Annotated in this window: 46 protein-coding genes (2 of these 46 cut by a window edge); 37 read left to right on the forward strand and 9 right to left on the reverse strand. The window is 68.2% G+C overall.

Annotation, left to right across the window (positions count from 1 at the left end; genetic code table 11):
* From glgA to HLH34_RS03745, 19 genes are all read left to right on the forward strand, one after another.
* On the forward strand, positions 1 to 896 hold the 3' portion of the coding sequence (gene glgA, locus HLH34_RS03655; protein ID WP_183118244.1) for a glycogen synthase GlgA. Its footprint begins 760 nt before the window's first position; the window shows 896 of its 1,656 coding nt (coding positions 761-1,656); its start codon lies beyond the left edge, outside the window; the stop codon is at positions 894 to 896.
* Between the two features lie 63 nt (positions 897 to 959).
* Complete coding sequence (gene glgB / locus HLH34_RS03660) at positions 960 to 3,179, forward strand: 1,4-alpha-glucan branching protein GlgB (RefSeq protein ID WP_183118245.1); 2,220 nt, start codon at positions 960 to 962, stop codon at positions 3,177 to 3,179.
* Positions 3,176 to 5,284 carry a glycogen debranching protein GlgX gene (gene glgX / locus HLH34_RS03665; RefSeq protein ID WP_183118246.1) on the forward strand — a complete coding sequence of 703 codons (2,109 nt, stop codon included), beginning with the start codon at positions 3,176 to 3,178 and terminating at the stop codon, positions 5,282 to 5,284. Before glgB ends, glgX begins: the two co-directional genes overlap by 4 nt.
* Positions 5,285 to 5,337: 53 nt before the next feature.
* On the forward strand, positions 5,338 to 7,101 hold the full coding sequence (gene treZ, locus HLH34_RS03670) for a malto-oligosyltrehalose trehalohydrolase (RefSeq protein ID WP_183118247.1): 1,764 nt from the start codon (positions 5,338 to 5,340) through the stop codon (positions 7,099 to 7,101).
* The gene (malQ, locus tag HLH34_RS03675; RefSeq protein WP_183118248.1) at positions 7,094 to 9,160 is read left to right on the forward strand and encodes a 4-alpha-glucanotransferase; all 2,067 of its coding nucleotides are present in this window, start codon (positions 7,094 to 7,096) and stop codon (positions 9,158 to 9,160) included. Before treZ ends, malQ begins: the two co-directional genes overlap by 8 nt.
* A complete protein-coding gene (gene treY / locus HLH34_RS03680) occupies positions 9,157 to 11,922 on the forward strand; it encodes a malto-oligosyltrehalose synthase (RefSeq protein WP_183118249.1) in 2,766 nt (921 codons plus the stop codon). Before malQ ends, treY begins: the two co-directional genes overlap by 4 nt.
* Positions 11,923 to 12,038: 116 nt before the next feature.
* On the forward strand, positions 12,039 to 13,589 hold the full coding sequence (gene hutH, locus HLH34_RS03685) for a histidine ammonia-lyase (protein WP_183118250.1): 1,551 nt from the start codon (positions 12,039 to 12,041) through the stop codon (positions 13,587 to 13,589).
* Between the two features lie 184 nt (positions 13,590 to 13,773).
* On the forward strand, positions 13,774 to 14,427 hold the full coding sequence (locus HLH34_RS03690; protein ID WP_183118251.1) for a cytochrome c3 family protein: 654 nt from the start codon (positions 13,774 to 13,776) through the stop codon (positions 14,425 to 14,427).
* Positions 14,415 to 17,249: a 4Fe-4S dicluster domain-containing protein gene (locus tag HLH34_RS03695; RefSeq protein ID WP_183118252.1), complete on the forward strand. Its 2,835-nt coding sequence runs from the start codon at positions 14,415 to 14,417 to the stop codon at positions 17,247 to 17,249. The genes HLH34_RS03690 and HLH34_RS03695 overlap by 13 nt, the downstream gene beginning before the upstream one ends.
* The gene (nrfD, locus tag HLH34_RS03700) at positions 17,246 to 18,604 is read left to right on the forward strand and encodes an NrfD/PsrC family molybdoenzyme membrane anchor subunit (protein ID WP_183118253.1); all 1,359 of its coding nucleotides are present in this window, start codon (positions 17,246 to 17,248) and stop codon (positions 18,602 to 18,604) included. The genes HLH34_RS03695 and nrfD overlap by 4 nt, the downstream gene beginning before the upstream one ends.
* Positions 18,601 to 19,101: a quinol:electron acceptor oxidoreductase subunit ActD gene (locus HLH34_RS03705; protein ID WP_183118254.1), complete on the forward strand. Its 501-nt coding sequence runs from the start codon at positions 18,601 to 18,603 to the stop codon at positions 19,099 to 19,101. Before nrfD ends, HLH34_RS03705 begins: the two co-directional genes overlap by 4 nt.
* Entirely contained in the window at positions 19,098 to 19,598 is a 501-nt protein-coding gene (locus HLH34_RS03710; RefSeq protein ID WP_220792020.1) for a c-type cytochrome, read from the forward strand. Before HLH34_RS03705 ends, HLH34_RS03710 begins: the two co-directional genes overlap by 4 nt.
* Positions 19,595 to 20,641, forward strand: a complete 1,047-nt coding sequence (locus HLH34_RS03715; protein WP_183118255.1) for a hypothetical protein — start codon at positions 19,595 to 19,597, stop codon at positions 20,639 to 20,641. Before HLH34_RS03710 ends, HLH34_RS03715 begins: the two co-directional genes overlap by 4 nt.
* A complete protein-coding gene (locus HLH34_RS03720; protein ID WP_183118256.1) occupies positions 20,634 to 21,014 on the forward strand; it encodes a hypothetical protein in 381 nt (126 codons plus the stop codon). The genes HLH34_RS03715 and HLH34_RS03720 overlap by 8 nt, the downstream gene beginning before the upstream one ends.
* Complete coding sequence (locus HLH34_RS03725) at positions 21,011 to 21,787, forward strand: SCO family protein (protein WP_244959601.1); 777 nt, start codon at positions 21,011 to 21,013, stop codon at positions 21,785 to 21,787. The genes HLH34_RS03720 and HLH34_RS03725 overlap by 4 nt, the downstream gene beginning before the upstream one ends.
* Positions 21,784 to 22,749 (forward strand): cytochrome c oxidase subunit II, encoded by a 966-nt coding sequence (gene coxB, locus HLH34_RS03730; RefSeq protein WP_183118257.1) that lies wholly within the window; start codon positions 21,784 to 21,786, stop codon positions 22,747 to 22,749. The genes HLH34_RS03725 and coxB overlap by 4 nt, the downstream gene beginning before the upstream one ends.
* Positions 22,750 to 22,754: 5 nt before the next feature.
* The gene (locus HLH34_RS03735) at positions 22,755 to 24,410 is read left to right on the forward strand and encodes a cytochrome c oxidase subunit I (RefSeq protein ID WP_183118258.1); all 1,656 of its coding nucleotides are present in this window, start codon (positions 22,755 to 22,757) and stop codon (positions 24,408 to 24,410) included.
* Positions 24,403 to 25,050, forward strand: a complete 648-nt coding sequence (locus tag HLH34_RS03740) for a cytochrome c oxidase subunit 3 (protein ID WP_183118259.1) — start codon at positions 24,403 to 24,405, stop codon at positions 25,048 to 25,050. The genes HLH34_RS03735 and HLH34_RS03740 overlap by 8 nt, the downstream gene beginning before the upstream one ends.
* Positions 25,050 to 25,340, forward strand: coding sequence for a hypothetical protein (locus tag HLH34_RS03745; protein WP_183118260.1), 291 nt, complete (start codon positions 25,050 to 25,052; stop codon positions 25,338 to 25,340). The genes HLH34_RS03740 and HLH34_RS03745 overlap by 1 nt, the downstream gene beginning before the upstream one ends.
* Positions 25,341 to 25,356: 16 nt before the next feature.
* Here HLH34_RS03745 and HLH34_RS03750 read toward each other — a convergent pair whose 3' ends face one another.
* From HLH34_RS03750 to HLH34_RS03760, 3 genes are all read right to left on the reverse strand, one after another.
* Positions 25,357 to 26,751 (reverse strand): amino acid permease, encoded by a 1,395-nt coding sequence (locus HLH34_RS03750; protein WP_240162198.1) that lies wholly within the window; start codon positions 26,749 to 26,751, stop codon positions 25,357 to 25,359.
* A gap of 88 nt (positions 26,752 to 26,839) precedes the next feature.
* Positions 26,840 to 29,074 carry a TonB-dependent receptor gene (locus tag HLH34_RS03755; protein WP_183118311.1) on the reverse strand — a complete coding sequence of 745 codons (2,235 nt, stop codon included), beginning with the start codon at positions 29,072 to 29,074 and terminating at the stop codon, positions 26,840 to 26,842.
* 283 nt (positions 29,075 to 29,357) lie between these two features.
* Entirely contained in the window at positions 29,358 to 30,311 is a 954-nt protein-coding gene (locus tag HLH34_RS03760) for a LysR substrate-binding domain-containing protein (protein WP_183118261.1), read from the reverse strand.
* A gap of 249 nt (positions 30,312 to 30,560) precedes the next feature.
* Here HLH34_RS03760 and HLH34_RS03765 point away from each other — a divergent pair, with 249 nt between their 5' ends.
* From HLH34_RS03765 to HLH34_RS03795, 7 genes are all read left to right on the forward strand, one after another.
* Positions 30,561 to 33,170, forward strand: a complete 2,610-nt coding sequence (locus HLH34_RS03765) for a TonB-dependent receptor (RefSeq protein ID WP_183118262.1) — start codon at positions 30,561 to 30,563, stop codon at positions 33,168 to 33,170.
* Positions 33,171 to 33,307: 137 nt separating this feature from the next.
* Positions 33,308 to 34,450 carry an amine dehydrogenase large subunit gene (locus tag HLH34_RS03770; protein WP_240162135.1) on the forward strand — a complete coding sequence of 381 codons (1,143 nt, stop codon included), beginning with the start codon at positions 33,308 to 33,310 and terminating at the stop codon, positions 34,448 to 34,450.
* A 49-nt stretch (positions 34,451 to 34,499) separates the two neighbouring features.
* Positions 34,500 to 35,096, forward strand: coding sequence for a thioredoxin domain-containing protein (locus HLH34_RS03775; RefSeq protein WP_183118264.1), 597 nt, complete (start codon positions 34,500 to 34,502; stop codon positions 35,094 to 35,096).
* Positions 35,097 to 35,131: 35 nt separating this feature from the next.
* Complete coding sequence (locus tag HLH34_RS03780; protein WP_183118265.1) at positions 35,132 to 35,686, forward strand: methylamine dehydrogenase light chain; 555 nt, start codon at positions 35,132 to 35,134, stop codon at positions 35,684 to 35,686.
* 31 nt (positions 35,687 to 35,717) lie between these two features.
* Positions 35,718 to 36,245, forward strand: a complete 528-nt coding sequence (locus tag HLH34_RS03785; RefSeq protein ID WP_183118312.1) for a hypothetical protein — start codon at positions 35,718 to 35,720, stop codon at positions 36,243 to 36,245.
* Between the two features lie 134 nt (positions 36,246 to 36,379).
* Positions 36,380 to 36,922: a MauE/DoxX family redox-associated membrane protein gene (locus HLH34_RS03790; RefSeq protein WP_244959604.1), complete on the forward strand. Its 543-nt coding sequence runs from the start codon at positions 36,380 to 36,382 to the stop codon at positions 36,920 to 36,922.
* Positions 36,919 to 37,482 carry a thioredoxin-like domain-containing protein gene (locus HLH34_RS03795; protein WP_183118266.1) on the forward strand — a complete coding sequence of 188 codons (564 nt, stop codon included), beginning with the start codon at positions 36,919 to 36,921 and terminating at the stop codon, positions 37,480 to 37,482. The genes HLH34_RS03790 and HLH34_RS03795 overlap by 4 nt, the downstream gene beginning before the upstream one ends.
* 77 nt (positions 37,483 to 37,559) lie before the next feature.
* Here HLH34_RS03795 and HLH34_RS03800 read toward each other — a convergent pair whose 3' ends face one another.
* The gene (locus tag HLH34_RS03800; protein WP_183118267.1) at positions 37,560 to 38,909 is read right to left on the reverse strand and encodes an NtaA/DmoA family FMN-dependent monooxygenase; all 1,350 of its coding nucleotides are present in this window, start codon (positions 38,907 to 38,909) and stop codon (positions 37,560 to 37,562) included.
* 138 nt (positions 38,910 to 39,047) lie between these two features.
* Positions 39,048 to 40,325, reverse strand: a complete 1,278-nt coding sequence (gene gabT, locus HLH34_RS03805) for a 4-aminobutyrate--2-oxoglutarate transaminase (protein WP_183118268.1) — start codon at positions 40,323 to 40,325, stop codon at positions 39,048 to 39,050.
* A 220-nt stretch (positions 40,326 to 40,545) separates the two neighbouring features.
* Here gabT and HLH34_RS03810 point away from each other — a divergent pair, with 220 nt between their 5' ends.
* Positions 40,546 to 42,216, forward strand: coding sequence for a Na+/H+ antiporter (locus HLH34_RS03810; RefSeq protein ID WP_183118269.1), 1,671 nt, complete (start codon positions 40,546 to 40,548; stop codon positions 42,214 to 42,216).
* Between the two features lie 38 nt (positions 42,217 to 42,254).
* Here HLH34_RS03810 and HLH34_RS03815 read toward each other — a convergent pair whose 3' ends face one another.
* The 4 genes from HLH34_RS03815 to HLH34_RS03830 form a co-directional block, all read right to left on the reverse strand.
* Positions 42,255 to 42,548: a hypothetical protein gene (locus HLH34_RS03815; RefSeq protein WP_183118270.1), complete on the reverse strand. Its 294-nt coding sequence runs from the start codon at positions 42,546 to 42,548 to the stop codon at positions 42,255 to 42,257.
* A 141-nt stretch (positions 42,549 to 42,689) separates the two neighbouring features.
* Entirely contained in the window at positions 42,690 to 43,760 is a 1,071-nt protein-coding gene (hisC, locus tag HLH34_RS03820) for a histidinol-phosphate transaminase (protein ID WP_183118271.1), read from the reverse strand.
* 122 nt (positions 43,761 to 43,882) lie between these two features.
* Entirely contained in the window at positions 43,883 to 44,491 is a 609-nt protein-coding gene (locus HLH34_RS03825) for an ankyrin repeat domain-containing protein (protein WP_183118272.1), read from the reverse strand.
* Between the two features lie 65 nt (positions 44,492 to 44,556).
* Positions 44,557 to 45,642 carry an MBL fold metallo-hydrolase gene (locus HLH34_RS03830; protein WP_183118273.1) on the reverse strand — a complete coding sequence of 362 codons (1,086 nt, stop codon included), beginning with the start codon at positions 45,640 to 45,642 and terminating at the stop codon, positions 44,557 to 44,559.
* Between the two features lie 412 nt (positions 45,643 to 46,054).
* On the opposite strand from HLH34_RS03830, the gene tkt reads away from it, so the two are divergent.
* The 10 genes from tkt to HLH34_RS03880 form a co-directional block, all read left to right on the forward strand.
* Positions 46,055 to 48,169, forward strand: coding sequence for a transketolase (tkt, locus tag HLH34_RS03835; RefSeq protein ID WP_183118274.1), 2,115 nt, complete (start codon positions 46,055 to 46,057; stop codon positions 48,167 to 48,169).
* A 130-nt stretch (positions 48,170 to 48,299) separates the two neighbouring features.
* On the forward strand, positions 48,300 to 51,167 hold the full coding sequence (locus HLH34_RS03840; RefSeq protein WP_183118275.1) for a bifunctional transaldolase/phosoglucose isomerase: 2,868 nt from the start codon (positions 48,300 to 48,302) through the stop codon (positions 51,165 to 51,167).
* A gap of 115 nt (positions 51,168 to 51,282) precedes the next feature.
* On the forward strand, positions 51,283 to 52,278 hold the full coding sequence (gene gnd / locus HLH34_RS03845) for a phosphogluconate dehydrogenase (NAD(+)-dependent, decarboxylating) (RefSeq protein WP_183118276.1): 996 nt from the start codon (positions 51,283 to 51,285) through the stop codon (positions 52,276 to 52,278).
* A 52-nt stretch (positions 52,279 to 52,330) separates the two neighbouring features.
* Positions 52,331 to 53,869 (forward strand): glucose-6-phosphate dehydrogenase, encoded by a 1,539-nt coding sequence (gene zwf, locus HLH34_RS03850; RefSeq protein WP_183118277.1) that lies wholly within the window; start codon positions 52,331 to 52,333, stop codon positions 53,867 to 53,869.
* A complete protein-coding gene (locus tag HLH34_RS03855) occupies positions 53,866 to 54,711 on the forward strand; it encodes a Cof-type HAD-IIB family hydrolase (RefSeq protein WP_183118278.1) in 846 nt (281 codons plus the stop codon). The genes zwf and HLH34_RS03855 overlap by 4 nt, the downstream gene beginning before the upstream one ends.
* A 36-nt stretch (positions 54,712 to 54,747) precedes the next feature.
* A complete protein-coding gene (locus HLH34_RS03860) occupies positions 54,748 to 55,572 on the forward strand; it encodes a Cof-type HAD-IIB family hydrolase (RefSeq protein WP_183118279.1) in 825 nt (274 codons plus the stop codon).
* Positions 55,572 to 56,309: a 6-phosphogluconolactonase gene (gene pgl, locus HLH34_RS03865; RefSeq protein WP_183118280.1), complete on the forward strand. Its 738-nt coding sequence runs from the start codon at positions 55,572 to 55,574 to the stop codon at positions 56,307 to 56,309. The genes HLH34_RS03860 and pgl overlap by 1 nt, the downstream gene beginning before the upstream one ends.
* 74 nt (positions 56,310 to 56,383) lie before the next feature.
* Complete coding sequence (rpiA, locus tag HLH34_RS03870) at positions 56,384 to 57,088, forward strand: ribose-5-phosphate isomerase RpiA (RefSeq protein ID WP_183118281.1); 705 nt, start codon at positions 56,384 to 56,386, stop codon at positions 57,086 to 57,088.
* A complete protein-coding gene (locus HLH34_RS03875; protein ID WP_183118282.1) occupies positions 57,085 to 57,630 on the forward strand; it encodes a gluconokinase in 546 nt (181 codons plus the stop codon). The genes rpiA and HLH34_RS03875 overlap by 4 nt, the downstream gene beginning before the upstream one ends.
* A 9-nt stretch (positions 57,631 to 57,639) precedes the next feature.
* Positions 57,640 to 57,671, forward strand: the start of a protein-coding gene (locus HLH34_RS03880) for a retropepsin-like aspartic protease (RefSeq protein WP_244959606.1). It continues 1,021 nt past the right edge of the window; only the first 32 of its 1,053 coding nucleotides appear in the window; it begins with the start codon at positions 57,640 to 57,642; its stop codon lies beyond the right edge, outside the window.

Raw genomic sequence — 57,671 nt, forward strand, 5'->3', positions numbered from 1 at the left:
GCATCCTGAACGGAATCGACACGGACGATTGGAATCCGGCGACCGACCCGGCCGTGCTGTTCCCCTACCAGGTGGGCGACTTCCGGGCACGCCGGCCCAACAAGCGCGCGTTCCAGGCCGAATTCGGCCTGCGTCAGGACCCGGATGTCTTCCTGTTGGGCCTGGTCAGCCGCCTGACCGGGCAGAAGGGGGTCGATATCCTGGCCGACGTCGTGCCGCGTATCCTGGACGACCGGACGCAGCTGGTCGTCGTCGGCAGCGGCGAGGCGGCGATGGAACAGGCTTTCGCCCGCCTGTCCCGCCGGTTTTCCGATCGTCTGGCGTGCCATATCGGCTACAGCGAGCAACTGGGCCATCGCCTGCAGGCGTCGGCTGACAGCCTGCTGATCCCGTCGCGGTTCGAACCCTGTGGGCTGACGCAGTTGTGCGCCAGCCGGTACGGATGCGTGCCCATCGCCTCGCGCGTGGGCGGGCTGGCCGACACGATCATCGACGCCAACGCGGCGGCGATGGCATGCGACGCGGCGACGGGCTTTCTGTTCTTCCCCACCGACCCCGACACGCTGGTCGCTGCGATCGAGCGTGGCGGCGCGATGTTCCGCGACCCGCAACGCTGGACGCACCTGCAACGCAACGGCGCGCATTACGACGTTTCCTGGCGGCACAAGGCGCGAGAGTACGCGCAACTGTTCCGCCGGGTGCTGGGACGGAACGACGCCGTATCCGCGGGCACCGAGAAGGACATCATCCTGTCCCGGCGTGGCACGCATGGTCGGCGGCCGTGGCCGCCCGGCCCGCCGGGCGCCGACATGCCGTCGCGGACCGGGCGGCTGGCCCGGCAGGCGGCGCGACGGTCGCGCGTGCGACCCCACGACCCGCTTGCCCGGTCACATTGATCCCGCCACCGCCCCGCGCCTTCCCCGCCGCCGACCGATGCCCGCCAGACGGAATCCCGCCTCATGAATGCTGCCCGGAATGACAGTGCCTATGTCCTGCCCCCCGGGACCGAGGATCTGCTTCGTGGCGTCTGCGCCGATCCGTTTTCGGTGCTGGGACGTCACCCGAATGGACGAACCGACATCGTGCGGGCCTTCTGCCCCGATGCGCGGGCCGTCAAGCTGGTGGTGGTGCGGCCACGCGCGGCCCCCGTCGAACGCGCGATGCGCCGCGTGGACGATCGGGGCCTGTATGTCGGCACCGTGCCGGCGGGCGCGTCGTACCGGCTGAAGATCGGCTGGGCCGACGGGTGGGAGGAAACCGAGGATTCCTATTCCTTCGGCCTGCTGCTGGGCGATCTGGACCTGCATCTGTTCACCGAGGGGCGGCATCGCGAACTCGATCGCGTCATGGGCGCCCAGGTGACGGAAATCGGCGGCGTGACGGGCGTGCGCTTCGCCCTGTGGGCGCCGAACGCCTTTCGCGTGTCCGTCATCGGCGATTTCAACGTCTGGGACGGGCGTCGCCACCCGATGCGCCTGCGGCATGCGGCCGGGATCTGGGAATTGTTCATCCCGCGCATCGGCCCCGGCGAACGCTACAAGTACGAGATCCTGGACCAGGACCGCCGCCTGCTGCCGCCCAAGGCCGACCCGATGGCCCTGGCGACGGAACGGCCCCCGGCCACGGCCTCGGTCGTCGTCGATCCGCACCCCTTCCCGTGGGACGACGAAGAATGGATGAACGGACGTGCCGCCCGACAGGAGGATTCGGCGCCGCTGTCGATCTACGAAGTGCACGCGGCCTCGTGGCGGCGGCCGGACGGCGACCCGGCGGGCATCATGCGCTGGGACGAGCTGGAACGGACGCTGATCCCCTATGTCGTCGAAATGGGGTTCAGCCATATCGAACTGATGCCGATCATGGAGCATCCGTTCGGCGGGTCGTGGGGGTACCAGACGCTGGGGCTGTACGCGCCCTCCGCCCGCTACGGATCGCCCGCGCAGTTCGCCTCTTTCGTGAATGCCTGCCATCGGGCGGGGCTGGGCGTCATCCTGGACTGGGTGCCGGCGCATTTTCCCGCCGACACGCACGGCCTTGCCCGGTTCGACGGGTCGTGCCTGTACGAGCACGAAGACCGCCGGGAAGGGTTTCATCCCGACTGGCACACGCTGATCTATAATTTCGGCCGGCATGAGGTCAGCGGCTTCCTGATCGGCAGCGCGCTGATGTGGCTGCAACGCTACCATGTCGACGGGCTGCGGGTCGATGCGGTGGCGTCGATGCTCTATCGCGACTACAGCCGCGAGGAAGGCGAATGGATCTCGAACATCCATGGCGGGCGCGAGAATCTGGAAGCCATCCAGTTCCTGCGCGACCTGAACGGCTCGGTGGCCCACTACTGCCCGTCGGCCATGGTGATCGCCGAGGAATCCACCGCCTGGCCGGGCGTCAGCCGGCCGGTCGCCGATGGCGGGCTCGGCTTCGCCTATAAATGGAACATGGGGTGGATGCACGACACCTTGCAGTACATGTCGCGCGATCCGCTCTGGCGGCGGTACCACCATTCCGAAATCATGTTCGGCCTGTATTACGCCTTTTCGGAGCGCTTCATCCTGCCGCTGTCGCATGACGAGGTCGTGCACGGCAAGGGGTCGCTGATCTCGCGCATGCCCGGCGACGAGTGGCGGAAACATGCGGGAATACGGGCCTATTTCGCCTTCATGTGGGCGCATCCGGGCAAGAAGCTGCTGTTCATGGGCGGCGAGCTGGCGCAGGTCCATGAATGGCACGCCGACGGCGAACTCGACTGGCGGGGCCTGGGCAACCCGATGGCGCGCGGGGTCCAGGGGCTGGTCCGCGACGTCAACCGCCTCTACCGCGCCCTTCCGGCTCTGCACCGCGAGGATTCCGTGCCGCAGGGCTTTGCCTGGATCATCGGCGACGACAGCGAGAATGCCGTCTTCGCCTGGCTGCGGCTGGCCCACGGCGTGCCGCCGGTACTGGTGGTGTGCAACATGACGCCGGTGCCGCGCCCCTTCTATCGCGTGGGCGTGCCTGTGGCGGGGTACTGGCGGGAAATGCTCAATACCGACGCGCAGGATTACGAGGGGTCAGGGGTCGGAAACGAGGGCGGCGTCCATACCACGCCCGATGCCGCGCACGGCTACGCCCAGTCCTGCGTCCTGACGCTGCCGCCGCTGGCGGTGCTGTACCTGTCGCCCGAGGGGGGCCACGCATGATGCGTTTTCCCGCGCGCCTGACGGCGGGGTCCAACATGCCCCTGGGCGCGACATGGGATGGGCTGGGCGTCAATTTCGCGGTGTTCTCGGCCAATGCGGTGCGGATCGACCTGTGCATCTTCGACCCCGCCGGCCGGCGGGAAATCGCGCGCTTCGAACTGCCCGAACGCACCGACGAGGTCTGGCACGGCTACCTGCCGGACGCGCGGCCCGGCCTATTGTACGGATTTCGCGCCTATGGCCCGTACGAACCACTGCGCGGTCACCGGTTCAACCCGCACAAGCTGCTGATCGACCCCTATGCCCGCGCGCTGCACGGGCAGCTCAGCTGGTCGGATTCGCTGTTCGGCTACCGGATCAACTCGCCGCGCGTCGACCTTTCGATCGACCGGCGCGACAGCGCGCCGGCGATGCCGAAATGCGTGGTCACCAACGACGCCTTCAACTGGGGCGACGACCGGCGGCCGGCCGTGCCGTGGGACCGGACGGTGATCATGGAGGCGCACCTGCGCGGTCTGACCATGCGGCGCGCCGACCTGCTGCCGGTGGAACGCGGCACCTTCCGCGCCCTGACCGACCCGCAGCTGATCGACCACCTGCTGCGGCTGGGTATCACGACGCTGGAGCTGATGCCGATCCACGCCTTCGTCAAGGACCGTTTCCTGCTGGAACGGGGGCTGACGAACTACTGGGGATACAACACGCTGGCGTTCTTCGCCCCCCATGCCGGCTATCTGGCCGAGGGCTCGCCCCACGAGGTCCGGACCGCGATCCGCCGCCTGCACGCGGCCGGGATCGAGGTGATTCTGGACGTCGTCTACAACCATACCTGCGAAGGGAACGAACTGGGCCCGACCCTGTGCTATCGCGGCCTGGACAATGCCAGCTATTACCGGCTCGTTCCCGAAGCCGAGCGGCATCTGATCAACGATACCGGCTGCGGCAACACGCTGAACCTGTCGCATCCGCGCGTGTTGCAGATGGTGATGGATTCGCTGCGCCACTGGGCGCGCGATTTCCATGTCGACGGGTTCCGCTTTGACCTGTGCTCGACCCTGGGGCGGGAAAGCTACGGGTTCGACCAATCCTGCGGGTTCTTCGATGTCCTGCGGCAGGACCCGCTTCTTTCCACGCTGAAGCTGATCGCCGAACCGTGGGACCCGGGGCCGGGCGGCTACCAGCTGGGCAACCATCCGCCCGGCTTCGCCGAATGGAACGACCGGTTCCGCGACACGGTGCGGCGGTTCTGGCGCGGCGACGGGTTGCAGCGCGGGGATCTGGCGGCGCGGCTCAGCGGGTCGGGCGACGTGTTCGACCGGCGCGGGCGGCGGCCGTGGAGTTCGCTGAATTTCGTGACCTCGCATGACGGGTTCACGTTGACGGACATCGTCAGCTACGCCGAGCGTCACAATGACGCGAACGGCGAGAACGGACAGGACGGCCATTCCGAGAATTACAGCGCCAACTGGGGCGTCGAGGGGCCGACCGACGACCCCGCGATCCTCGCCACGCGCGACCGGCTGAGGCGCGCCATGATGGCGACCCTGTTCCTGTCGCAGGGCACGCCGATGATCCTGGCGGGCGACGAATTCGGGCAGACCCAGCACGGCAACAACAACGCCTATTGCCAGGACAACACCACGACATGGCTCGACTGGTCGCTGGCCGAGGATGGGGCCGGCCGAGCGCTGTGCGCCTTCGTGGCGCGGCTGGCGGCGGTGCGCGCCGCACACCCGTCGGTGCGCTGGGGCGGCTATCTGTATGGCCATCGCGAAACCGTGCCCGGCCTGACCGATATCGCCTGGTTCGGCCCCGACGGCAATCCGATGACGCCCGGATCGTGGAACGACGAAGGGGGGCGCGTGCTGGGCCTGCTGCGCTCGTGCGAGGATGCTTGGAATGGGGTGGACACCACCTATCTGATCCTGAACGCGGGGGCCGAGGACGCACAGTGCAGCCTGCCACCGGTGCCGGGGACATGGACGATGCTGCTGGATAGTGCCGACCCGGCGCGGGCCGAGGAATCACTGGGGCAGGTGACGCACTGGCGCGTTCCCGCACGCGGCCTCGTGCTGCTGGGGTTCGAGGCCCGGCGAAGAACATGAAGCGCCAGACATGAGGCGCCAGTCATGAGGCGTAGGACATGAAGGGATCGGACATGCGTACGACCCACGCTTTCACCTGCATGTCGGGCGCCACGCTGATCGGCCCGTCGCGCACCCGCTTTCGCCTGTGGGCGCCGTCGTGCGATACGGTCGGGCTGGAAATCGAGGGCCTGCCGCCCATTCCGATGGACCGGCATGCCGATGGCTGGTTCGGCGCCGTGGCGCCCTGCGGGGCCGGCGCGCGCTATCGCTATCGCGTGCGGCCCGACCTGGCGGTGCCCGACCCGGCGTCGCGCGCACAGCCCGACGACGTCTTCGGCCCCAGCATGGTCGTCGACCCCCGATCCTACGTCTGGGCGCATGCCGGCTGGCGCGGCCGGCCGTGGGAGGAAACCGTCATCTACGAAATCCATGTCGGTGCGGCCGGCGGGTTTCGCGGCGTGCAGGACCGCCTGGCCGGCCTGGCGGCGATGGGGATCACGGCGATCGAACTGATGCCCCTGTCGGAATTTCCGGGCGGCCGCAACTGGGGCTATGACGGGGTGCTGCCTTACGCGCCGGAATCGGCCTACGGCACGCCGGACGAATTGAAGGCGCTGATCGACCATGCGCACGGGCTGGGGATGATGGTCTTCCTCGACGTCGTCTACAATCATTTCGGGCCGGACGGAAATTTCCTGGCCAGCTACGCGGCGCCGTTCTTTCGCGACGACCGGGTGACTCCGTGGGGTGTGGCCATCGATTTCCGGCTGCCGCAGGTACGAACCTACTTCACCGAAAATGCCTTGTACTGGCTGATGGAATACCGCTTCGACGGATTGCGCCTGGACGCCGTGCACGCGATCGTCGAACAGGACTGGCTGGTGGATCTGGCCGCCCGCGTCCGGGCCGAGACCGAACCCGGCCGCCATGTTCACCTGGTCCTGGAAAACGAGAACAATGACGCCGCCCTGCTGGGCATGGGCTTCGCGGCGCAGTGGAACGATGACGGCCACAACGCCCTGCACGTGCTGCTGACCGGTGAGGACGAAGGGTATTACAGGAATTTTTCCCAAGACCCGACGGCCGACCTGGCCCGCGTGCTGGGGCAGGGGTTTGCGTTCCAGGGGCAGATGTTCCCGACGCTGGGCCGGCCGCGCGGCACGCCTTCGGCCGGCCTGCCGCCCAGCGCGTTCGTGCTGTTCCTGCAAAATCACGACCAGATCGGCAACCGCGCCCTGGGCGAGCGGCTGACCACCCTGGCCGATCCGCAGGCGCTGGCGGCGGCCTATGCGCTGTTGCTGCTGTCGCCGCAGATCCCGCTGATGTTCATGGGCGAGGAATGGGGGTCGCGCCGGCCGTTCCTGTTCTTCACCAGCCATGTGCCCGAACTGGGCCGGATCGTCCGCGACGGAAGGCGCCGCGAATTTGCCGCCTTCGCCCATTTCAGCGACCCCGCGCGCCGCGAGACCATCCCCGACCCGAATGACGCCGCCACCTTCGCGGCCTCGGCCCTCGATACGGCCGAAGTCGGGGCGGCCGAGTGCCAGGACGGGCTGGCGCTGACCCGGACGCTGCTGGCGTTGCGCTTCCGCCATGTCGTGCCGCGTCTGCGGGGGGCGCGCAGCCTGGACTCGGTGCCCATCGGGCCGGCCGCCGTGGCCGCGCGATGGGTGATGGGGGATGAGGCGGTCCTGGCGATCGCGCTCAATCTGGGCGATGCGGCGGTCGCTCTGCCGCCCGGCTTCGCGGGTCCGCTGCTGTTCGGGTCGCCCGATCCGCACGCACTGCCGCCGCGCAGTATCTCCGTGCGCCTGACCGAGGCCGGCCATGAGTGATCAATCGCTGCAGGCGCGGGCACGGCTGGCCGGCCTGATCACCTCGTGGCGGGGCACGGACGGCAAGGTGCATCGAGTCAGTGCGGACAGCCTGCGCAGCCTGCTGCGGGTGCTGGAAGGCGGGCGCGCGCTGCCAGTCCCTGCCAGCCTGCCGGCGCTGGTCGTCGGGCAGGTCGGTGTGGCAACGCCGCTGCCCCCGTTCGCGGTCTTGGGGGCGGCGGACGACACGGTGCCGTTCCGGCTGGTGTTCGAGAGCGGCGAAACCTTTTCCGGCCGCGCCGCGGTGTCCGCCGACGGCCGGGTCGAGCTGCCCGCCGTGAAACAGGTCGGCTATCACACGCTGGAAATCGGGTCGGGGCGAACGACGCTGGCAATGGCGCCGCCGTCCTGCCGGACAGTGCGCGAACGCGCGGGCAACGGCGGGGGGCGGGCCTGGGGGATCGCGGCGCAGATCTACGGCCTGCGTGCGCCGGGCGATGGCGGCATCGGCCATTTCGGCGCCCTGGCCAACCTGGCGCGGCAGGCGGGGGCCGCCGGGGCCGACGCGCTGGCGGTCAGCCCCGTCCATGCCATGTTCGCCGCCCGTCCGGACCAGTACAGCCCCTATTCGCCGTCCAGCCGGCTGTTTCTCAATACGCTGCTGGCGGATGCGTGCTGCTGGTTTCAGCCCCATGACGTCGTCTTGTCGATGCGCCGGCAGGGCATTGCCGAAACCGCGCTGAAACAGCTGGAGGACGCGCCGCTGATCGACTGGCCGCGCGCGGCGGCCCTGCGCCTTCAGATCCTGCGGGGCCTGTACGACGACCATGTGCGCGCCCTGCCACCCGCCGAGATGACGGCGTTCGTCCGGGCGCAGGGCCGCGCGCTGCACCAGCACGCGGTGTTCGAGGCCCTGCATGCCCACCAGTTGCAGCGCGGCCCCCGGGGCGGCAACTGGCGCATCTGGCCAACGGCCCTGCGCAACCCCGACAGCCCCGAAGTCGCGCGCTTTGCCGAGGAACGCCAGCATGAGGTCGGGTTTCACCTGTTCCTGCAATGGCTGGCGGCGCGTGGCTTGGGCGAGGCGGGCCGCGCCGCGCAGGAGGCGGGGATGAAGATCGGCCTGATCGCCGACCTGGCGGTGGGCACCGATCCGTCGGGCAGCCAGTGCTGGATGCGCCAGGACGAATTCCTGATCGGCGCGTCGGTGGGCGCCCCGCCGGACCCGCTGGGCCCCATCGGCCAGAACTGGGGCCTGACGACGTTTTCGCCCGGCGGCATGCACGCCCACGGCTATCGCGCCTTCATCGAGACGCTTCGGGCTACTTTCGCCCGCCAGGGCGGCGTGCGCATCGATCATGTGATGGGGCTGGAGCGGCTGTGGATCATTCCCGACGGCGGCGCGCCGACCGACGGCGCCTACCTGTGCTTCCCGCGCCAGGACCTGATGCGCCTGGTGGCGCTGGAATCATGGCGGCACGACGCCATCGTGATCGGCGAGGACCTGGGCACCGTGTCGGCCGAGTATCGCCGCCATGCCGAGCGGCGGGCGATCATGGGCATGAACGTGCTGTGGTTCCAGCGCGACCCGTCGGGCGACTTCATGCCGGCGGCGCGATGGGACCGGAACGCGGCGGCCATGACCAGCACCCACGACCTGCCGACCGTCTCGGGCTGGTGGCTGGGCACGGATATCGGCTGGCGCAAGGCATTGCGCCAGCTTCCCAAGGGGGCGCGGGTCGAGGACGCGCTGGCGGCGCGCGATCACGATCGCGCGGCCCTGTGGGCGGTGCTCCATACCGGGGGCGAGCCCGGCCCCATGCCGCCGGTCACCGAGGAAGGCGCGCGCATCGTGGTTGATGCGGCGGCGCGTTTCATCGGCATGACGCCGTCGCCGCTGGCGATCCTGCCGCTGGAGGACGTGCTGGGCCTGATCGAGCAGCCCAACCTGCCCGGTACCGTCACGGGCCATCCGAACTGGCAGCGCCGCTACCCCGGCGGGCGGGACCTTGCGCTGCTGTCGCGGCCCGAGGCTGCCCACAGGCTGGGCCTGCTGCGTGACGGCAGGCGCGCCACATGACGGGCCTGCGCGCGACCATCCGCCTGCAATTCCATAGCGGCTTCACGCTGGACGACGCCGCGGCGCGGGTGGATTACTTCGCCGACCTGGGCGTCAGCCATATCTACGCCTCGCCGCTGCTGGCCGCCCGGCCGGGATCGACGCATGGCTACGACACCATCGACTATGGCCGGATCAATCCCGAACTGGGGGGCGAAGCCGCCCTGGCCCGGCTGGTCGCGCGGCTGCGCGGCCGGGGGATGGGCCTGATCCTGGATATCGTGCCGAACCACATGGCGGTCGGCGGCAGCGGAAACCGCTGGTGGGAGGACGTGCTGAGCTGGGGAAAAACCAGCCGCTACGCGCATTTTTTCGATATCGACTGGACGCCGCCGGACAGATGGCTGCACGGGCGGGTGCTGCTGCCGTTCCTGGGCAGCCCGTATGGCGAGGCCCTGCGCAACGGCGACATCGTGCTGCGCCATGACGGGCAGGACGGGACCTTCTTCTGCCAGCATTACGAACATCGCTTTCCGATCTGTCCGCGGAATTATCGCGACCTGTTCGACGGGATCGACCTTCCGCCCTCCACTGCCGACATCCTTGCGCATCTGCACGCCGCCCCGCCCGCGTCGGCCGACGGCCTGCTGCGCGCGTTCGGCCACTGGGGCAGGACGCCGGAAGGGGTGCATGCCATCGGCCGGGCGATCGCCCGGCACGACCCCGCCGCGCCGGGCGGGGGGGAGCGGCTGCATCGCCTGCTGGAACGCCAGCATTACCGGCTGGCCTGGTGGCGCACCGCCGGCGACATCATCAACTGGCGGCGTTTCTTCGACATCACCGGGCTGGCCGGCCTGTGCGTCGAATATCCCGACGTGTTCGACGCCGTCCATGCCACGGTGTTCTCGCTGTACGCGCGCGGGTTGATCGACGGCGTGCGGGTCGATCATGTCGACGGCCTGACCCGTCCGGCCGAATATTGCCGGCACCTGCGCCGTCGCCTGTCGGAACTGGCCCCCCTGCGGCCGCCCGGCGTGCCGCCCCACGCCTCGATCCATGTCGAGAAGATCCTGGGGCCGGGCGAGGCCCTGCCCGAATCCTGGGGCGCCGACGGGTCGACCGGGTATGATTTCCTGGAGCAGGTCGATGCCGTCATGCACGACCCGCGCGGCGAGGCGCCGCTGACGGATCTGTGGACCTGGGCGGCGGCGGGCGCTCCGTCGTTCGACGTCGAGGAGCGTGCGGCGCGCGGGATGATCCTGTCGGCGGTGCTGGGCGCGGAATGCGGGCGGCTGGTGCATCTGCTGGGCGGGCTGGCGCGCCGTGACGCGCGGACGCGCGATTTCACCGATGCCGCGATCATGCGTGTCCTGCGCCGGGTGCTGGTGCATTTCCCCGTCTACCGGACCTATGCCGGCGACATGTCGCGCGCGCCGGCGGCGGCCGACCGCCGGGTGCTGCGCCGGGCCTGCCGGGCGGCGCGGGCCGACCTTCCCCCTGGGCACGGGCCGGTTCTCGACTGGCTGGAAAAGAGGCTCGGCCCGGCCGGCATGGGGCTGGGGGCCGGCCCCGCCATCGCCTGTTTCGAGCATCTCAGCGCGCCGCTCGCCGCCAAGGCGGTCGAGGACACGGCATTCTATCGCTATGGCCGGCTGCTGTCGCGCAACGATGTCGGCACCCATCCGGCGCTGTTCGCCGGAACGGTCGAGGCGTTCCATGCCGCGAACCTGCTCCGGTTGCGCGATTTTCCGCGCGGGATGCTGGCGACCGCGACGCACGACCACAAGCGGGGCGAGGATTCGCGCGCCCGGCTGGCCGTCCTGTCCGAAGCGGGCGTGGACTGGGCCCGCCAGGTGGGGGAATGGACCGACCGCAACGCCGCATTGCGCGGCCGCGCCCAGGGCGGCCCCGCGCCGGATCGGGCGGACGAACTGATCCTGTATCAGGTCCTGGCCGCGACCTGGCCGATGACGGACGCCGCCCCGCACGCCAAGGCCAGCCAGAGTTTTCGCGATCGCATACAGGCATGGCAGACCAAGGCCCTGCGCGAGGCAAAGCGGCACACCAGCTGGACCGATCCGGACCCGGCGTACGAGGAAGGATGCCGCCGGTTCGTCGACGCCCTGCTGCATGCCGACCCGTCGAACACATTCCTGACGTCGCTGGACGCCGTCGTCGATCGCATCGCCCCCGCCGGGGCGCTGAACGGGCTGGCCCAGACGCTGCTGCGCCTGACCTGCCCGGGGGTACCCGACCTGTACCAGGGGTGCGAATACTGGGATTTCAGCCTGGTCGATCCGGACAATCGCCGGCCGGTCGATTTTCCGGCCCGGGTGGCAAGCCTGGCGGGCGACGGCGATATCACCGCCCTGGCCCGGCACTGGCGGGACGGTCGGGTGAAGCAGCGCCTGATCCAGGCGGTGCTGCGCCTGCGCCTGGCGCAACCCGCGCTGTTCGCCGACGGGGCCTATGACCCCATCCGCGTGGTGGGTCCCGGGCGGGGGCAACTGGTCGCCTTTACCCGGACGCTGGACGATTTCTGCCTGCTGGTCATCGCGCCGCGCCTGCCTTTCGCTCTGTCGCCCGACCCGGCGGACCTATCCTGCGCGGCCTTCCCGCCAACGGGCACGGTGCTGCACTTGCGGGACGATCTGCCCGGATCGTGGACCTCTATCATCCGCCCCGGGCGGACCTGCGACGCCGCCGCCCTGCGGCGGCTGGCGATGCTGGATGGCGGCCTGCCGCTGGACGTGCTGATCGGACGGAGGCGCCAGCCGGAGTGAGAGAGCAGAGGGGGCCGGATTGACACGGCGCGGACGGTGTGGCTATCGAATGGTATATACAAGTATATTCAAGGCTTCGCCATGACCGTCTCCCTCCTTCGTCCGGCCGGCCGGCGATGACCGATTCCTTCATCCTGATGCCGGGGACGCTCGGCCTTGCGGACCTGCGGCGGTTCGCCTTCTCGGCCCCCAGCCTGGCCCTGGCGGAGGGCGTGCGCACGCTGCTGGACGACGCCGCGGGGTCCGTCGCGCGGATCGTGGCCGACGGCAAGCCGGTCTATGGCGTCAACACCGGCTTCGGCAAACTGGCCAAGACCCGGATCGCGGACGCCAATCTGCGCGACCTGCAACGGAACCTGGTGCTGAGCCACGCGGCGGGGATCGGCGCGCCGATGGACGCGCGCACGGTGCGGCTGATCATGCTGCTGAAGGCGAACGGGCTGGGCCGCGGCTATTCGGGCGTGCGGGCCGATGTCGTCCAGCTGCTGCTGGACATGTGCAATCGCGGCGTGCTGCCGGTCATTCCGCAGAAGGGATCGGTCGGCGCGTCGGGCGACCTGGCCCCGCTGGCCCACATGACGGCGGTGATGATCGGCGAGGGCCAGGCCACCTTCGAGGGCCGCATCCTGCCGGGCGGCGAGGCCCTGCGGGCGGCGGGCCTGGCCCCGCTGGTGCTGGGTGCGAAAGAAGGGCTGGCGCTGCTGAACGGCACGCAGGCCTCGACCGCGCTGGCGCTGGTGGCGCTGTTCGATGCCGAACGGCTGTTCCAGGCGGCGCTGGTCACCGGCGCGCTGACCCTGGATGCGGCCCGGGGCACCGACGCCCCGTTCGACCCCAGGCTGCATGCCCTGCGCGGCCAGAAGGGGCAGATCGAATGCGCCGCCGTCTATCGCGCGCTGATGGCGGGTTCGGCGATCCGCGCCTCGCACCGCGAGGACGATGAACGGGTTCAGGACCCGTACTGCCTGCGCTGCCAGCCGCAGGTGATGGGGGCGTGCCTGGACAATCTGCGTCACGCGGCATCCGTCCTGCTGATCGAGGCGAACGCGGTGTCGGACAACCCCATCCATTTCGCCGACACCGACGAGATGCTGTCGGGCGGCAATTTCCATGCCGAGCCGGTGGCCATCGCCGCCGACCTGATGGCCATCGCGGTGTCGGAAATCGGCGCGATCGCCGAACGCCGGCTGGCCCTGCTGGTCGATGCGCAGATGAGCGGCCTGCCCCCCTTCCTGGTGCGCGACAGCGGGCTGAATTCGGGCTTCATGATCGCGCAGGTCACGGCGGCGGCGCTGGCGTCGGAAAACAAGACGCTGGCCCATCCCGCCAGCGTGGACAGCCTGCCCACCTCGGCCAACCAGGAAGACCACGTCAGCATGGCCACGTTCGCGGCCCGGCGGGTGGGCGATATCGTGGCGAACGTGCGCGATATCGTCGCCATCGAGTATCTGGCGGCGGTGCAGGGGATCGACTTCCTGTCCCCGCTGGAGACCTCGGCCCCGCTGGCCCGCGCGGTTGCCGCCCTGCGCGGCAAGGTGGCCTTCTACGACCGCGACCGCGTGTTCACCCCTGATATCGAGGCCGCGCGCGACCTGATCGCCGCCGGCGTGCCGGTGGCGGCGGTGGGCGCGGACAGACGCCTGCCGGTGCTGGACGCCGCCGCCTGACCGGCCCCCATCCGCGCGCGTAGCCAAAGGCGGTTCCCCCTCCGGATCATTCCGCCGTGCGGTCACCGCGACGTGATGGGATCGTTTTCCGTCCCGGTTGCGTTCGAGGTGGGAACGATGCGGGGCTGGATCGGGCTACCCGCCCGATCCGCAGGGCCCCGTTCAGCGAGGTGGAACACGGCCGATGGCGGCGGTATTCAGTCCACGTGCCAATGTCATCGTTACGGTAGTAATGCTTGGGGCCGTGGGCATCGTCGTCGGCGTGTGCCTGTGGTGGTTCGCGTGGCCGCGATCCGATTACGTCCGGCATGTCGGCTGGGCGATCCAGCAGCCGGTTCCGTTCAGCCACCAGCACCATGTGGCGGGGCTGGGCATCGATTGTCGGTTCTGCCACAGCAGCGTGGAGCGCAGCGCGCAGGCCAGCCTGCCGCCGACCTTCACCTGCATGACGTGTCATTCCCAGATCTGGACCAATGCCGCCCTGCTGGCGGAGGTGCGTGACAGCCTGTCGGAAAACCGGCCGATCGTCTGGGCGCGTGTGACGGATGTTCCGGATTACGTTTATTTCAATCACAGCATCCATGTTTCCAAAGGTGTAGGCTGCGAGAGCTGCCATGGCAACGTGGCGCGCATGCCCCTGACCTACAAGGCGAAGACGCTGACGATGCAGTTCTGCCTGGACTGCCATCGCGATCCGGGGCCGAATTTGCGGCCGCTTGCGAACATCTATGACATGGACTGGCATCCGGACCACGCCACCCCGCCCCCCGCCGAGCTGATGCGCGCGTACCATATCGGCGGCCGCAACCTGACGGAGTGCTCGATATGCCATCGCTAGAGGGGCTGCCGGGTGACGAACGGGACTGGGTCCGGCGTTTTCCGCATCTGGAACAGGCCCTGGCGCATCCGCTGGACCGGCGGCGGACGCTGAAACTGCTGGCCCTGGCGCTGGCCGGCGGCGGGCTGGCGGGGTGCGACCCGGGCACACCCGATCGCGGTTTCGTCTCGGCGGTGCGGGCGGCACCGGGGGTGATTCCGGGGGTGCCCAACATCTATGCCAGCGCGCATGTGCGCGACGGCTATGCCCACGGCATTCTGGTCACCCACCAGATGGGGCGGCCGACCAAGGTGGAAGGCAACCCCGCGCATCCCGCCAGCCTGGGCGCCACCGACATCTTCGCCCAGGCCGCGATCCAGGATTTCTACGACCCCGACCGGGCCAGCGGGCCCCTGCACGACGGCATGCCGGCGGCCTGGCAGGAGGTGACGACCGCGTTGCAGGCGGTGCGCGCGCCGGACGGCATGGCGCCCGCGTCCGGCCTGCGCATCCTGACCGGAACAGTCACGTCGCCGACGCTTGGGGCGGCGATCGACGCGTTGCTGGCGGCCCATCCCGGCGCGGTCTGGCATCGATGGGACGCCATCGGGCGGGATGCGGCGCGGCAGGGCGCGGCCCAGGCCTATGGCCGCCCGGCGATGGTGATCCCGGACCTGAGGCAGGTCGATGTCGCCCTGGCCGTGGACAGCGACCTGCTGGACAGCGCGCCCGGTCATCTGCGCCATGCCCGGGCCTTCGCCGGGCGGCGCAACCCGGTGCAAGGGCCGATGAACCGCCTGTATGCCGTGGAACCGACGCCCAGCCTGACGGGCGTTGCCGCCGACCACCGCTTTGTCGCGGCCCCGGCCGTCTGCGACGAGATCATCGGGCGGCTGGGCGCGGCTATCCTGCATAACGCGGCGCCCTCAGGCGGGCCGGACTGGCTGGGGGCGGTGGTGGCCGACCTGCGCGCCCATCCCGGGCGGGCGCTGATCCATCTCGGCCCCGACCACGGGGCCGAAGCCCACGCGAGCGTGCATGCGATGAACGAGGCGCTGGGCGGACGGGGCAGGGCGTTCGACGTCTTTGAGCCGCCAGACTATCGGCCCGCGCAGCCAACCTCGACCTTATCGGCGCTGATGGATGACATGGAGAACGGGCGCGTCCGGGCGCTGCTGATCCTGGACGTCAATCCGGTCTATCAGGTGCCCCGCTTTGCCGCGGCGCTGCCGCGCGTCCCCCTCAGCGTCGCGCTGGCGGACCGGCCGCACGAGACGGCGCAGGCGGCCCGCTGGCACGTTCCGCTGGCCCATGGGTTCGAGGACTGGGGCGACGCCCGCGCCGACGACGGCACGGCGACGATCCTGCAGCCGCAGGCCATGCCGCTTTATGGCGGGATGAGCGCCGTGACCATCCTGCGCGCCTGCGCCGGGGACGCCGCCCGGTCGGCGCGGGAGCAGGTGCGGCAAACGTGGCGGGAGCGGCTGGCGTCCGAGGCCGAGTGGCGCGCGGCGCTGGCGGCCGGCGTGGTGCCGGGTACCGCCGCCGCGCGCATCGATGCGCCGATCGCGCCCGTCACGCCGTCGGCGTCCCCCCCCGCCGCACCGGCGGAGTTGACCCTGCTGCTGCGGCCCGACCCGCATTTGTGGGACGGGCGCGAGGCGAACAATCCCTGGTTGCAGGAACTGCCGCGACCGCTGAGCAAGACCGTCTGGGGCAATCCGCTGCTGATTCCGCCGGACCTGGCGCGATCGCGGGGCCTGCGCAACGGGGATGAGGTTACGCTGTCGGTGGGCGCGCGCCGCGTCGCGTTGCCGGTGTGGGTGCAGCCGGGGCAGGCATCGGGCTGCGTCGTCGGCCTGCTGGGGTCGGGCCGGCGGCATGCCGGGGCGACGGGCGACGGGGTCGGCACGGACCTGTATCCGCTGCGCGACCCCGCCGGGCCGGTGCGGATTGTCGCCACCGGCCGCGCGGTGGCCGTCGCCTGCACCGAGCACCATGCCACGCTGGTCGCCGACGCGCCGTCCGACATCGTGCGGCACGGCACGCTGGCGCGGTTCCGGCAGGATGCGGGATTTCTGGGGAAGATGCAGGATCATCCGGTACCCGCCGCCGCCCTGTACCGGCGCGACCCCGGCGCTCCGGTGGCGTGGGGCATGAGCATCGACCTGAATGCCTGCATCGGCTGCAACGCCTGCATGACTGCCTGCCAGGCGGAGAACAACGTGCCGGTGGTGGGGCGGGACGAGGTGCTGCGCCAGCGCGAGATGCACTGGCTGCGCATTGATCGGACCTATGAAGGAACGCAGGACACCCCGGACACGTTCTTCCAGCCGATGCTCTGCATGCATTGCGAACAGGCGCCTTGCGAGACGGTCTGCCCCGTCGGCGCCACGACGCATGATTCGGAGGGCCTGAACGTGATGGTCTACAACCGATGCGTCGGCACGAAATTCTGTTCCAACAACTGTCCTTACAAGGTCAGGCGATTCAATTATTTCGCCTTCGCCGAGCAGGAACGCCGGCCGCCGATCAGCCGCAATCCGGACGTTTCGGTCCGCGCGCGCGGCGTGATGGAAAAATGCACCTTCTGCGTCCAGCGGATCGCGCAGGCGCGCATCGCGGCCGACCGCGACGGCACGGCGGAACAGGTGGTGACGGCCTGCCAGGCCGCATGTCCCACGCAGGCCATCACCTTCGGCGACATCAACGATCCTGGCGCTGCCGTCAGCCATCGCAAGGCCAGCCCGCTGACGTATGTGGTGCTGCCCGAACAGGGCACGCATCCGCGCGTGACCTATGAGGGGCGTATCCGCAACCGCAATCCGGCGATCGAACTGTGAGCGGCCCGGCCGTCATCGCTCCGGTCGTGGCGCCTGGCGAGACCGCACAATCGCTGACCGAGCGCATCTGCGCGGTGACGCTGCGCGAGGGCGCGCGCCCCTGGACACCGCTGTGGTGGTGGGCGGCCTTCGCGGTGTCGCTGGGGCTGCTGGGGATAGGCGTGATCGCGGTCGGGTGGCTGTTCTATGCCGGCCTGGGCATCTGGGGCATCGACTGGCCGGTGGTCTGGGGGCTGGATATCCTCAATTACGTCTGGTGGATCGCCATCGCCTCGGGCGGCACGTTCATCTCGGCGCTGTTCTTCCTGCTGGGGGTGGAGTGGCGCACGGCGCTGAACCGGCTGGCCGAGAGCCTGACCCTGTGCGCGGCCCTGTGCGCAGCGATTTTTCCGATCCTGCATCTGGGGCGGCCGTGGTTCTTCTACTGGCTGTTTCCCTACCCGAACACCATGGGGCTGTGGGCGCAGTTCCGCAGCCCGCTGGTGTGGGATTTCTTCGCGATCCTGACGTACGTTCTGGCGTCGATCCTGTTCTGGTATTTCGGCTTGCTGCCCGATCTTGCGACCTTGCGCGACCGGGCGCAGGGGCAGGGGCGGCGCGTATTTTACGGCGTGCTGGCCCTGGGTTTTCGGGGATCGGGCCGGCAGTGGCGGCATTATCGGTCGGTCTATGCCGTCATGGCCGCCCTGATGGCGCCGCTGGTGGTGTCGGTGCACAGCATCGTGGGCATGGATTTTGCGGGCAGCGCCGCCACCGGCTGGCATTCCACGCAGTTTCCGCCGTTCTTCGTGTTCGGCGCAGCGCTGTCGGGGTTTGCCGTGGTACTGCTGGCCATCCTGCCGCTGCGGTCGCTGCTGGGCCTGCACGCCTATGTGACCGAGCGGCATATCGACGTGCTGGGCCGGCTGTTCCTGACCAGCAGCCTGTGCGTCGGCTATGCCTATGTCATGGACGCCTTCAGCACGTTCTACGGGCCGGACGAGGCGGACCGGACGATGTTCCTCATGCGCGTCTTCGGCCTGTATGCGCCGGTCTATTGGGGCACCATCCTCCTGAACATCGTGTTTCCGCAGTTGCTGTGGTGGCGGTCGGTGCGGCTGACGCAGCCGCTGGTCTGGCTGATCGGCCTGGGGGTGCTGGTGGGCATGTGGCTGGAACGGTTCCAGATCATCGTGACCAGCCTGGCGCGTACGCAACTGCCCTCGGCCTGGGGGCACTACACGCCGACGATATGGGAATGGAGCCTGCTGTTCGGCACGATCGGGCTGTTCCTGACCACGTTCCTGCTGATCGTGCGGCTGATGCCGGTGGTGGCGATGGCCGAAATGCGGGCGATGCTGCGGGGGCCGGCATGATCGTCGCCGCCTTCGCCACCGAAGCCGCGATGAGGGAGGCCGCCGCCGAGATCCGGCGGGGCGATCCCGGCGGCGTCGAGACCTATATGGCGATGGAACCGGGCGAGGCACAGGGTGGGGCGGAAGGCGGGTCCGTCCTGCCGGCGGTGATGCTGTGCGGCGGGGTCGCGGGCGGGCTGGGCGGCTTCCTGATGCAGGCCTATGCCACGACCATCAGCTATCCGCAGAACATCGGCGGCCGGCCGGACCTGTCCTGGCCCGCTTACATTCCCACCACCTTCGAACTGGCGGTGCTGGGCGCCGTGGTCGCCGGCATGGCCGGGTTCCTGGTGCTGGCCGGGATGCCGCGCCTGTACGACCCCGTTGACCTGGCGGAGGGCATGCGCGCGGCGATGCTGGGGGGCTATGTTCTGGTCGCGCGTCCCGCCGATGCCGCCCGCGCGCGCCAGGTGCTGTCCCGCCACGCCGCGATCGGGATCGAGGACGTGGCGGAATGAGGAATGCCGCCGCCTCCGCTGTCGGGATCGCGGCCATGGCGCTGCTGGTCGCGGGCTGCGACGACATGACCAAGCAGAAGAAGCAGAACCCGTACGCCAGCCGCGCCACCGCGCCGGGCGAGGTCCCGTCCGGCACGGTGCAGTATGGCGAGGCGCCCCGGCCGGCGCCCCCACTGACCATGGCGCTGCTGGAGCGCGGACGGACCGAATATCATGTCTTCTGCGCGCCCTGCCATGCCGAGACGGGCGACGGGCACGGCATGATCGTGCAGCGCGGCTTTCCGGTCCCGCCGCCGCTGGCGACCGCCGAACTGATGGCCGCCCCGCCGCAACGGCTGTACGACGTCGTGACCGGCGGCTGGGGCGTGATGTACGGCTTCGCCCAGCGGATCGAGCCGGACGATCGCTGGGCCGTCGTCGCCTATGTGCGTGCGTTGCAGCGCAGCCAGCACATGATGCTGGCCGATCTGACGCCTCAGCAGCGGGCCGCGCCATGAGGGGCCCCCCGGCCCGTACCGAAGGCGTGGCGTGGGGTGTCGCCGGGCTGGCGGGGCTGGGGGTGCTGGCCGGGCTGGCGTGGATGCCCCATGCGGTCTACGGCCCGTGGCTGGCGGCATGCGCCGCATGGCTGGGCTGGCCGCTGGGCAGCATGGCGCTGATCCTGGCGCATGCGCTGACGGGCGGGCGCTGGGGCGATATGCTGCGCCCGGCCCTGCGCGCCGGGGTGGCCACGCTGCCGCTGGGCCTGCCGGCGCTGGCGGTGCTGCTGGCTGGAGCGGGCGATCTCTATCCCTGGCTGCATGCGCACGGTGCCAACCGGTTCTATCTGAACGCGCCGTTCGCCCTGCTGCGGGTCGCCCTCTATGCGCTGGTCTGGGGCACGCTTGGGGTGCTGTGCCTGCGGGGGCGGGGGTTGGCGCGCATTGCGCCGGCGGGGCTGATCCTGCTGGGGCTGACGTTCAGTTTCGCGGCCATCGACCTGACGGAATCGCTCGATCCGCGCTTCAGCTCCAGCGCCTACGGGCTGATCGCATCCGCCGGGGCGGGGCTGCTGGCGCTGGCGCTGGCCATGCTGCTGGCCATGCTTGCGGGGGGAGTCGCCGACCGGGAGGGGGTACGCGACCTGGCCCGGCTGCTGCTTGGGTTGACGGTGCTGTGGGCCTATCTGGATTTCATGCAGTTCCTGATCGTCTGGCAGTCCAACCTGCCGGTCGAAGCCGCCTGGTACGGCCGCCGGCTGCATGGCGGGTGGGGCGTTATCGCCGTGGGGATCGCGCTGCTGCATTTCGTGCTGCCTTTCGTGCTGCTGATGCCGGCCCCGTTGCAGGTCAGGCGGCCGGTCATCGTCGGGGCGGCGACCCTGCTGGTGGTCATGGAAACCGTGCGCAACCTGTGGCTGGTCCTGCCGCAGCGCGCGTCGGTGTCGGTGCCGCTGACCCTGGCGTCGCTTCTGGTGTTCGCGGGGGCGGGGGCGGCGCTGGGCCTTCGCTCGATGCTGCGCGAGGGCGCGGCGACAGGCATGGGGGGCGCCCATGGCTGACGATCCCGCTCCGCATTTTTCCCGCCCCCGTCACGAACCCGCGGACGTGACCCTGCGGCCGGTCGTGGCCGTTGGCATGGGGGTGGGCATTGTGGTGGTGGCGCTGGCGGTGCTGGCCGATGTGCTGTTTCCGCAGCGCGCGCTGGACATGCTGCTGCGCGCCCCCCTGCCGCCCATGACGTCGCCCGCCCTGCAAAGCGATCCGCCGGCCGACATGGCGGCCTTCCGCGCGGCGGACCTGGCGCGGCTGACCGGTTTCGGCTGGGTGGATCGCAAGGGCGGCGTGGCCCATGTGCCGATCGACCAGGCGATGCGCCAGATGGCGCGGGACGGCATTCCGGGCTGGCCCGCCGCCGGGACAGGCCGGCCATGAGGCCCGTGGCGATGGCGGTGTTCATGCTCCTGGCGGAACTGGTCTCGCCGGGGCCGGCGCGGGCCGGGCCGATGCAGGATCTGGCCTTCACCCAGCGGCAGGGGGCGTCGCTGCCGCTGGATGCGCGCTTCACCGACACGGCGGGGCACACCCTGCCGCTGGGGGCATTCATCGACGGGCACCCGGCCATCCTGTCGATGGGCTATTACAATTGCCCCAACCTGTGCGCGCTGGAACGCGAGGATCTGCTGCATGCCCTGGGCGTGAGCGGCCTGAAGCCACCGGGCGATTATGCGCTGATCGTCGTCAGCATCGATCCGGCCGAAACAGCCGCCCTGGCCCGGCAGGCCCGGCAGGACGATCTGGCCCGCCACGCCACCGATGGCGCCGACCGGGGCTGGCACTTCCTGGTGGGCGAGGCGGGTTCGATCCGGCGCCTGGCCGATGCGGTGGGGTTCCATGCGCGCTACGACCCGGCGCTGAAGCAGTATCTGCATCCGATGGGGCTGGTCTTCGCGACGCCGGCCGGCATGGTCTCGGGCTATGTGCTGGGGGTCGGCTACCGCCCCGGCGATGTCCGGCAGGCCCTGGCGCATGCCGCAGCCGGGCAGCGGGCCGAGGCGTCGCCCGTCCTGCTGCTGTGCTTTCATTACGACGCCGCCACCGGGCGCTATACGTTGGCGACCTGGAAACTGCTGCGGCTGGGTGCGGCGATGACGGTGCTGGCCCTGGGAACCGGGCTGGGCATGGCCCATTGGCGGAGGGGCCGATGACCTGGCTGCCCGAAGCCTCGGCCCATGCCACGCGGATCGACCTGTTGCTGGCGGGGCTGGTCCTCATTAGCCTGGCGGTGCTGGGGCTGGTGTTCGGGCTGATGCTGCTGAATATCCTGCGTTTCCGCGCGGGCCGTACGACGGCAATCGCCCGTGCCGTCGCGGCGCATAAAAGCTGGAGGTTCGAGATCGTCTGGACGGCGGCGACGCTGGCGATCTTCTTCGGCCTGTTCCTGTGGGCCACGCAGCTTTATGTCGTGGGCTTCCGGCCGCCGGCCGGGGCGATCCAGATCTATGTCACCGGCAAGCAATGGATGTGGAAGGTCCAGTATCCGGGCGGCCAGCGCGAAATCAACGCGCTGCATGTGCCGGCGGGCCGGCCGGTGCAGCTGCTGCTGACATCGGAAGACGTGATCCACGATTTTTCGATCCCCGTCCTGCGCATCAAGCACGACGTGCTGCCCGGCCGGTACCAGAGCCTGTGGTTCACCGCGGACCGCACGGGGTCGTTCCGGTTCTATTGCACGCAGTTCTGCGGGCTGGCCCATTCGCGCATGACGGGTACGCTGACCATCCTCAGCGCCACGGACTATGCCGGCTGGCTGAACAGCACGCCGGCCAGCGGCAGCCTGGCCGCGACGGGCGAGGCGCTGTTCATCCGCAGCGGATGCAGCGGCTGCCACGCCTCCAGCCGCTATGCCCCCGATGCGGCCGATACCAGCCGGGCGCCGTCGATGGTCGGGCTGTACGGCAGCCGGGTGGTGCTGGCCGACGGGCGCGCGGTGATGGCCGATGCCGCGTTCCTGCACGATTCCATCGTGGATGCGCCCCGCAGGCAGGATGCGTCCTTTACGACCGAGATGCCGTCCTTTCGCGGCGTGCTGAGCGAGGACGAACTGGCCGCGCTGGTCGCCTATCTGCAGACCCTTTCGCCCACCCTTCCGCCAAGTGCAGGGAACTGAACGCGATGTCGGGAACGCTGGATCCTTCCGCCCCACAGCGGAGCTATCTGTGGCAGGACGGAACCCTGCGATCGTGGCTGCTGACGCGCGACCACAAGCGCATCGCCCTGCTGTACCTGGGGTCGATCACCGCGTTCTTCGCGCTGGGTAGCGTGGGCGCGGCGCTGGTGCGGCTGCAACTGCTGGAACCCACCGGCACCATCCTGTCCGATGCGACCTACAACCGGATGTTCACCATGCATGGCGTGGTGATGGTCTGGCTGTTCCTGGTGCCGTCGATCCCGGTCACGCTGGGCAATTTCCTGGTCCCGCTGATGCTCGGCGCCCGCGATCTTGCGTTTCCGCGCCTCAATCTTCTGAGCTGGTACCTGTTCGTGGCGTCGGGCCTGCTGGTGGTCTACGGGCTGTTCCGGGGCGGACTGGAGACCGGCTGGACTTTCTATACCCCGCTTTCGTCCGAATATACCGAAGGGCGGGTGCTGCCGGTGGTGCTGGGGGTGTTCCTCAACGGGTTTTCCTCGATCGCCACGGGAGTGAATTTCATCGTCAGCATCCATCAGCTGCGCGCGCCGGGGATGGGCTGGTACCGGCTGCCGCTGATGCTGTGGGCGCTGTATGCCACCAGCGTCATCTTCGTGCTGGCGACGCCGGTTCTGGGCATCACGCTGCTGTTGCTGGCGTTCGAACATCTGTTCCGGGTCGGGGTGTTCGACCCGTCGCTGGGGGGCGACCCGTTGCTGTTCCAGCAGCTGTTCTGGTTCTACTCCCATCCTGCCGTCTACATCATGATCCTGCCGGGCATGGGGGTGGTCAGCGAGATCGTCAGCACCTTCTGCCACAAGCCGGTGTTCGGCTACCGGTTCGTGGCGTGGTCCTCGGTCTCGATCGCGGCCATCGGCTTCGTGGTGTGGGGGCACCACATGTTCGTGGCCGGGACGTCGCTCTATTCCGCCATTGTCTTTTCGATGTTCAGCTTCTTCGTCTCGGTTCCGTCGGCCATCAAGGTCTTCAACTGGCTGGGCACGATGCATGGCGGGTCCATCCGGCTGGACGCGCCCATGCTGTATGCGATGGGCTTCATCGGGCTGTTCACCGTGGGCGGGCTGACCGGGTTGTTCCTGGCCTCGCTGGCCGCCGACGTGCACCTGACGCAGACCTATTTCGTGGTGGCGCATTTCCACTACATCATGGTCGGCGGCATGGTGTCGGCCTATTTCGGGGGGCTGCACTACTGGTGGCCCAAGATCACCGGCCGGATGTATCCCGAGACCTGGGGGCGTCTGGCCGCCGGGCTGATCTTCTTCGGCTTCAACCTGACCTTCCTGCCGCAGTTCATCCTGGGGTTCGAGGGCATGCCGCGCCGCTATGCCACCTATCCCGCGCAGTTCCAGGTGCTGAACGTGCTGTCCTCGGCCGGGGCGGGCATCCTGGCCGTGGCCTATGCACTGCCGCTGGTCTATTTCACCTGGTCGCTGTTTCGCGGGGCGCGCGCGCCCGACAATCCGTGGCGGGCGACCGGGCTGGAATGGCGGACCGCCTCGCCGCCGCCCGTCGAGAATTTCGCCGAGACGCCGGTGGTGACCACCTACGCCTACGATTACGCCGAACTGGACGGCCGTGCCGGCCCGCCGGGCACGGCCGTGGGGGGGCCGCATGTCTGACGGTTCGGCGCTGGACCATCATTCCCCGTACGAGACGCCCCTGCACCGGGACGAGACGGCGGTCGCCGGCATGTGGCTGTTCCTGGCCAGCGAGGCGCTGCTGTTCGGCGGATTGTTCCTGGTCTGCCTGATCTATTCGCATACCCGCGCCGGGGGCTGGGCCGAGGGCGTGCGGCATACGAACCTGTCGATCGGGGCCGCCAACACCCTGATCCTGATCACCAGCAGCGCGGTCTATACGATGGCGGTCGAGGCCGGAAAGCGCGGCGACAACCGCCGCGTGGTCCGGGCAGGGCTGGGCGCGGCGGTGCTGGGCCTGACGTTCCTGGCCCTGAAGGGGGTCGAATGGGGGCAGGAATTCAGGGAAAACCTGTTCCCCGGCCCGCATTTCGCCCTTCATGGCCCGGACACCGGGGGCGCCCAGCTGTTCTACAGCTTCTATTTTCTGGCGACCTTCCTGCACGGCATGCACATGGTGGTGGGCATCGGGTTGATCCTGTGGATCTGCCGCAAGGCCCGCCACCGGGCATTCAGTGCCGCCTGGAACACGCCCGTGGACATCGTGGGGCTGTACTGGAGCTTCGTCGACCTGGTCTGGATGCTGCTGTTTCCGCTGCTCTATCTGATCGGGCGGGCGTGATGGCGCGCATCGCGGTCTGCTGGGGGATGCTGGTCCTGCTGCTGGCGGCCGAACTGGCGGCGGCGCGGCTGGGGTCCGGCATCGGTGTGGGCGTGCTGGCTGTCCTGATGGTTCTGGTCATCGTGCTGGGCTTCATGCAGATCCTGCGCGCGCCGCCGCTTGCGATCATCTTCGCGCTGGGCGGCCTGTTCTGGCTGACGATCCTGCTGGCGCTGGGCAGCCTGGACAGTTTCACGCGCACGACGGTGCCGGTGCATGCGGCCGCCTTGCCGGGGCCGACCGCGGAGTAGCCTCCGGGGACGCGGGTCAGTCCTCGGCCGGTGCGCCGCGTAGCGCCAGCGTGCCTTTTTCGAGCAGGACGATGAAGCCGACGGTCACGGCCCCCAGGATGACTTCCATCCGCGTGTGCGTCGTCGCGACCAGCATCGTCAGCAACGCGCCCACCAGCAGGGCCAGCGTGACGTAGGAAATCCACGGGAAGCCCCACATCGGCAAGGTGGGGTGATCGCCCTGGGCGATGGTCCGGCGACGCAGGCGGATCTGGGCGACCGCGATCAGCACATAGTCGAACAGCACGAAGGTGCCGGTCGCGCTGACCAGGAAGGCGAACACCAGGTCGGGCGACAGCATGCCGGCAAGGGCCACCAGGATGGCGATGACGCTGCCCGCCAGGATGGCCCGCCGCGGCGTGCCGTTGGCGCTGCGCGACAGGAACAGGCGCGGCGCGTCCCCGCTTTCGGCCAGTTCGCACAGGACGCGCGATGTCACGTACAGGCCTGAATTCAGCGCCGACAGGGTGGCGACCAGCATCACCCCCGTCATCAGCAGCGAGGCGAAGGGAATATCGAGGCGTTGCAGCGTCGTCAGGAACGGCGAACGCCCCGGGATCACGGTCGCCCACGGCGTCAGGCACAGGATCAGCCCGATCGACACCAGGTAGAAGATCAGGATTTTCAGCACGACCGAGCGGGTGGCCTGGCCGACGCTTTCGGCGGGGTGGGTGGAGTCCATGGCGGCGATGGTCGTGATCTCGGCACCGGCCATCGACAGCATGATGGCGGGAATGCTGGCCATCAGGGCGAAGCCCCCATGCGGGAACAGGCCGCCATGGGCCAGCAGGTTGGACGGGATGTCCGTGCGGTAGCCGGTGAAGCCCAGCAGCGCGCAGCCGCCGATGGCGATGAAGATCACGATGGTCATGATCTTGGTCATCGAGAACCAGTATTCGAATTCGCCATATCCCCGGACCGAGCACAGGTTGATCGCGGTCATCACGGCGATGATGGCGCATTCGATCGCCAGGAACGGCAGCGGCAGCAGCGGCGCCAGGAAGCTGGCCGCCGCGATCGCCTCGATCCCAAGAATGGTCGCCCACATCACCCAGTAGGTCCATCCGCCCACGAAGGCGGTGCGCGGGCCGATGCCGCGCCGGATGTGCGCGACGAACGATCCGGCGTCGGGGGCGGCGACGGTCATTTCGCCCAGCATCCGGGTGACGCACAGGATGATCAGACCGGCCAGCAGGTAGGACAGGAACACGCCCGGCCCCGCGGTGGCGATGGCACTGGACGAGCCCACGAACAGGCTGGCCCCGATCACGCCGCCGATCGAGATCATCGCCACATGGCGCTTGCGCAGTCGCGCGTCGCCGGCAGCGTCCGGCAGGGACGATGCCGGCGACGCAGTGGTGGAGATGGACATCGGCTTGGGCCTCCGGCGTGGTGTCAGGGCATTTCGGCCCCGATTATAGGTATCGGAACCGGAATGTCATGGTCTGCCGGGCGGGCGGTCAGAATTGCTGGGAAATGCCGGTCAGGATGGTGCGGCGCAGCCCGTATTGCGGCGCGCCGACCCCGATGCCGCTGCCGTCGCGCAGTTCGTAGGTGCGGTCGAACAGGTTGGTGACATCCAGCCGCAATTGCGTCCGCTTCAGGAACGGTACATGGAACAGGTCCCGGAACGACTGGACCAGCGACAGGTTGAAGGTGACATATTGCGGCAGCTTGGCGCCGTTGGGAATGTCGCTGTCCGCGCGCAGGCCGTTGCCGTAGACCATCGTGGCCGACAGGCGCGTCGGATGCCCGGTACGGTGGAAGAAGGTGTACGACCCGCCCGCCGACGCCGTCCAGCGCTGGTCGTGGTCCAGATGGACCCAGCGCTGCTGGATATAGGCCAGGTCGTCGGGCGCGAAATTGAACTGCGCGCTGGTGATGTCCTTGCCGATGGCGCGCGACCAGGCCATGTTGCCGTACAGCGACAGCGGGCCGCGGTCGTACGACGTGCTGACCTCGTAGCCGTTCACCTGTCCGCGCCGGTAATTGAAGCCCGACAGGATGATCGGCGCGCCGAACTGGCCTTCGTCGATCAGATTGTGCGCCAGCTTGTAATAGGCGTCGAACGAGGCGCGCCAGCCCGGCAGGATCTGCTGGGTGATGCCGGCATCGAAATAATGGTCGCTTTCGGCCTTGACGGTGTCGTTGCGGGTGCCGGGGGCGGCGGCGCTGGTGCCGTCGAGCCGGCTGACCGATGTACCGCTGACGACCTCGAACGGCGGCGGGGTGAAATAGCGGGAATAGCCGACATGCAGCGTCGTGCCGCGCAAGGGGGTCCAGACCAGGTTCAGGCGGGGGCTGAGCTGCTTCTGATGAGTGTATTCGTCCACCCCGTCCAGCCGCAGCCCGTAATTGACCGTTAGCGAGCGCAGCGGCTTCCATTCGTCCTGGGCATACAGGCCCCAGATCCAGCCGGTGCGTCCGCTGCCGTCATGGATCGAAACCGGATTGTCGCCGTAGACCGGCTCGCCGTCCGCATCGACGCCCGCCTGCTGGTAGACCAGAGAATCGGTCTTGGACACGTTGCGTTCGACGAACGCCTGGTAGCCGAAGCGCATCGTGTGCCGGCGGTTGATGCGCCACGTCACGTCGCTCTGGCTGCCCGACGAGAAGACCGAGCGGGCGGCCTGCTGCGCGATGCCGTTATAGACCAGGTCCCCCAGCATGTCCGGGGAATAGCGCAGGCTGCTGTACCGGACGAACGCCGATGTCTGGAGGCTGAATTTCCCGATTTCCTTCTGCAGGGACAGGATGCCGAAATCGGTGATTTCCTTCTGGCGTTCGTCCAGGCCGGCGCTGTCCACGCTGCCGGCCAGTTGCTGCGCCAGCGCGCTGCCGGAATAGGCCGGCTGCTGGAATTGCGTTTGCTGTCCGGGGTTGTTCGGAAGCTGATATTCCGCGTTCGACACGCCGGCGATCAGGCTGATGCGGGTGTCCTCGTCGGCCGTGTACCGCAGGTGACCCAGGGCATGGTACTGGTTGCTCAGGTCGTGCACGGCGTTGAAGCTGGGGGTGGTGTTCTCGATCGCCATCCGGTCGTGCAGGAAATCGCCGGTGGCGAAATAATCCCATTTTCCGTGATGTCCGCCATATTGCAGGGACGGAAAGAAATAATCCCGCGCCCCGCCATAGACCGAGGCGTCGCCGCCGGCGTTCGTGGTGCCGTTCTTGGTGGTGATATCGATCACCGCCGCCTGCAGGAAGCCGTATTCGCTGGGCAGCGCGCCCGTCGTCATCGACAGGGAATCGGCGAAGCGGGTCATCAGGGTCTGGCCGAACACGGTCAGACCCTCGGGCAACTGCACGCCGTCCAGGCGGAACTGCACCTCGTTATGGTCGCCACGGACATGGATCTGGCCGTAGCTGTCCTGCGTCACGCCGGGGGCCTGCAACAGCACGCCGTTCAGCGGCGCGTTGTCGCCGCCGGGCACGGTTTCGATGGCGGTACGGCTGAAATTATAGACCGTGGCCCCCGTCGAGGGTTGCAGGGCCGAGCGCGCCCGGTCGAGGCGCGCCGTCACGGTGATGCGCTCGGGGGCCGAGGACGGGGCCGTGGCGTCCGGCGCGGCCGGTTGTCCGGCGGGGGACGACGATGTCGTGGTTCCGGTCCCGGCGGGCCGGCCCTGCGCCACCGGCGTGGCGGGGGCGATCGTGTCGGCGCGTGCCGGCGTCGTGGACAGGGCCACGGTCATGGCCACGGGGGCCGCGCCCGACAGCAACAGGGTCATCGACGCGCGACGGGCGGAAGAGCGGAGTGGGGGCATGCGGGGCGATGTGTCCGGCTGGAGGGGCAGAGAAGGGAGCATGTTCTCGTGTCGCTCTAAACCGTATGATATAACGTTTCAATATAAACCGACCATTTTCCGGTCGGGTTTTCGTCGCTTGTTGCGTAAGGACAACAGGTCCTGTCTTTCTCAGAACCTGTTTTGAAAATGCGCGTCGGATCGCCGCCAGCGCGCATTTCCGGTCAGGCTCTTACGCCACCGTATCGTGGGGCGAGGGGGCATCGCAGGGCGGGAACGATCCTGCAATGTGGGACAGCCAGGTCCGGAACCGCACCAGGGCCGGCCGGTCCCATCGGTTTTCCGGGATGAACAGCGTGTAGGCCCCGATGGCGGCCCCCGGAAACGGCCCGTCGGCCGTTCCCAGCCGCACCAGGTTGCCCGATTTCAGATCGTCTTCCAGCAGGAACTGGTTGGCCAGCGCCACGCCGTGCCCCTCGCGCGCGGCGGCCAGCATCACATGGGCATGCCACAGCCGGGCCGCCGGGGTGACGGTGGGCACCGCCACCCCCTGCGCCGCGAACCAGGCCAGCCATTCGTCGCTGTTTTCCTCGGCCAGCAGGGGAAGTGACGTCAGATCCTCGATCTGCTGGAGCCCACCCGCGGCCTGTCTGACGAAATCGGGACTGGCTACCGGAAAGACCAGCGGCCGGGCCAGTTCCGCCTGGCGGATCCCCGGCGGGGGCGGCGTCGTCGTGCCGTCCAGCCGATAGCGGATATCGGCGTCCACCCCGTCGGACCAGAACGACGCGCGCTCGTCGCTGGGGCGCAGGATCAGGTCGATCTCGGGATATTCGTCGCGGAAGGCGCCCAGGCGGCGCACCAGCCAGTGAAAGGCGAATCCCGGCACGCACCAGACGCTGAGCTGCGGCAGGTCGCCGGTGCGCAGGGCCTCGGTCGCGTTGGCGATCTCGTCCAGCGCGGCGGCGATCCGGTCGTGATAGATCTTGCCGGCGTCGGTCAGTCCGCCGGCCGCCCGGTCCAGAAGGGGCACGCCCGTCCATTGTTCCAGGGCGCGCAGATGACGGCTGACGACGGCATGATCGATGCGCAGCCATTCCGCCGCCCGGCGAATGCCGCGGGTGCGGCCGAACGCGTCGAATGCGCGAAGCGGTCCGAAAGGGGGAAAAACGCGCTTGTCAGCCATGGGAATCCGGGGACCGTGAGGGGAATGCGAGACGAATGGTGCTTTTTTGGCACCGGTGCTGCAACGAAGGCAACTTCTACATATTGTTACGATGGATTAACAGCGTGTGACACAAGCGCATCTATTCAAGGCAAACCGGACGGTCCGGACACAAAACGTCTTGTCAAATGGAACCCGCCGGTTTCGACAGTCAGATCGAGCGGGCAGAATGGGATGCGCGCGGTACGCGACGTCGGGGAAAGGCATTACATGCGATCAGGACGGGTTATTGCACGAAACAGGCGGCTTCTGCGTGCGCGGCTTCTGGGCTCGGCCGTGCTGGGTGGCGTGATCGGCGGCGTGATCGGCGGCGAGCCGGCTTTCGCGCAGACGGCGCCGGAGCCGGTTTCGCCGTCGTCGCATGCGTCCGCCAAGCATCGGCCTGCCGCACCCCGTGCCACCCCGCAGGGGGCCGCGAAGACGGCCGGCGCCCCCCGCGCGCCCGTGCGGCGTGCCGGCCTTACCCCCACGTCGGACGAGGCGGTCAACGTGGTCGCCAGCCACCATGTCTCGCACGGCGGCGAGGTCAGCGTGACCCGTGCGATGCTGGAATCTCAGGTTGCGGGAACCAACATTCTGAAATCGGTCGGACAGTTGCCCGGCGTAAGTTTCAGCTCCAGCGATCCGCTGGGCCTCGACACCTGGGGGACCAGCGTGTACGTGCGCGGCTTCTTCCAGGACTCGATCGGGATGACGCTCGACGGCATCCCGCTCAATGACCAGACCTATTCCAGCGTCAACGGCATCAACGTCGCCAATGCCTGGATTTCCGACGACATCCAGAGCGTCGAGACATCGCAGGGCGCCGGCGGTGTCGACCTTCCGGGCAATTCCAGCCTCGGCGGCACGATGCGGTTCCACACCTCCGATCCGAAGGACAAGGCCGGCGCCAAGGTTTCGCAGGTCTTCGCCAGCTACGGCACGATGCGTACCTACGTCCGCGCCGACAGCGGCGCGCTGAACCGTACCGGCACGAAATTCTATGCTGCGTATTCGCGCGCCGACGAACGGAAATACGACGCCCCGACCCCCGGCTTCATGCAGAGCGTGAACGGCAAGCTCGTTCAGCCGATCGGCAATGACAGCCGGATCACCTCCATCTTCAACTGGAACGATGCCGAGGTCTGGGGCTATGCGGACAAATCCCTCAGCATCCTGAAAAACGCCGGATGGCGGACGGAATCCTGGGCGCCGAACTATCTGGGGGCCTACAATGCCTCGGAATATGCATGGGTGAACGATAACGGCCTGGCCTATACCGGTCCGGGCTCGTACGACGTCGGCAGCGGGACCCCACTGGTCCTGCCGCAGGGCACCAGCCCGACCATTCCGGCCTCGTGGCAGAACACCAACGAAGGCGCGGGAACCGCCTATTATGACGCGGGACAGGCAACGCAGGATTATCTGGGCGGCATCAACGCCGACCTGGCCCTGACCGATCGTCTGCGCTGGAACACGGTGTTCTATGCCGCCGCGAATGATTCGCACGCGACGTACGGCGACCCCTGGACGCAGTCGATCGGCACCGGCGCGCCGCTTTCCGAGGAAGTGTGGCAGTCGTCCTACCAGCGCTTCGGCTTCACCAGCGCGTTCATGTGGCATATCGGGCGCCACAACATCAATGTCGGCGGCTGGTACGAGAACAACTCGCAGCGGGCCGACCTGTTCTGGTACAACGAGCCGATTTACGGCCAGGGCAGCCCGCTCAAGACCGTCGGCCCATACACTACCTATGGCCCCGCTTTCCAGCAGGGGTACGGCTTCACCTGGAACACCAACGCCTTCCAGTTCCATGTCATGGACACCTGGCGTCCGGTGGACAGCCTGGCCGTGACCTACGGCTTCCGGTCCATGCTGCAAACGAGTTCGGGCGGCGCCTATTACGGGAATGTCGATGCCGGCTACGGCAGCGACACGGGCTACGGCGCGGTCTCGGGTCTGCCGAACGGCTCGATGACCTCGGCGGCCGCATTTCTGCCGGCGGTCAATCTCGACTGGCATTTCCTGCGCGGGCATGAACTGTATTTCGATTTCGCCGAGAACATGCGCCCCTTCATGGTGGCGCCCTCGGGTGGTTCGGTCTCGCCCTGGGCGGTGTCGTCGCAGGATGCGTTCCGCTCGCTTCAGCACAGCCTGCCCAACGAGCGCGATTTTTCCTACGTGGTTGGCTACCGGTACACGTCGCGCAAGCTTCAGGCTTCGATCGATGCCTATCACTCGGACGTTTACAACCGTCTGATCTCGGCTTCGGTCGGCAGTTTGAACAACCCGCTCACCTCGGTCGTCAATTCGAAGCACGCGACGATGTACGGGATGGATGCATCCCTCACCCTGGCGCCCTTCAACGGGCTGGCGCGCGGCCTGGCCTGGACCAACTCGATCAGCTACAACCATTTCACTTATGCGGACGACGTCAACATCTGCCCGCTTTCGGGGGATTGCGACATCAAGGGCAAGAAGATGCTCGCCTATCCGCAGGTCATGTACAAGACCAGTCTTTCATACGAATATAAGGGCGCGTCTGCCCATTTCGATGTGAATTACTATGGGAAGCGCTATTTCTCGTATATGAACGATACCAGCATCAGCCCGTACTGGATGGCCAACCTCGGCGCCAAATATCGTTTCGGCAATCTCAGCGTGCTGAAGAACGTGACCGCCAGCTTCGAGGTCTACAACCTGTTCAACCAGAAATACGTCGCGATGATGGGCGAGAACGGCTTCCCGATCGGTGGGCAGTCGGGCGACGGCGGTGACTACCAGTCGCTGGAGCGCGGCGCGGTGCGCGAGTTTTTCGGCACGATCAGCGCCGAATACTGAGGCGCGAAGCCCCCTGTCTTGCCCTGGTCGCGTGATCGGGGCACAGGGAGGGGGCACATTCGCGCGCGAGGGGGCGTGCCCGATCGGGCATGTCGCGTTTAAAAAAGGGCAGGAAGGCCGTGATGGTGGGTTGGAGCATGAAAACCACGTGGCGCGCGGCATTTTCCGCCATGCTGATGGTGTCGGCCGCCGCCCATGCGGACACCCCCGTGCTGCAGGCGGAGCAGAGCGACGTGGCCACCTTGCCGCCCGTTGCCCCCCACTGGTTCCTGCCGGCGACGGCACACGATGCCTATACTATTTACGATGGGGACGCGGGGCACATCCTCGGCACCGTCCCAGCCAGCGGCCTGGGCAACATCGTCCTGTCGCCCGATCGCAAGGTTTTCTATGTCGCCGATACGATCTGGTCCCGTGGCGACCACGGCACCCGGCAGGATCTGCTGCAGGAATACGATGCGCGGACGCTGAAGCTGCTGCGCGAGATCGAATTGCCGCCCCGCGCGCTGGCGGTTTACAAGAAGCAGGATTTCGACGTCAGCCCCGACGGGCGCTGGGGCTATGTCTTCGACATGAGCCCGGCGACGGCGGTGACGGTCGTCGACCTGGCCCATGCGTCGGTGGCCCGTACGGTCGATATTCCCGGCTGCGCGCTGGTCTTTCCGTGGAAGACCGGTGGGTTCTCCAGCCTGTGCGGTGACGGTTCGCTGACCAATGTGGGCTACGCCGGCGGCGCGGAGGTGAAGGTCACGCACACCAAACCGTTCTTCGACGCCAACAACGACCCCATCTTCGAGCAGGGACTGGTTGATCGCGCCACCGGCCGGGCGCTGTTCGTGTCCTATTCGGGCAAGGTCTATGCGACGACCCTCGGGCAGGACCCGGTGATCGGCGCGCCGTGGTCCATCCAGCAGGCGGCGGGGCAGCCGGTCGCCGGGACGGGCGTGCAGGACCTGGCCTGGCGGCCCGGCGGCGCGCAGCCCTTCGCCTGGAACCGGGCCAGCGGCCATCTGTTCGTGCTGATGCATATGGGCACCTACTGGACGCACAAGACCGCCGGCACCGAGGTCTGGGAACTCGACCCGGTCGCCCACGCGCTGGTGCGGCGCATCGACCTGCCCGAACCCGCGCGCGGGATCGCGGTCAGCCCCGACGCGGCGCCGTTGCTCTATTCCACCGCCGAGAACGGCAAGATCGCGACGATCGACGTGCGCACCGGCACCGTCCGCAGGACCATCGAGGCCCAGGCCGGGCCGGTGTTCCTGGTTCCGGACATGTGACGCGGGACATGACGATGGTTTTCTCCGCCTGTCCGCAGGTCCGCGCCGCATGACCGTGCTGCTGCTGTCCCAGTCCATCAGCTGGATGCTGGTCGTGGCGATCGCGCTGGTCGTCGCAATGCTGTTTCGCAGCGTTCGGCGCCTGTACACCCGCGTGGCGCCGGTCGGCGCGCTGATGACGTCGGCCGGGCCGCAGCCCGGTGTCCGCCTGCCGGGCCGAACCGCCCTGGCGATGAACGGGCAACAGGTTTCTTTGGGCGGCGAACGACCGGACGGGCGTCCGCATCTGTTGCTGTTTGTCTCGGGGGGGTGCCCGATTTCGCGCAAGATCCTGCCCATCGCGCAGGATTTCACGCAGCGCGAATCCATCGACCTGCTGTGCCTGGGCGACGATACCGACGCGATGCAGTGGGACCTGATCCGTCGGTTCGGCCTCGATCCGGCATGCTTCGTGAACGATGCGCAGATCGGCCAGTGGCTGGAAATCGACAAGCTGCCCTTCGCGATGCTGCTGGATGGCGCGGGCACGATCGTAGCCAAGGGTCTGGTCAACAATCGCGAACATCTGGAAAGCCTTGTCGTGGCGGGGGAAACCGGCCACGTCTCCGTGCAGTCCTATCTGGACGCACGTCCCCGCGTGGCATGACGATGCCACGCCGCCGCTCCGGGAGTGTGTAGACGATGTCGGTTTCTTTCCTCGACAGACTGGGCGAGACGGCCACGCGCAAGCTGGCCGCGCGGTCGTCGCGCCGGGGCGTGCTGGGCCGCATGAGCGCGGCGATGGCCCTGGCGCCGGCCTTTCCCCTGTTGCCGGTGTCGCGCGCCGACGCGGCTTCGGCCCCCGCCCCCGCTGCGACGCTGAGCGATTTCGAGCGCCGGGCGCAGTCCAAGGACGCGACGAAGTGCAATTACTGGCGCCATTGCGCCATTGACGGCGTGCTGTGCGGCTGCTGCGGCGGCGGGGTGCATACCTGCCCGCCGGGCACCGAGCCGTCGCCGGTCTCGTGGATCGGGACATGCCGCAATCCGGCCGACGGCCGGTCCTACGTCATCGCCTATCGCGATTGCTGCGGCCGCGACATCTGCGCGACGTCGAAGGACTGCCACTGCAATACCGCCGATCGCGAAATGCCGATCTATCGGCCGCAGGCCAGCAACGACATCATCTGGTGTTTCGGAACGGCATCGACGGCCTATCATTGCTCGACCGCCGCGATCGTCGGCCAGGCGAGCTGACGCCCGGCCCACGGTCGCGCCCGTGACGACGATGGTGCGTTTTCCGCTTCTGCCGGTCCTGGGCGTGCTGTGCGCGCTCGGCCTGTCGGTGCTGCCCCGGTCGGCCCCGGCCAGCGGGGCGATGCCGGTGGTCCCGGTGGTGCAGGGGCACTACCTGGTGGGATGCGGCGGATGCCATGGGGTGCAGGGGCGTTCGGGCCGCCGCGTGGTGCCGGACCTGGCGGGGCAGGTCGGCTATTTTCTCTGCACGCCCCAGGGGCGGGATTATCTGGTCCGGCTGCCGAACGTGGCCTTCGCCAACCTGTCGTCGCAGGACCTTGCCGACATGGTGAATTTCGTGGTCTTCACCTTCGGGCGCGACAGCGTGCCGGCGGGGGCCAGGCCCTATACGGCGGTGGAAATCGCGCGTTTGCGGGCCGATCCGCTCCGGATCGCCGATCTGCATGGCTATCGCGATCGCGTGGTGCGGGGGGTGATCGGGGCCTGTCCACAGGCACGTGAGTTACATGATTATGATACGGCCCAGGCCGGGCGCGAGGCGGGCCACGATGCGCCCTGATGCATGCGGACAAAGAGTCCTTCATAAACGCGGATTGGTATGACACAGCATCGCCGGATGAACCGAAGAAAAGCTGAAATGACGGATCGCCTGCCGGCGCGTTCGCGCCCGGATCGGGGTGCGGGGTCGCCTGAATGACCGGCGTGGGGATGCTGCCGTCGATGGCGGCCGCGCTGGCGTGCGGCGCGGTGGGGGGGCTGTACCTGGCCGCCGGCGTGGCGAAGCTGCGCGATCCGGACGATTTCCTGGGGACGGTGGCGGCCTACCGCCTGTTGCCCGGCGGCCTGCTGGCCCCGGCGGCCTGGGGACTGGCCGGCCTGGAAACGGTGCTGGGGGCGATGATGCTGACCGGTGTCGCCGTCCGCTGGGCGGGGCTGGCGGCGGCGTTGCTGTTCGGGGTGTTCGCCGCCGCCATGGCCATCAACGTGCTGCGCGGGCGGGTGAACCTGTCGTGCGGCTGTCTGCCGGGCCTGGCCGGCGCCCGGCTGTCGTGGCTGTCGGTGGCGCGGACCCTGGTGCTGGTGCCGCTGGCCCTGGTGCCGGTCACAATCGGTCTGCCCGGATCGTGGCTTCTGCGCGGCCAGTCGCTGGTCGCCGGTGCCTGCCTGCTGGCCCTGGCCCTGAGCCTGTCGCATCTGCTGTCGTCCGACGGCGCCGGAGAGGAACGTTCCGCATGATGAGTTTTCTGGTGGCGTCGCAAATCCTGCTGTTCGGCGCAGTCGTGGTCCTGGTCATGGTGGTGTTCGCGCTGGCGCGCCAGATTGGCGTGCTGCACGAGCGGATCGCCCCGATCGGCATGCAGACGGCCCAGACCGGGCTGGAACCCGGGCAGGCGATTCCGCGCATCACGATGCGAACGCTGGAGGGCGAACCGTTTCCGATGGGCGAGCCGCTGGCTCCGGGTGCGGTGCGCATGCTGCTGTTCGTCGCGCCGGACTGCCCGGTCTGCAAGAGGGTCCTGCCCATTGCGCTGGATGTCGCGCGCGACCGGGGGTTGGAACTGGTTCTGGTCGGCGACGGCGCGCAGCCCGAACTGGTCATGATGCGCGATCGCATGGGCCTGGCCGGGGTGGCGTTCGTCACCGGGGTCGAACTCGGGCTGGTGTTGCAGGTCAGCCGTCTGCCGACCATGGTGCTGCTGGATGCCAACGGCACCATCCTGGCCAAGGGCGTGGTCAACACCAGGCGGCATGTCGAGGCCCTGGTTCCCGCCGCGGCGGGGCGGGTCGCGGCGTAGGAAACCAATCTGTCGTTCCATGATCGGGGTCCAGGGCCTCAGGCCCTGGTGGGTTCGGGCAAAGCCCGACGCCGGCGTCACTCGTCGTAGATGTCCATTAACGTGTCGCGCAGCGTCCCGCCGGAATATTCCTTGCGGAACCGCCCGCGTCGCTGAAGTTCTGGCACCAGGAAATCCACGATGCGGGCAAGGTCGCCGGGCATGACCATCGGATGGCCCAGCATGAAGCCGCCCCGGCTGCCGGTGGCCTCGAACGTTTCTTCCAGATAATCGGCGGCCTGCGCGGCGCTGCCGGCGAAGGTAGTGTCGTAGCTGGTGGCGCGGCGGACGCCATATTCGAAGAATTCCTCGCGCGAGATCTCGGTTTCTGCACCCAGCTTGTGGGCCAGTGCGTGCACGAAGCCCACGGGCGTGGCCTGTGTCGCCGCGATCTCGGCATTCAGTTCGTCAAGGCGAAACCGCTGGGGAAGTTTCGAGAAATCATAGCCCGAATTGTGAGACAGATAGACGCCGGCGACCTCTTTCGGGATCATGGTCAGAAGGCCCTCACGCTCGCGGACGGCTTCCTGCTCGGTTTCGGCCACGATCATCGGCTGTTGCCAGATGATTCCGACGCGTGCGGGGTCGCGCCCGGCCTGGCGCAGGGCGGCGTCGAAATCCTTGCGCTGTTGCACCTGCAAGGCCAGGGCCTTGTCTTCGCCGAACGCGACGTCGACGAAGCCGGCGGCCGCGCGGATCCCGCGCGGCGAGCCCCCGGCCTGTACCAGGATCGGCCGTCCCTGCGGCGAGGGCGGTGTATTGAGCGGGCCTTTGACCTGGAAGAACCGGCCGCGATGATTGATGGCGTGGATCTTCGCGGGGTCGCCGACCTGTCCCGTTTCGCGGTCCCAGATCATGGCGTCCGGCTCCACGCCATCCCACAGGGCGCGACAGACCTCGACGAACTCCTCCATCCGCTCGTAGCGGGTGTTGTGTTCGGCCAGGTCGTCGAACCCGAAATTCGCCGCATCCGCACGCCGCGTCGTCGTGACCAGATTGAGCGCCATGCGGCCGTCGCTGACATGGTCCAGCGCGTTCATCAGGCGCGCCAGATAATAGGGATGCATGAAGGTGGAGGAATAGGTCAGCCCGAACCCGACATGCCGGGTCACGCGCGACATGGCCACCATCAGGGGATTCATGTCCTGGCGCGGCCAGGACACCCCCCAGCGCACGGCGTCGTCGGTCGACCCCTCCCAGGTGCTGGGCACGCCGGTGCCATCTCCCGAAAAGATCAGGTCCAGGCAGCCTCTTTCGGCAAGACGGGCGATGTCTTCATACATCCCGACATCGGGGAAACGGCGACCGACCCACGAGCCGGGCACCCGCCATCGCCCGTCCAGCGCAATGTAGGAGACGTCGAAACAGAGGTTCATCCGCTGTGCCATGGATGTCCTGCACTCCTGCCGGCCGGGGGACACGGGGCAAGATCGTTGCCCCAGTGAACCGAAGCCTTCCGCAGGGTCGCGCCCTTGTCAAGCAGGCGCGGCGGATGTGCCTGGGGGCGTTGCCCGCCCCCGTGCGGGTCAGGCCGCCAGCGCCTGCTCGATGATCGCCAGCCCCTCGTCGATCTGGCTGTCGGCGGCGGTCAGCGGCACCAGGATGCGGATGGTTTCGCCATGGACGCCGCAGGACAGCAGGATCAGGCCCAGTTCCGCCGCGCGGGCGCACACGGCCGCCGCCCCGCCGCGACGCACGGCCGCACCGTCGCGATGTTCCAGGATGTCGAAGCCGATCATGGCGCCCGGACCGCGCGGCGCGCCGAAGGGCAACAGGTCGGTACGGCCGCGCAGGGCCTCCAGCCGGGCGCGGATGCGCGCGCCGATGGCATTGGCGCGCTCCACCAGCCCTTCTTCCTCGATCACGTCCAGGACCGCCAGCGCCGCCGCACAGGCGATGGGCGCGCCGGCATAGGTGCCGCCCAGGCCGCCCGGCCCGACCGCATCCATCAGGTCGGCCCGGCCGATGACGCCCGACAGCGGAAAGCCGCCGCCCAGCGACTTGGCGACGCAGACCAGGTCCGGCGCCACGCCCGACAGGGCGATGCCGAACAGGCTGCCGGTGCGGGCGAAGCCGGTCTGTACCTCGTCGGCGATCAGGACGATGCCGTGCGTGTCGCACACGTCCCGCAGGGCCTGCAGCAGGCCGGTCGGGGCGACGCGGAACCCGCCTTCGCCCTGGACCGGCTCGATGATGATGGCCGCGACGCGGCTGGGGTCGAGGTCGGCCGCGAACAGGAAGCCCAGGGCCTTCAGACTGTCATCCACCGACACGTCCCCGGCGGGGAAGGGCACGTGATACACGTCGGGCGGCAGGCTGCCGAACGGCGTCTTGTACGGGTTGACCTTCCCCGTCATGGCCGATGCCAGCAGCGTGCGGCCGTGGAACCCGCCGGTGAAGGCGATGACCCCGTTGCGGCCGGTCGCGGCCCGGGCGATCTTGACCGCGTTTTCGGTGGCCTCGGCGCCCGTCGAGAACAGGATGGTCTTGGCCGGTCCGGGGAAGGGCGCCAACGCGTTCAGGCGCTCGGCCAGCGCGATATAGGACTCGTACGGCGCGACCTGGAATGCCGTATGAGTGAACAGGTCGAGCTGCCGGCGGACGGCCTCCATCACCTTGGGATGGCGGTGGCCGACATTCAGCACCGCGATGCCGCCGGCGAAATCGATGTAGCGACGGCCTTCGACATCCCACAGCTCGGCATTCTCGGCGCGGGCCGCGTGGATGGTGGTGGCCGACCCCACGCCGCGCGGAACCGCGTTCATGCGCCGGGTCTGAAGGGCGGAATTGGTGGTCGGTGGCATGTCGTCGGTCCTCGGGATGCGCGCGGGTCTGCGCTTTCGGGTTTATATTGCCGATGTGCGCCGGGCGAGGGAGACGCCTTGTCGGTCGCTCCTGGTGACGGAAAGTCACCAGCTGGGCCGTGCGCCGTTTCCGGCCCCGCTGGTCAGATCTGGCCGGGCCGGGCAGGATCGGCGGTCGGAGCATCCGCTCGCTCCGTCGCGGGGGTACCGAAGACCGGTTATGCATGACGTTATCGTTGGTCTGATCCTGCTGTCCGTGGCAGCGGCCAGCAGCCTGTTCTCGCGCCTGCTGCCCCTTGCGGTTCCGTTGCCACTGATCCAGATCGCGCTGGGGGTGGCGGGGTCGGTTGCGGGCCTGCATGTCGCGCTGGATCCCGACATGTTCATGCTGCTGTTCATCCCGCCGCTGCTGTTCAGCGATGCGTTCCGGATGCCGACCCGCGAATTCGGGCAGTTGCGCGGCATCATCTTCGCGCTGGCCGTGCCGCTGGTGCTGGCGACCACCATCCTGTGCGGCTACGCCCTGCACTGGCTGATCCCCGTGCTGGGCCTGCCCCTGTGCTTCGCGCTGGCCGGCGTATTGTCGCCGACCGACGCGGTGGCCGTGAGCGGCATGCTGGACGCCACGGTGCCGCGCCGCATCGTGCATGTGCTGGACGGCGAATCCCTGCTGAACGATGCCTCGGGCCTGGTGTGCTTCCGGTTCGCGGCGGCTGCGGCGGTGACGGGGGCGTTCTCGCTGCACGCGGCGTTGCTGACGTTCGGCCTGCTGGCGGTGGGGGGGATCGCGATCGGGATGGGGGTCTGCTACGTCGCGGCCCGGCTGGACCGGTTCCTGCTGCGGCGTGGCTACGACGATCCGCCGACGCAGATCACCTTCATGCTTCTGCTGCCGTTCGGGGCCTATCTGCTGGCGGAATCGGTGGGGTGTTCAGGCATCCTGGCCGTAGTGGCCGGCGGGATGACGGCCAAGCTGACCGGCGTGCTCCAGGAAACCCAGATCACCACCCGGCTGCAGGCGCGCACCGTGTGGAACATGGTGAATTTCATCTTCAACTCGATCATCTTCCTGCTGCTTGGCCTGCAATTGCCGGAATTGGCGGGCAACGGGATTGCGCTGGCGCGCGGGGCGGGGACCTCGCCATGGCTGCTGCTGCCGCTCATCGTCGGCATCCACCTGGCGATGTGCGTGCTGCGGTTCGGCGGGTTGTGGATCGTCCTGGTGCTGGACGCCCTGCGCGACCGGGCGCGTGGGGCGATGCGCTGGCCGTCGTTGCGGGCCGTTCTGGTCGGGACGGTTGCAGGCGTCCGGGGGGCGGTGACCCTGGCGGCGGTATTGTCGCTGCCTCAGGTAGGGGCGGGGTTTCCGTTCCGTGACCTGCTGGTGACCCTGGCCACCGGGGTCATCCTCGTCTCGCTGCTGATGGCCAGCCTGCTGCTGCCGTGGCTGGTCGCGGGGCTGGACGGGGGGCAGGGCGACCCGCGGGGGCGCGAAGTCGACTGGGCGCGCCTGGTGCTGCTGCGCACGATCATCCGTGCGATGCGTGACGAACAGGCGGCCCTGACCGCGCGTGCCGGCACGCGCGACGAGGCGGCCGAAATGCGCGTCGAGATCATCGCCCGCCTGATGCAGGAATATGAAAACCGGCTGGGCCAGTTGCAGAAGGACGGCGACGGGCCGGCGACCGAGATGCAGATCCGCTCGATTCGCCGGATGCGGCTGGAACTGGCGCTGCGCCTGACCAACCTGCGCGCGTCGCGGGTCGAATTGCGGAACCTGCGGTCCGCCGATTACGTCAATGACGAAACCGAAACCCTGCTGTTGCAGGAAATGGATTACGAGGAGCAGGTCTATCGCAATCGGGCCCGGACGCTGCCGCGCGTGCCCTGAAGGCTATCCGGGGCGGGCGACGCCGCCCCGGATGGGGGTCAGATCGAGCGGTGACGCCGGGGCGACCCGAAGTCCTGGCGCGACCCCGGGCCCTGGCGCGGCCCGTCGGTCCGCTGCCCGCGCGGCGCATCCGCGTTCTTCAGCGCCGGTGCCGCGGCCAGTTCGGCTTCAAGCTGGCGGATGCGCTTCTGGACGCTTTCGCGCAGGGTGGGGGCGGTGTGCGACTTCATTGCCGCCAGGGTCTCGCGCAGGTCGCGCAACTGCTTCTGCTTTTCCGCCTGCGACCGCCGGATGGGTTGGTTGTCGGACATCTGGCCGTGAAATGCGCGCATGATGATGGTCCATGGTAGGAAGTGAAAAAAGAGCGGGTTTCCGGACTATAGCGGGAACGCACCAGGATCAAAAAGGGTACACGGCCCCCATGACCCAATCGGCCGCCGCGACGGGCGGGCCCGGCGCCGAACGACCGCAGGTCAGTCCGCGTTCTGTTTCAGAATGGCGTCCAGCGCATCCGTCACCATCCGGCATTCCTCGTCGGTGCCGACCGTGATGCGCAGCCATTCCGCGATCCTGGGCGTCCTGAAATGGCGCACGATGATGGCCCGCTCCCGCAGGGCGGCGGCCAGTCGGACGGCGTCACGATCAGGATGGCGGGCGAATACGAAATTTGCCTGTGACGGCAGAACCTCGAACCCCAGTCCCCTCAGGCTGGATGTCAGCCCGTTGCGTGATTTTATGATCTTTCCCGTGGTCCGCGCAAGCCATTCCCGATCCTCGATCGCCGCGGTCGCCCCGACCTGGGCCAGAAGATCGAGCGGATAGGAATTGAAGCTGTCCTTCACCCGGTTCAGCCCCTCGATCAGGTGGGCCTGCCCGATCGCATACCCTACCCGCAGGCCCGCCAGCGCATGGGCTTTCGACAATGTGCGGACGACCAGCAGGTTGGGAAAATGCCGGATCAGCGGGATCGCGGTGTCGGCGCCGAAGTCGACATAGGCCTCGTCGACCACCACCACGCGGTCGGGATGGGCGCGCAGCAATGTCTCGATCCGGCCCAGCCCCAGCGCGATGCCGGTCGGCGCGTTCGGGTTCGGCAGCACGATCCCGCCGCACGGGCGCAGATAATCCTCGACGTCGATCTGCATCGCCGCGTTCAGGGGCACGGGTTCGTGCGTGATGCCGTATAGGCTGCAATAGACCGGGTAGAAACTGTAGGTGATGTCCGGCGTCAGCAACGGCTCGTCATGCTTCAGCAGCGCCTGGAAGCTGTGGGCCAGCACCTCGTCCGATCCGTTGCCGACGAAGATTTCGTCCATCGCCACACCATGGGCGGTGGCGATCGCGGCGCGCAGCCGCTCGGCGGTGGGGTCCGAATACAGGCGCAGCCGATCGCCGGTGGCCGCGCGAATCGCCTCCAGCGCCGCCGGCGGCGGGCCGTAGGGGGATTCGTTGGTGTTGAGCTTGATCTGCTTCGTCATCTGCGGCTGCTCGCCCGGCACATAGGGCGTCAGGCTGTGGACGATCGGGCTCCAGAAGCGGCTCATGACAGGTTCCGTTGGCGGATGGGACGATAGGGGGCCGGACGTCGCGCGAAGGCGCCGACGGGTCGGATGGTCCGGCAGGCTTGCAGGCCGGCGTGCCCGGCCGGGAAGCCGGGCGCGCGCGGTCAATGTCGAGGGTGGGGGCCGTCCGCCCGTCCGCGCGGCGGCATCAGCGCCATGATCGCCGCCTGGCCCTGGCGTTCGGCCACCAGCCGCGCGCTGTTGCCCTCGCCGTCGCGGTGGTCGGGGTTGGCGCCGTGTTCCAGCAGGAAGGCGACGATCGGCGCGCGATTGAACATCGTGGCGAAGATCAGCGGCGTCCGTCCGACATGGTTGGGGGCGTCGATCGCCGCCCCGGCCGCGACCAGCTGGCGCGCGACGGCCAGGTCGCCCTTGAACGCCACGCCGGCCAGCGCCGTGGAACCCTTGCCGTCCTGCAGGTCGACGGTCGCGCGATGCGCCAGCAGGCAGGCAACGGTTTCGGCATGGCTGTTGTAGGCGGCCAGGAGCAGGGCGGAATATCCCCGCGCATCGCGCAGGTCGGGGTCGATGCCGGCGGCGAGGAAGCTTTCGATCAGGTCGGTCTGGCCGTCGCGCGCGGCGTCCAGGAACAGGCCCGCGATCTCGGAGTCCGTGAAAACGGTGGCCGGGTCATGGCCCTGTTCCCCCGGGCCCTGTTCCCCCGGCAGGGGGGCGTCATTGGCGGTCGTGTCGGTCACGCTGGTCTCGCGCATCGGGGGCCTCGGTGAAATTGGGGCGGACGATCCATCCTAGACCCTCATGGGCGGGGATGCGACCGTCAAGGCCGGACGACGGGAGGCAGGGGCGCGAAATCGCGGCATTCCCCATGGTTCAGGCTGGTGAATCGCTCCGGTTCCAGGCCCGCGGCGGCGCAGGCGACGGCCAGGCGACGCAGCGGCTCGTCGATCGGTTCGTCGGTCAGCCGGAATGTGCCGAAATGCATGCCCACCGCCCGCGCGGCGTCGAGGTCGAGCATCGCCTGCACCGATTCCTCGGGCGTGGTGTGGACGGCTTCCATCAGAACTCTGGGGTCGTAGGCGCCCACGGGCAACAGGGCGATGTCCGGCGCGCCCAGCCGGTCGCGGATCAGGCGCCAGTGTCGCCCGTGCCCGCTGTCCCCCGCGAAGAATACGCTCGGCGTGTCGCCCCGGGTCCGCGTATCGGCATGGATGGTGAAGCCGCCCCACAGCGCGCGATTGCGGTCGAAGGGCGTGCGGGCCGAGCCGTGCCGCGCGGGTGTGCAGGTGAACCGCGCCTGTCCCACCCCCGTTTCCTCCCACCAGTCCAGTTCGACGATCTCGCCCAGGCCGGCGCGGCCAAGTCCGGCCTTGCGCAGATGCCGCGCATTGCCCGGCGGGGTGAGCACGACCGGTGCGTCCCGACGGCCGATTCGGGCCAGGCTGGGCAGGTCCAGATGGTCGTAATGGCAGTGCGACACCAGGACCACGTCGATCCGCGGCAGGTCGGCGATGGCGCGGCCCGGCGGGCGGACCCGGCGGGGTCCGGCCCACCGCACGGGCGAGCAGCGGTCGGAAAAGACCGGGTCGGTCAGCACCGTCAGGGTCGATCCGTCGTTGCAGGGCAGGCGCAGCAGAAACGTGCTGTGGCCGATGAAGGTGATCTGGGCGTGGCCGGGGGCGGGGTGGGCGTGCGGATCGCCTGCGGGGGCCGGGTTGTCCAGCCGCGCGGGCCAGCGCGCGATCCGGCGGCGACGGCCCCATTGCCACCGCAGGATCGACAGCGCGCGCGGGGCGTGCGGCCCGGTGGGGGGCGGTATGATCGCGGCCGGGTTGAAGAAACGGCGCCCGTCGCAATGGTCCGAAACCGGCAGGGTGGGCGAAACAGGCAGGGGGACAATCGGCATCCGGGCGCTCCGCGCGGGGGAAGAACCAGTATGTCCCGTCGCGCCGATCGGGGCCAGAGCGGGGCGTAGTCGAGGACTCGTGATGAGCGGGGACTGGAATCCTGCCATCGGGGGGCGCTCTAATGCGGGCGAGGTTTTGAATCCGCCGGTGACTTGCTCCGCTGACTTGCCCCGACGGGGAGGTCGTGAGACTGTACGCGAAAGTGCATTCGGCCCGGGCGGCCAGGGTCGCCACCGGATGACAAAAAAATGACGATCAGGGGCCCGACACCGGGGCAGTCCTCTTCCCATGTCGGCGACGCGTCCCTGCTTGTGCGGGGGCACGGATCTTGCGGGGGTGTGGCCTGCCCGGATGTCGGCGGCCCGGATCGGATGTACGAGACAGGGCAACCATAATGGAGAAAGCTGTTTAATGCGTTCCATACTCACCCAGCTTGTTCGGGCCCCGGACGGCGCGACGGTCGGGTCCTCTGACCAGGACCTGCTGTGCATCAACACCATTCGCACCTTGTCGATGGATGGCGTTCAGAAGGCGAAATCCGGTCATCCGGGCACGCCGATGGCGATGGCGCCCCCGGCCTACGCGCTGTGGCAGAATGTCCTGAGTTACGATCCGGCCGATCCGCTGTGGCCCAACCGCGATCGTTTCGTGCTGTCCATCGGCCATGCGTCGATGCTGATCTATTCGCTGATCTACCTGGCCGGCGTGCGGGACGTGAAGCACGGCAAGGTGCTCGATGCGCCGTCGCTGACGCTGGAGGACCTGACCCGGTTCCGTCAGCTCGATTCCAAGACGCCCGGCCATCCGGAATATCACCACACGGCGGGCGTCGAGACGACGACCGGCCCGCTGGGGCAGGGCTGCGGCAATTCGGTCGGCATGGCGATGGCCGAGAAATGGCTGGCCGCCCGCTTCAACAAGCCGGGCTTTCCGCTGTTCGACTATCACGTCTACACGTTCTGCGGCGACGGCGACATGATGGAGGGCGTGGCCAGCGAGGCGGCGTCGACCGCCGGGCACCTGCGTCTGGGCAACCTGACGTGGATCTATGACAGCAACCGGATCTCGATCGAGGGATCGACCGACATTGCCTTCACCGAGAACGTGCAGAAACGCTTCGAGGGCTATGGCTGGCACGTTCTGGAGGTCAAGGACGCCAACGATCTGGCAGATTTCCAGACCAAGCTGGCCGTGGCGAAGGCCGAGACGGCCCGTCCGACTCTGATCATCGTCCATTCGGTCATCGGCTGGGGCGCGCCCAAGAAGGCCGGCACCGCCTCGGCACACGGCGAACCGCTGGGCGACGAGGAAATCCGCGGCGCGAAGCGGGCCTATGGGTGGCCCGAGGACAAGAGCTTCTACGTGCCCGAGGGCGTGCTGGAGCATTTCCAGAAGGGCCTGGGCGCCCGTGGCGCCGCGGCCAGCGCCGCGTGGAAGGCGCTATATGCGTCCTATGCCACCGAATACCCCGAACTGGCGGGCGAACTGGACGAGATCCTGCACAACCGACTACCCGCCGGCTGGGACAAGGACATCCCGGTTTACGAAGCCAGCGCCAAGGGCGTGGCCTCGCGCCAGAGCTCGGGCGAGGTGCTGAATGCCATCGCGCCGAACTTCCCCTGGCTGATCGGCGGATCGGCGGACCTGTCGCCGTCCACCAAGACCAACCTGACCTTCCAGGGCGCGGGCGCGTACCAGCCGCCGGAATGGAATGGCACCTATGGTGGCCGCAACCTGCATTTCGGTGTGCGCGAGCATGCGATGGGCTCGATCTGCAACGGGATTTCGCTGTCGGGTATCCGGGCCTACTGCTCGGGCTTCCTGATCTTCTCCGACTACATGAAGCCGCCGATCCGCCTGTCGGCGCTGATGAACCAGCCGGTGCTGTATATCTTCACGCATGATTCGATCGGCGTGGGCGAGGACGGACCGACCCATCAGCCGATCGAACAACTGGTGCAGCTGCGGTCCACCCCCGGCGTCACGATGATCCGCCCGGGCGATGCGAACGAGGTCGCCGAGGCCTGGCGCACGATCCTGCCCATGACCGACCGTCCGTCGGTGCTGATCCTCAGCCGCCAGAACCTGCCCACGCTGGACCGTACGGTCTACGCTCCGGCCTCGGGCCTGGCGAAGGGCGCCTATGTGCTGGCCGACAGCGACGGCACCCCGGACGTCATCCTGATGGCGACGGGCAGCGAGGTCGACCTGGTGGTCAAGGCCTACGAGACGCTGAAGGCCGAAGGGGTGAAGGCGCGCGTGGTGTCCATGCCGTCATGGGACCTGTTCGAGGCGCAGCCGAAATCCTATCGCGACAGCGTGCTGCCCCCCGAGGTCAGCGGCCGCGTGGCGGTGGAAATGGCCTCGCCGATCGGTTGGGACCGCTATGTCGGGCTGACCGGTTCGATCATCGCCATGCAGTCGTTCGGTGCCTCGGCCCCCGCCGACCAGCTGATGAAGAAATTCGGCTTTACGGTCGAGGCCGTCCTGGCGGAAGCCCGCAAGCAGGCAGGCAAGGCAGGCTGATCCCGTTGGCCGGGGTCGCACGGGGGCCGGTTTCGGCCGCGTGCGGACCCGGCCCGTTTCAGAGTCCAGAAAGGCGGAGTCCGACCCACCGGTCGGGGACAATCCGCCATGACATCTAAGGAGCAACACCATGAACGTCGTGCAGAAGACGGGTGTTCAGGGCGCCACCAATCCGCTCAAGGCGCTTGAATCGTTCGGCCAGTCCCCCTGGCTGGACTTCATCCAGAGGTCCTACACCGAGAACGGCAGCCTGAAGAAGCTGGTGGACGAGGACGGGCTGAAGGGCGTGACCTCCAACCCGGCCATCTTCCAGAAGGCCATGGGGCAGGGGACGGATTACGATCCCCAGTACAAGGACATCCTGGCCCACAAGATCGTCTCGGCCGGCACCTTGTACGAGACGATGGCCATCGACGACATCAAGGCCGCGACCGCCGTCCTCTATCCGGTCTACGAGCAGACCAAGGGCGTGGACGGCTATGTCAGCCTCGAGGTCTCGCCGTATCTGGCCCGCGACACCGCCGGCACGATCGAGGAGGCCCTCCGCCTGTGGAAGGCGGTCGATGCCCGGAACCTGATGATCAAGATCCCCGGCACCGACGAGGGTGTGCCGGCGGTCCGCGCAGCCATTTCCGAAGGGCTGAGCATCAACGTCACCCTGCTGTTCGCGCTCGACGCCTACAAGAAGGTGCTCGAGGCGTATATCGCCGGGCTCGAGGACCGTCACGCCAAGGGGCTGCCGGTCTCGGACATCGCCAGCGTCGCCTCGTTCTTCGTCAGCCGCATCGACGGCAAGATCGACAAGAAGATCGACGACCGCGTGGCGGCCGGCGACAAGGATGCCGAGGCGCTGAAGGCGCTGCGCGGCAAGGTCGCGATCGCCAACGCCAAGATGGCCTACCAGCATTGGCTGGAAGTGACGGCCAGCCCGCGCTGGCAGAAGCTGGCGGCCGCCGGCGCGCAGACGCAGCGTCTGCTGTGGGCCAGCACCGGCACCAAGGACAAGGCCTACAGCGACGTGCTGTATGTCGAGGAGCTGATCGGCCCCGAGACCGTCAACACCATCCCGCCGGCGACGTTCGACGCCTTCCGCGACCACGGCAAGGTCCGTGCCTCGCTGACCGAGGATGTCGAGGGCGCCCGCCACGTCATGGCCGAGGCCAAGCGCCTGGGCCTGGACCTCGATGGCGTGACGACGACCCTGGTGAACGAAGGCGTGGCCTCGTTCGCCGATGCGTTCGACGACCTGCTGGGCACGGTCGCCACCAAGCAGAACGCGCTGCTGGGCGACGTGCTGACCAAGACGACGGTCGACCTGCCCGCCGAGCTGGACAGCGCCGTCAAGGCCAGTCTGGACGCCTGGCGCAAGGGCGGCCTGGTCCGTCGCCTGTGGGCGCGCGATGCGACGGTCTGGACCGGCAAGGACGAGGCCCAATGGTTGAAATGGCTGGACATCGTCGATGACCGCCTGGCCGACCTGCCGGCGCTGGAGGCTTTCCAGGCCGAGGTGAAGCAGAAGGGCTTCAAGGACATCCTGCTGCTGGGCATGGGCGGATCGAGCCTTGGGCCCGAGGTGCTGGCCGAGACCTTCGGCAGGCATGAGGGCTTCCCGCATCTTTATGTCCTCGACAGCACCGACCCGCAGCAGGTCAAGGCGTTCGAGAAGAAGATCGACCTTGCCAACACGCTGTTCATCGTCTCGTCCAAGTCGGGCGGCACGCTGGAGCCGAACATCCTCAAGGCCTATTTCTACGATGCGGCCAGGAAGGTGCTGGGCGACAAGGTCGGCGGGCACTTCGTCGCCGTGACCGATCCCGGTTCGCACATGGAAGATGTCGCGAAGAAGGACGGATTCTGGAAGATCTTCCACGGCGAGAAGCAGATCGGCGGCCGGTATTCCGTGCTGTCGAATTTCGGCATCGTCCCGGCGGCTGCCGCCGGGGTGCCGCTGAAGGCGTTCCTCGACTCCGCGCTGCATGGGGTCAGGGCCTCGGCCGCGTCTGTGCCGCCGGCGCTGAATCCGGGCGTGCTGCTGGGCACCGTGCTGGGCGTGGCGGCGACGAAGTTCGGCCGCGACAAGGTGACCTTCGTGACCTCGCACCCGATCCGCGACCTGGGCGCGTGGCTGGAGCAGTTGATCGCGGAATCGACCGGCAAGATCGGCCGCGGGCTGATCCCCATCGATGACGAGACGCTGGGAGCCCCGGCACTGTACGGCAAGGATCGCGTCTTCGCGTATCTGCGCCTGGATTCGCATGCCTGCGCCGAAGAGGACGAAGCCGTGCGTGCGCTGGTCGCGGCGGGTGAGCCGGTGGTGACGATCCACCTGCATGACAAGCGGCAGATCGCGCAGGAATTCTTCCATTGGGAATTCGCGACGGCGGTCGCCGGTTCGATCCTGGGGATCAACCCGTTCGACCAGCCGGATGTCGAGGCGTCCAAGATCGAAACCAAGAAGCTGACGACCGCCTATAACGAAACGGGCACGCTGCCGGCGGAAGCGCCGTTCGCGACCGACGGCGCCTTCTCGTTCTTCGCCGATGCGACCAACGCGGCGGCGCTGAAGGGCGGATCGCTGGCGGACATCCTGAAGGCGCATTTCGGCCGGGTGAAGGCGGGCGACTATGTCGGGCTGCTGGCCTATGTCGAACGCGACCTTGCGACCCGCGAATGGATCCAGGCGACCCGCCTGACCATCCGCGACGCGCTGAAGGTGGCGACGGCGGCGGAATTCGGGCCCCGTTTCCTGCATTCCACCGGCCAGGCCTACAAGGGCGGACCCAACAGCGGCGTGTTCCTGCAGATCACCGCCGACGATGTGGCCGACCTGCCGGTCCCGGGCGAGAAATACACCTTCGGCGTGGTGAAGGCCGCGCAGGCGCGTGGCGATTTCGACGTCCTGGCCGAACGGGGCCGTCGCGCCCTGCGGGTGCATATCAAGGGTGACCTGAAATCCGGCCTGGATGCGCTGGGCAAGGCCATCGCCGCTTCCGTCTGATCAAGTCCCAGCCCCGCCCGCCTGTTGCGGGCGGGGCGTACTGCCGGCCGCCGGACCCTGATCGGGGCGGCTGATGCATGCGCGGCGAGGTTTCGCGCAAAGGAGAAACAAGAACATGCAAATCGGCATCATCGGCCTTGGCCGCATGGGCGGGAACATCGCCGTCCGTCTGACGCGACATGGACATGACGTGGTCCTGTTCGACCGCGACCCCGCCACCGTCGCCAAGGTCGCCGAGCGGACCGAGGGCGGGCGCGGCATCGCCGCCGGCAGCGTCGAGGATCTGGTCGCCAAGCTGACCGCCGGCCGCAAGATCGTATGGGTCATGCTGCCGTCGGGCGAGATCACCGAGGCCGCGGTCCAGCAGCTGAACGGCCTGCTGGGCAAGGATGACATCGTCATCGACGGCGGCAACAGCTATTACAAGGACGATATCCGTCGCGCGGCCCAGCTATCGGAGAAGGGCATCCACTATATCGACGTCGGCACGTCCGGCGGCGTGTGGGGCCTGGAGCGCGGCTATTGCATGATGTATGGCGGCACGAAGGATTCGACCGACCATATCGACCCGATCCTCAGCGCGCTGGCGCCGGGCAAGGGCGATGCGCCCCTCACCCCCGACCGCGACAAGCCGGGCCTGGATCCCCGGGCGGAGCAGGGATACCTGCATTGCGGGCCTGCCGGGTCCGGCCATTTCGTCAAGATGGTCCATAACGGCATCGAGTATGGTATGATGCAGGCCTTCGCCGAGGGCTTCGACATCATGAAGACCAAGAATTCGGCCATCCTGCCCGAAGACCAGCGCTTCGACCTGAACATGGCCGATATCGCCGAGGTGTGGCGGCGCGGCAGCGTCGTGTCTTCGTGGCTGCTGGACCTGACGGCGGAAGCCCTGGCCAAGAACGCATCGCTGTCCGAATTCACGGGCGAGGTCGCGGATTCCGGCGAGGGTCGCTGGACGCTGGAAGCGGCGATCGAGGAATCGGTGCCGGCGCCGGTCATCACCGCGTCGCTGTTCACGCGCTTCCGGTCGCGCACCGGCAATAACTACGCCGAGAAGGTTCTATCCGCCATGCGCTTCGGCTTTGGCGGCCACGTCGAGAAAAAATAATAAAAATCTCAACGACGGGAACGGGTGGAAACAGGGCAGGGAAACGTCCGACATGGATGGAATAGTCGCGTCAGCATCGTCCGAGATACAGGGGGCCGGCGCGGGAACGCAGCCACGGCCGGCCCCGCCCTGTACCTTTGTCGTCTTCGGCGGCGGGGGAGACCTGACGAAGCGGCTGCTGGTGCCCGCGATCTACAATCTGGCCTGCGCCGGATTGTTGGATGACGGGTTTTCCATCGTCGCCGTCGACTGGGCCGAATTGTCGAGCGACATCCTGCGCGCCCAGTTCCACGATGCCCTGCAGGAATTCGTAGCGCGGCGCGGCACTTCGGCGACCGTGCTGCGCGACGACATCTGGCAGTGGCTGCACACCCGCGTCACCTACCTGCGCGGGTCGTTCGAGGAAGCGGAAACCTACGACTGGCTGGCGCAGCGTGTCGGCGGGGGCAACGCGGTGTTCTACCTGGCGGTCGCCGCGCGCTTCTTCGGCCCCATCGTGGACAATCTGGGCACGTCAGGCCTGACCGAGGAGGCCGACGGCGCCTATCGTCGGGTGATCGTGGAAAAGCCGTTCGGGCATGACCTGAAGTCCGCGCGCGAACTCAACACCCGCCTGCTGGGCACCCTGCGGGAACGGCAGATCTACCGGATAGATCATTACCTGGGCAAGGAAACGGTCCAGAACATCATGGCCCTGCGGTTTTCCAACGGCTTTTTCGAACCGTTGTGGAACCGGCAGAATATCGACCATGTCCAGATCACGGCGGCCGAAACCGTGGGCGTGGAAAAGCGCGGCCGGTTCTATGAAGGGACCGGCGCGCTGCGCGACATGGTGCCGAACCACCTGATGCAGCTTCTGGCCATGACGGCGATGGAAGCCCCGGTTTCCTTCGATGCCGACGCGGTGCGCGACGAGAAATCGAAGGTCCTGAAGGCGATCCACAGCCTGATGCCCGAGGACGTGGTGCGCGGGCAGTACACGGCCGGGGCGCTGGCGGGCGCGCCCGTGCGCGGCTATCGCGACGAACCCGACGTGGCGCCGGAGTCCCGGACCGAGACCTATGTCGCGATGAAGCTGAATATCGACAATTGGCGCTGGGCCGGGGTGCCGTTCTATCTGCGCACCGGCAAGCGGCTGGCGGTGCGCAAGACCGAGATCGCCATTCATTTCCGGCACGCGCCGTATGCGCTGTTCCGCGACACGCCGGTCGAACGGCTCACGCCCAATATCATGATCATGCATATCCAGCCGACCGAAGGCGTCACCATGCAGTTCGGCGCCAAGATCCCGGGGCCCACGGTCCGGCTGGGCGGCGTGCGCATGAAGTTCGATTACTCGGAATGGTTCAGCGAGGGGCCGAGTACCGGCTACGAAACCCTGATCTACGACTGCATGACGGGGGATGCGACGCTGTTCCAGCGTGCCGACAATATCGAGGCCGGGTGGCGCGCCGTACAGCCGGTGCTGGATTGGTGCGACCGGCCGGAAGAGGCGCCGCTGTGTTCCTATGCCGCCGGGTCGGCCGGCCCGGTCGAGGCCGACGCGCTGCTGGCGCGGGACGGGCGGCACTGGCTGGGACTGACGGCATGAGCGCCGATGCGGCGCCCATGGCCCGGGCGGCGCCGTCGGGCAAAATCCGGCTGGTGGTGTCGGATATCGACGGTACGCTGGTCACGCGCGACAAGCGCCTGACGCCCGCCGTGCTGGCGGCCGCGCGGTCGCTGCGGGCGGCGGGGGTGGGGCTGTGCCTGGTCAGCAGCCGCGCGCCACGCGGCATGGAAATGTTCCTCGGCCCGCTGGCGATCGATACGCCCCGCGCGGGGCTGAACGGCGGGCTGATCGCCATGCCGGACGGCACCATCGTCTCGCGCCTGTCGCTGGACCCCGATGCGGTGCGGCAATCGGTCGAAATCCTGCAGGCCCACCGGGTAGACCCATGGCTGTTCATCGGCCATGACTGGATGGTGACCGACCCCGCCGGCCCCTATGTTGCGCGCGAGCGCCAGGTGGTGCAGACCGATCCGGTGGTCGTGCCCGATTTCGACGCCCACACCCATAATGTCGGCAAGATCATGGGGGCGTCGTCCGACTATCCGCTGCTGGCGCGGATGGAGGCCGAGATCGGTGCCCTGCTGGCCGGCCGCGCCAGCGTGCATCGCTCGTCGGATTACTATCTCGACATCACCCATTCGCGCGCGAACAAGGGCTATGCAGCATTAGAACTGGCGCGCCTGATGAATGTTGATATCGGAGAAGTTGCGTGCATCGGCGATATGTACAATGACGTGCCGATGCTGGACGAGGCCGGGGTGGCGATCGCGATGGGCAATGCCCCCGACGGGGTCAAGGCCCACGCCCATTTCGTGACCGCCAGCAACGAGCAGGATGGCTGGGCGCATGCGATTGAACGCTATGTCCTGCCGCGGGTCTGAAGGGGCCGGGCGGGTGAAGAGATTGAGGAAGCGGGTATGATCGCGGGGAAGGCCGGGCCGATCCGGCTGGTGCTGGCGGATGTCGACGGTACGCTGGTCACGCGCGAAAAGATCCTGACCCCGCGCGCGATCCGCGCGGTCGACCGCCTGCGCGAACGTGGAATCCTGTTCGCCATCACCAGCGGCCGCCCGCCGCTGGGCATGAAGATGGTGACCGAGCCGCTGCGGATCGACCAGCCGATCGCCGGGTTCAACGGCGGGATGATCGTGCGTCCCGATTTTTCGGTGATCGAGGCCCATACCCTGACGCCGGAGGTCGCGCGCCGCACGCTGGGTATCCTGCGCGACCACAAGGTCGACCCCTGGGTCTATAACGGCAATGACTGGATCGTCTCGAACCCCGAGGCCCCGCATGTCGCCCGCGAGCAATGGACGGTGAAATTCCCCCCCAAGGTCGCCGCCGACGTGGGCGCGGCGCTGGACCAGGTGGTGAAGATCACGGGCGTCAGCGACGACCTGGAACTGATGAAGCGGGTCGAGCACGATTTGCAGGAAGCGCTGGGCGATGCGGCATCGGCCGCGCGGTCGCAGCCTTATTATGTCGACGTCACGCATCACGACGCCAACAAGGGCGGGGTGGTGATGGCGCTGGAACGGCTGCTGGGCGTGCCGGCGGCGCAGATGGCGACGCTGGGCGATCAGCCGAACGACGTGCTGATGTTCCGGCGCAGCGGCCTGTCCATCGCCATGGGCCAGGCCAATGACGAGGTGAAGGCACAGGCCACCCACGTCTCGACCTCGTCGGAGGAGGAAGGGTTCGCGGTGGGTGTCGAACGTTATATTCTGGGAGATGAAGCCTGATGGGCGGTCATGACGTGAAAACCGGCGAGATGATTGTGCTCGCGGATGGCGAGGCGATTGCCCGGTACGTGGCCGAATGGCTGACCGAACAGGCGCTGGCCAAGACCGGCGGCCCCTTCGTGGTGGCGCTGTCCGGCGGGTCCACGCCCAAGCGGCTGTACGAGATCCTGGCTTCGCCCGACTATGCCGCGCGCTTTCCGTGGGACCGCACCCAGTTCTTTTTCGGCGACGAACGCTTCGTTCCCGAAAGCGATCCGGCGAACAACTACACCATGACGCGCCAGGCGCTGCTGTCGCATGTCGCCGTGCCGGAGGCCAACGTGCATCCGATGCCGACACAGGGCGACCCCACCGCCGCCGCCGCGCGGTACCAGGCGGAGTTGCAGGCCGTCTATGGCGCCGGCACCCTGCAGGCGGGCCGGCCGCTGTTCGACGTCGTGCTGCTGGGGCTGGGCGACAACGGCCACACGGCTTCGCTGTTCCCACGTACGCCGGTGCTGAACGAACGGACGCTGTGGGTGTCGACGTGCGTGCCCGACGACGCGCCGCACACGCGCCTGACCCTGACCTATCCGGCGATCCATTCCAGCCGCCATGTGGTGTTCATGCTGGCCGGTGCCGGCAAGAAGGAGGCCTTCACCAAGGTACGCGCGGGCGACCCCGGCGAACCGGCCAGCCACATCACTACCGAGGGCGAACTGGTCTGGCTGCTGGACAAGGCGGCCACCGGGGGCTGATCGGGCCCGGACGAACCGAAGAAACGACAAGAGGGCCGCCGGCTCGTCCGGCAGGCTCCGGAGGAGACAAGGCAATGGGCGTCCAGGATGCGGACCCGATGAATGAACTGAAGCGCATGGCGGCCGAGGAAGCCGCCGCCATGGTGCAGGACGGGATGGCGGTGGGCCTGGGGTCGGGCAGCACGTCGGCGATGATGATCGACGCATTGGGCCGGCGCTGGGCCGAAGGGCTGCGCTTCGTCGGCATTCCCACCTCGGAACGCTCGGCCGACCAGGCGCGGGCGCACGGCATCACGCTGGTGACGTTCGCAACCCACCCGCAACTGGATCTGGCCATCGACGGCGCCGACGAGGTCGAGCGCGGGTCGCTGGACCTGATCAAGGGGCTGGGGGGCGCCCTGTTCCGCGAAAAGATCGTGGCTGCCGCGGCGCGCCGCTTCATCGTCGTGGTGGACGAAAGCAAGCTGGTCGACCATCTGGGCAGCCGCGTGCCGGTCCCGGTCGAGGTCACGTCCTTCGGCTGGGAAAGCACGGCGCGGCAGCTGGGCGACCTGGGCGGGCGGGTCGCGCCAAGGATGGATCGCAATGGGGGCCTGTACGTCACCGACGGGGGCAACATGATCCTGGATTGCACGTTCGGTCCCATCGCCGACCCGCCGGCCCTGGCCGCCGCGATTCGCGGCGTGGTCGGCGTGGTGGAAAGCGGCCTGTTCATCCATCGGACGTCCGAGGTCATCGTGGCCGGCCGCAACGGCCTGACCCGCCTGGTGGCGGCATGACCGCCCCCCTGCCGCAGGCCGAGGGAATCCGCCCCCGGGTGCTGGTCATCATGGGCGTCTCGGGCTCGGGCAAGACGACGGTGGCCGAGGGCCTGCACAACATCCTGGGCTGGCCGTACCAGGAGGGCGACCTTCTGCATCCCAAGGCCAACGTGGACAAGATGGCCGCCGGCATTCCCCTGACGGACGAGGACCGCTGGCCGTGGCTGGCGCTGTGCCGCCAATGGATCGACGCGCGGATCGCCGAAGGCGGTGGCGGCATCCTGACCTGTTCGGCGCTGAAGCGGTCCTATCGCGACGTGCTGCGGCAGGGGACGGACGACGTGGTGTTCGTCTATCTGAAGGTGCCCGAGCCGGTGCTGCAGGCGCGCCTGGCGCGGCGCAAGGGGCATTACATGCCGCCCAGCCTGCTGCCCAGCCAGCTTGCGACGCTCGAGGAACCCGCGCCGGACGAGCACGCCCTGGTCATCGACATCGAAAGCACCGTGGCCGAGGTGATCGCGGCGACGCTGGGCAAGTTGAAATACGGGCTGAAGAACTGAACGATCGGCATGGCGGGCCCAGGGACGGAATGGAGGGGGAT

Origin of the sequence: Gluconacetobacter azotocaptans, assembly GCF_014174355.1 — a bacterium.
In the GTDB taxonomy this organism is placed as follows: domain Bacteria; phylum Pseudomonadota; class Alphaproteobacteria; order Acetobacterales; family Acetobacteraceae; genus Gluconacetobacter; species Gluconacetobacter azotocaptans.

Excerpts from the sequence above, each read along its gene's own strand:
- treY (WP_183118249.1), top strand. The coding sequence starts at position 9,157 with ATGACGGGCCTGCGCGCGACCATCCGCCTGCAATTCCATAGCGGCTTC.
- HLH34_RS03815 (WP_183118270.1), bottom strand. The coding sequence starts at position 42,548 with ATGCGCGCATTTCACGGCCAGATGTCCGACAACCAACCCATCCGGCGG.
- gnd (WP_183118276.1), top strand. The coding sequence starts at position 51,283 with ATGCAAATCGGCATCATCGGCCTTGGCCGCATGGGCGGGAACATCGCC.
- zwf (WP_183118277.1), top strand. The coding sequence starts at position 52,331 with ATGGATGGAATAGTCGCGTCAGCATCGTCCGAGATACAGGGGGCCGGC.
- HLH34_RS03755 (WP_183118311.1), bottom strand. The coding sequence starts at position 29,074 with ATGACCGTGGCCCTGTCCACGACGCCGGCACGCGCCGACACGATCGCC.
- HLH34_RS03795 (WP_183118266.1), top strand. The coding sequence starts at position 36,919 with ATGATGAGTTTTCTGGTGGCGTCGCAAATCCTGCTGTTCGGCGCAGTC.
- HLH34_RS03840 (WP_183118275.1), top strand. The coding sequence starts at position 48,300 with ATGAACGTCGTGCAGAAGACGGGTGTTCAGGGCGCCACCAATCCGCTC.
- hisC (WP_183118271.1), bottom strand. The coding sequence starts at position 43,760 with ATGAGCCGCTTCTGGAGCCCGATCGTCCACAGCCTGACGCCCTATGTG.
- tkt (WP_183118274.1), top strand. The coding sequence starts at position 46,055 with ATGCGTTCCATACTCACCCAGCTTGTTCGGGCCCCGGACGGCGCGACG.
- HLH34_RS03750 (WP_240162198.1), bottom strand. The coding sequence starts at position 26,751 with ATGTCCATCTCCACCACTGCGTCGCCGGCATCGTCCCTGCCGGACGCT.
- HLH34_RS03745 (WP_183118260.1), top strand. The coding sequence starts at position 25,050 with ATGGCGCGCATCGCGGTCTGCTGGGGGATGCTGGTCCTGCTGCTGGCG.
- HLH34_RS03855 (WP_183118278.1), top strand. The coding sequence starts at position 53,866 with ATGAGCGCCGATGCGGCGCCCATGGCCCGGGCGGCGCCGTCGGGCAAA.
- HLH34_RS03830 (WP_183118273.1), bottom strand. The coding sequence starts at position 45,642 with ATGCCGATTGTCCCCCTGCCTGTTTCGCCCACCCTGCCGGTTTCGGAC.
- pgl (WP_183118280.1), top strand. The coding sequence starts at position 55,572 with ATGGGCGGTCATGACGTGAAAACCGGCGAGATGATTGTGCTCGCGGAT.
- HLH34_RS03695 (WP_183118252.1), top strand. The coding sequence starts at position 14,415 with ATGCCATCGCTAGAGGGGCTGCCGGGTGACGAACGGGACTGGGTCCGG.
- HLH34_RS03810 (WP_183118269.1), top strand. The coding sequence starts at position 40,546 with ATGCATGACGTTATCGTTGGTCTGATCCTGCTGTCCGTGGCAGCGGCC.
- glgB (WP_183118245.1), top strand. The coding sequence starts at position 960 with ATGAATGCTGCCCGGAATGACAGTGCCTATGTCCTGCCCCCCGGGACC.
- HLH34_RS03715 (WP_183118255.1), top strand. The coding sequence starts at position 19,595 with ATGAGGGGCCCCCCGGCCCGTACCGAAGGCGTGGCGTGGGGTGTCGCC.
- HLH34_RS03800 (WP_183118267.1), bottom strand. The coding sequence starts at position 38,909 with ATGGCACAGCGGATGAACCTCTGTTTCGACGTCTCCTACATTGCGCTG.
- HLH34_RS03690 (WP_183118251.1), top strand. The coding sequence starts at position 13,774 with ATGGCGGCGGTATTCAGTCCACGTGCCAATGTCATCGTTACGGTAGTA.
- HLH34_RS03710 (WP_220792020.1), top strand. The coding sequence starts at position 19,098 with ATGAGGAATGCCGCCGCCTCCGCTGTCGGGATCGCGGCCATGGCGCTG.
- gabT (WP_183118268.1), bottom strand. The coding sequence starts at position 40,325 with ATGCCACCGACCACCAATTCCGCCCTTCAGACCCGGCGCATGAACGCG.
- HLH34_RS03775 (WP_183118264.1), top strand. The coding sequence starts at position 34,500 with ATGACCGTGCTGCTGCTGTCCCAGTCCATCAGCTGGATGCTGGTCGTG.
- HLH34_RS03785 (WP_183118312.1), top strand. The coding sequence starts at position 35,718 with ATGGTGCGTTTTCCGCTTCTGCCGGTCCTGGGCGTGCTGTGCGCGCTC.
- HLH34_RS03720 (WP_183118256.1), top strand. The coding sequence starts at position 20,634 with ATGGCTGACGATCCCGCTCCGCATTTTTCCCGCCCCCGTCACGAACCC.
- HLH34_RS03860 (WP_183118279.1), top strand. The coding sequence starts at position 54,748 with ATGATCGCGGGGAAGGCCGGGCCGATCCGGCTGGTGCTGGCGGATGTC.
- HLH34_RS03765 (WP_183118262.1), top strand. The coding sequence starts at position 30,561 with ATGCGATCAGGACGGGTTATTGCACGAAACAGGCGGCTTCTGCGTGCG.
- malQ (WP_183118248.1), top strand. The coding sequence starts at position 7,094 with ATGAGTGATCAATCGCTGCAGGCGCGGGCACGGCTGGCCGGCCTGATC.
- HLH34_RS03705 (WP_183118254.1), top strand. The coding sequence starts at position 18,601 with ATGATCGTCGCCGCCTTCGCCACCGAAGCCGCGATGAGGGAGGCCGCC.
- rpiA (WP_183118281.1), top strand. The coding sequence starts at position 56,384 with ATGGGCGTCCAGGATGCGGACCCGATGAATGAACTGAAGCGCATGGCG.
- HLH34_RS03740 (WP_183118259.1), top strand. The coding sequence starts at position 24,403 with ATGTCTGACGGTTCGGCGCTGGACCATCATTCCCCGTACGAGACGCCC.
- HLH34_RS03725 (WP_244959601.1), top strand. The coding sequence starts at position 21,011 with ATGAGGCCCGTGGCGATGGCGGTGTTCATGCTCCTGGCGGAACTGGTC.
- HLH34_RS03875 (WP_183118282.1), top strand. The coding sequence starts at position 57,085 with ATGACCGCCCCCCTGCCGCAGGCCGAGGGAATCCGCCCCCGGGTGCTG.
- HLH34_RS03780 (WP_183118265.1), top strand. The coding sequence starts at position 35,132 with ATGTCGGTTTCTTTCCTCGACAGACTGGGCGAGACGGCCACGCGCAAG.
- coxB (WP_183118257.1), top strand. The coding sequence starts at position 21,784 with ATGACCTGGCTGCCCGAAGCCTCGGCCCATGCCACGCGGATCGACCTG.
- HLH34_RS03760 (WP_183118261.1), bottom strand. The coding sequence starts at position 30,311 with ATGGCTGACAAGCGCGTTTTTCCCCCTTTCGGACCGCTTCGCGCATTC.
- HLH34_RS03770 (WP_240162135.1), top strand. The coding sequence starts at position 33,308 with ATGAAAACCACGTGGCGCGCGGCATTTTCCGCCATGCTGATGGTGTCG.
- hutH (WP_183118250.1), top strand. The coding sequence starts at position 12,039 with ATGACCGATTCCTTCATCCTGATGCCGGGGACGCTCGGCCTTGCGGAC.
- HLH34_RS03790 (WP_244959604.1), top strand. The coding sequence starts at position 36,380 with ATGACCGGCGTGGGGATGCTGCCGTCGATGGCGGCCGCGCTGGCGTGC.
- HLH34_RS03825 (WP_183118272.1), bottom strand. The coding sequence starts at position 44,491 with ATGCGCGAGACCAGCGTGACCGACACGACCGCCAATGACGCCCCCCTG.
- glgX (WP_183118246.1), top strand. The coding sequence starts at position 3,176 with ATGATGCGTTTTCCCGCGCGCCTGACGGCGGGGTCCAACATGCCCCTG.
- treZ (WP_183118247.1), top strand. The coding sequence starts at position 5,338 with ATGCGTACGACCCACGCTTTCACCTGCATGTCGGGCGCCACGCTGATC.
- HLH34_RS03735 (WP_183118258.1), top strand. The coding sequence starts at position 22,755 with ATGTCGGGAACGCTGGATCCTTCCGCCCCACAGCGGAGCTATCTGTGG.